Genomic DNA, 40491 nt, shown 5'->3' with positions numbered 1-40491 from the left:
GGCCCCCGCCCCGCGGGCGCTGCTCCCGCCCGCCGGCGCCGGGGCGTCCCCAACATCCCGGCGGCCGTCGGCGGATGGCTGTGGCTGGCCGTCATCATCGTCCCGATCTACTACATCGCGATCACCAGCACGAAGCCCCGGGAGGACTACTACTCCACCAACCCCCTGGTGCCCTCGGCGCCGACGTTCACGCCGTACCTGACGGTGCTGCAGAACCAGTTCGTCCAGTACTTCCTGAACAGCGTGGTGGTGGTCGTCGGCACGGTGGCGGGGATCGTGTTCCTGTCCCTGCTGGCGTCCTACGTGATCGTGCGCAGCCGCACCGGGCTGGCCGTGTTCTCGAACCGGCTGTTCCTGCTGGGCATCGCCATCCCGATCCAGGCCACGATCATCCCGATCTACCTGATCATCGTGCAGCTGGGCCTCTACGACACCCTGGCGGCGCTGATCCTGCCCGGCATCGCCTCCGGGATCCCGATCACGGTCCTGATCCTGACCAACTTCATGCGCGACATCCCCAACGAGCTCTACGAGTCCATGACCCTCGACGGGGCCGGGGACTGGAAGGTGTTCCGCACGCTCGTGCTGCCGCTGAGCATGCCCGCCGTCACCACCGTGGGCGTCTACAACGCGCTGAACAGCTGGAACAACTTCCTCTTCCCGCTGATCCTCACCCAGAGCTCCGAGAAGCGCACCCTGCCGCTGTCCCTGTGGACCTACCAGGGGGAGTTCCAGGCGGACATCCCCGCCGTCCTGGCCGCCGTCGTCCTCTCGGCGCTGCCGATCCTCGTCCTCTACGTCTTCGGGCGCCGCCAGCTCGTCGCCGGGCTCACCGCCGGCTTCGGCAAGTGACGCGCCCACCAACCCGAAGGAACCCCATGATCTCGCCCAGCACCCCGCCCAGCACCCCGTCCGGCACCCCGGTGTGGAACGACCCGTCCCGTCCCGTCGGCGAGCGCGTCGACGCCCTCCTGCAGGAGCTCACCCTGGAGGAGAAGGCCGGCCAGCTCGGCAGCTACTGGCTGCGCCCGGACCCGGAGGAGGCGACCGGCGGGGCCGCCCCCATGGAGTCCGCCTTCGCCAACGACCGCTCCACCTTCGAGGCCGCGATCGCCCACGGGCTGGGCCACATCACCCGCGCCTTCGGCAGCGCCCCGATCTCCGCGGCGGACGGGGTGGAGCACCTGCGCACCCTGCAGCGCCAGGTCGTGGGCACCTCCCGGCTGGGCATCCCCGCGATCGCCCACGAGGAGTGCCTGACCGGCTTCACCACCCTCGGGGCCACCTGCTACCCGGCCGCGATCGCCTGGGGCGCCGCGTTCGACCCCGAGCTGGTCCGCACCATGGCCCGGCGGATCGGCGACGACATGAAGGGCGTGGGCGTCCACCTCGGCCTCTCCCCCGTGCTCGACGTCGTGCGCGACTACCGCTGGGGCCGCGTCGAGGAGACCGTCGGCGAGGACCCCTACCTCGTGGGCTGCCTGACCACCGAGTACGTGCGCGGGCTCCAGGAGGCCGGCGTGATCGCCACCCTCAAGCACTTCGCCGGCTACTCCACCTCCCGCGCCGGGCGCAACCACGCCCCCGTCTCGATCGGCCCGCGCGAGCTCCGCGACGTCGTGCTCGTGCCCTTCGAGATGGCGGTGCGGATCGGTCGGGTGGGCGCGGTGATGAACTCCTACGCGGACGTCGACGGCGTCCCGCCCGCCGCCGACCCCGAGCTGCTCACCACGCTCCTGCGGGACGAGTGGGGCTTCGAGGGCACGGTCGTCTCCGACTACTGGGCCGTCAGCTTCCTCGAGTCCATGCACCACGTCGCGACCGACCCCCGGGACGCCGGCGTGCAGTCGCTCGCGGCCGGGATGGACGTCGAGCTGCCCGAGACCAGCTGCTTCGCCGACCTCGCCGCGGCCGTGCGGGAGGGCGCCCTCGAGGAGGCGCTCCTCGACCGCGCGGTGCGCCGGGTGCTGACCCAGAAGATCCAGCTCGGCCTGCTCGACGAGGGCTTCGACCCCGGCACCGCCGGCGGGGCCGTGGACCTCGACTCCGAGGGCAACCGCCGGCTGGCCCGGCGCATGGCCGAGGAGTCCGTCGTCCTGCTGAAGAACGACGGCGTGCTGCCGCTCACCGGCGACACCGCCCGGAGGGTCGCCGTCATCGGCCCCAGCGCCGCCCAGCCCCGCTCCTTCCTGGGCTGCTACAGCTTCACCAACCACGTCCTGTCCCGGTTCGGCGAGTCCGGCACCGGCATCGAGATCACCTCGATCGTGGACGCCCTCACCGAGGAGTTCGCGGGCGGGGACACCACGTTCCGCCACGCCCTCGGCGTCGACTTCACGGACCCGGACACCAGCGGCATCGCCGAGGCGGTGGCCGCCGCCGAGGAGGCCGACCTCGCGGTCGTGACCGTGGGCGACCTCGCGGGGCTGTTCGGCACGGGCACCTCCGGCGAGGGCTGCGACGTGGTGGACCTGTCCCTGCCCGGCCGGCAGGCCGAGCTCGTCGAGGCGGTGCTGGCCACGGGCACCCCGGTGGTCCTCGTGCTCGTCACCGGCCGCCCCTACAGCCTCGGGGCGTTCGACGACCGCTGCGCCGCCGTGGTGCAGGCCTTCATGCCGGGCGAGGAGGGCGGCCACGCCGTCGCCGGGGTGCTCTCCGGTCGGGTGAACCCCTCCGGCCGGCTGCCCGTGGGCATCCCCCGGCACGTGGGCGGGCAGCCCGGCACCTACCTGACCCCCACCCTGGGCGGGTACGCGGAGGGGGTCTCCAACCTGGACCCCCGGCCGCTCTACCCGTTCGGCCACGGCATCGGCTACTCCACGTTCTCCTACGACGCCCTGGAGCTCTCCGCCACCCAGATCGGCGCCGACGGCACCGTGGACGCCGCCGTCACCGTGACCAACACGTCCGAGCGGGCCGGGCAGGAGGTCGTCCAGCTCTACCTGAGCGACCCGGTGGCCCAGGTGGTGCGGCCGGTGAAGATGCTCGTCGGCTTCGCCAAGATCGCCCTGGAGCCCGGGCAGAGCGCCCGGGTCGTCTTCCACCTGCACGCCGACCGCACCGCGTTCACCGGCCGCGCCATGCGCCGGATCGTCGAGCCGGGCGAGTTCGTCCTGCGCGCCGGGCCCTCCAGCGAGGACCTCCCCCTGGAGGACCGGTTCGTGGTCACCGGCCCGGTGCGCGACGTGGAGGACGTCGAGCGCGTCCTCACCACCCCCGTCGACGTCGAGGTCGCCGACCGCGCGCTCGCCGCCGACGCCTCCTGAGCCCGGGGCGCGGGCCGCCGCCCGGCCCGCGCCCCGCCTCCCGGACCCCCGCCCCCTGGGAAGACCGCGCACCGGCGCTCACGACCGGTCCCCTCGGTCTCCCCCCGACCTCCGTCCGAGACCCCCTGCAGTCCCCGTGCACCACCCCCCGAAAGGAACCCCCGAGATGAGCCGACGACTCCCCGTCCTGCGGATCGGCGCCGCCAGCGCCGTCGCCGCCCTGTGCCTCACCGCGGTCCCCCAGGCCGCGAGCGCCGCACCCCCCGCCACGCCGCCGGGCCTGGCCCAGCAGGACACCCTGCGCTGGAACACCCCGAAGGACTTCCGCATCGGCAGCGCGGTGGCCGGCGGCGGGCACCACACCTCGGCCGACTACCCCGAGCCCTTCCCCTCCGACCCCGAGTACCGCTCGGTGCTGGCCCGGGAGTTCAGCTCCCTGACCCCCGAGAACCAGATGAAGTGGGAGTTCATCCACCCGGAGGAGGGCGTGTACGACTTCGGCCCCGCCGACGACATCGTCGCCTTCGCCGAGGCCAACGGGCAGGTCGTGCGCGGCCACACCCTGTTCTGGCACAGCCAGAACCCCGACTGGCTCGAGAACGGGGACCACACCCCGGAGGAGCTGCGCGCCATCCTCAAGGACCACATCTACACGGTGGTCGGTCACTACGAGGGCCGGATCCAGCAGTGGGAGGTCGCCAACGAGATCTTCGACGACAGCGGGAAGCTGCGCACGGAGGACAACATCTGGCTGCGCGAGCTGGGGCCGGGGATCATCGCCGACATCTTCCGCTGGGCCCACGACGCGGACCCGAACGCCCAGCTGTTCTTCAACGACTACAACGTGGAGGGCCTCAACGCGAAGTCCGACGCCTACTACGCCCTGATCCAGGACCTGCTCGCGCAGGGCGTGCCCGTCCACGGCTTCGGGATGCAGACCCACCTCGGCCTCCAGTACGGCTTCGACGGGCGGATGCAGCAGAACCTCCAGCGCTTCGACGACCTCGGCCTGGAGACGGCCGTCACCGAGATCGACGTGCGCGGGCCGGTCGGTGCGGACGGGCAGATGAGCCCGGAGCTGCGGCAGAAGCAGGCCGACTGGTACCGCATGGCCCTCGAGGCGTGCCTGGCCGTGGAGGACTGCAACTCCTTCACCGTGTGGGGCGTGCTCGACGAGCACTCCTGGGTGCCGAACACCTTCCCCGGCTACGGGGACGCCCTGACCATGGAGGGCGACTACGAGCGCAAGCCCGCCTACGACGCCCTGCAGGAGACCCTGGTCCGGTCCCAGCCGGGCGGCGACGCGAAGTGGAAGCACCACCCCGCGTTCCGCTGACCGGATAGCACTGACCGGACGGCCCTGACCGGACCGCCCACGACGGGCCCGCTCCTCCCCGGGAGCGGGCCCGTCGCGCGTGGGCGGGAGCCTCAGCGCCGGTCGAGCCACCGGGCCGGTGCGGTCAGGATCGGTTCGAGGGCCGTGGCGGCCGCGCCGCTGAGCGCCGGGTGGGCGTCCGCCGCCGAGCGCTGGATCTCGATCGGGCCCACCTCCGCGGTCAGCGCGTGGGCCTCGACGACCTCCCGCAGCACGGGCTCCAGCTCCGCGGCGATCGGCGCGAAGTACCCGGAGAGCACCACGGTCGAGAGGTCCAGGACGTTCATCGAGTTCGCCAGCACCACCCCGAGGGGCCGCCCGATCATCTCCATCACCGCCTCCCGGCTCCGCAGCCGCTCGGCCGTGGCCGCCACGAGGTCCTCGATCCGGACGTCCTCCGGCAGCCCGGTCCGCCCGCGCAGGGCGTGGTAGCTGGCGTAGGCCTCGAGGCAGCCCCGCCGCCCGCACCGGCACAGCTCCCCGCCGGGACTGGTCGTGACGTGGCCCAGCTCCCCGGCCCAGCCGTGCTCGCCGGCGTGGATCCGTCCCTCCAGGACCACGGCGCCGCCGATCCCGGTCTCGCCGTGCAGGAACAGGAAGGACTCGCCGGGCCGGCGCAGGACCTCGGTGCGCGCCGCGAGCATGCTGTCGTTGCCGGCCGTCAGCGCGGGCCCCCGGAAGGACGGCAGCCGCCGGAGCCGCTCGACCAGCGGGACGTCCCGCCAGGCCAGGTTCGGCGCGGAGAGCACCGTGGCCCGGTCCGGGCCCAGCCGGCCGGGGACCGAGACGCAGATGCCGGCCACGGGCACGTCGGGGCGGGGGGACAGGGCGTCGTCGAGCAGCTCGGACAGCGCGGCGGCCACGTCGTCCACGGACGCCCCCGCGTACGCCCCGAACCGGGCGTCCTCGTGGAGCACCCGGCCCCCGAGGTCGGTGACGAGGCAGGCCAGGTGGTCCGCGGCGATCTCCAGCCCGACGCCCAGCACGCTGCCCCGGGCGATGCTCAGCGGGATCATCGGCCGGCCCGAGGCCCGCACGGCCGGCTGCCGCCCCTCCACCAGCAGACCGGCGTCGAGCAGCTCCTGGACCAGCTTCGAGACGGTGGGCTTGGTGAGGCCCGTGCGCTTGGCCAGCGCGGCGCGCGAGACCGGTTCCCCCGCCCCGGCCACCGCGCGCAGGACGGTGGAGAGATTGTGCTCCCGCAGGTGGCTCGACTGCACGGACGGCTCTCCTTCGCTGCTGGCGGGACCGGGCCGGGGGCGGGCGCGGTCGTGCGGCGGGAAAGAAAAAAGCGGCCGCCGGTCTGGTCCCACGGTACTCCACCACCTATAGTAAGTAACGGTAACTAACCAATCTGGGAAAGGACCCGCCATGTCCGTCACCTCACCTGCGAGCTCGCTCGCCGCCTCCGTCACCCCCTCGCCGGAGGACAGGTTCTCCTTCGGCCTGTGGACCGTCGGCTGGGCGGCCCGCGACCAGTTCGGCACGGCCTCCCGGCCGGACCTGGACCCCCTGGAGTCCGTGCGCAAGCTCGCGGAGCTCGGCGCCTGGGGCTTCACCTTCCACGACAACGACCTCATCCCCTTCGACGCCTCCGAGGCCGAGCGCGAGCGGCTGGTCGGGCGGCTGAAGCAGACGATCGACGAGACCGGCATGGTCTGCGAGATGGTCACCACCGACACCTTCGCCGAGCCGATCTTCAAGGACGGGGCCTTCACCTCCAACGACCGGCGGGTCCGCCGCTACGGCCTGCGCAAGGTGCTCCGCAACGTCGACCTCGCCGCCGAGCTCGGCGCCACCACCTTCGTGATGTGGGGCGGGCGCGAGGGCACCGAGTACGACTCCTCCAAGGACCTGTACGCCGCCCTGGACCGCTATGCGGAGGGCATCGACACCGTGGCCGGCTACATCAAGTCCCAGGGCTACGACATGCGCATCGGCCTCGAGCCCAAGCCCAACGAGCCCCGCGGCAACATCTTCCTGCCGACCATCGGGCACGCGCTGGCGTTCATCGACCGGCTGGACAACGGCGACGTGGTCGGCGTGAACCCGGAGACCGGCCACGAGCAGATGGCCACCCTGAACTACACCCACGGGCTCGCCGAGGCCCTGTGGTGCGACAAGCTGTTCCACATCGACCTCAACGGGCAGAACGGGCCGATGTACGACCAGGACCTGGTCTTCGGCCACGGCAACCTGATCAGCGCCTTCTTCACGGTCGACCTGCTCGAGAACGGCTTCCCCTCGAAGCCGGGCGCCTACCAGGGGGCCCGCCACTTCGACTACAAGCCCTCGCGCACCGAGCACCTCGACGGCGTCTGGGACTCGGCGGCCGCCAACATGCAGATGTACCTGCTGCTGAAGCAGCGCGCCGTCGCGTTCCGTCAGGACCCCGAGGTCCAGGAGGCCATGGCGCAGTCCGGCATCCTCGAGCTCGCGGAGCCGACCCTCGCGGAGGGCGAGGACCTGGCCGCCTTCCTGGCCGACCGCACCGCCTACGAGGACCTCGACCTCACCGGCCCCTCGGAGCGCAACTACGGCTTCGTGCGCCTGCACCAGCTCGCCGTCGAGCACCTCATGGGCGCCCGCGGCTGATCCGCCCGGGTGCGGCCCCTCCCCCCGCCCGGGCGCCGCGCCCCTCCCCCGGGCCGGCCCGGCGCACGTTCCCCCTGCGCCGGGCCGGCCCCTCCGGCGGCGCCGCCGCCCCGTCCCGCTCCGTTCCCGTCCCGTTCCGCTCCCGTCCCGAAGGTTCCTCATGGCACGCACCACCGTCCTGGGCATCGACTCCTCGACCCAGTCCACCAAGGCCCTCCTGGTCGACGCCGCCACCGGGGAGGTCCTCGGGCAGCGCCGGGCGTCCCACCCCGCCGGCACCGAGGTCGCCCCGCGGGCCTGGCTCGCCGCCCTCGACGACGCCGCCGGGCCGTTCCTCGACGCCGCCGCCGCCGTGGCCGTCGGAGGCCAGCAGCACGGCATGGTCGCCCTCGACGAGCACGACGCCGTGGTGCGCGACGCCCTGCTGTGGAACGACACCCGCTCGGCGCCCCAGGCCCGCGAGCTCGTCGAGGAGATGGGCGGCCCCGCCGCGTGCGCCGAGGAGCTCGGCAGCGTGCTGGTCGCCTCCATGACCTCCACCAAGCTGCGCTGGATGGCCGAGCACGAGCCGGAGCACGCCGCCCGCACGCACCGGGTGCTGCTGCCCCACGACTACCTCTCCTGGCACCTGAACGCCGAGAAGACCTCCTTCTTCACCGACCGCGGCGACGCCTCGGGCACCGGCTACTTCTCCACCCGCACGGAGCAGTGGAGCCACGACCTCGCCCGCCGGGCCCTCGGCCACGACGTGGCGCTGCCCGACCTCGCCCCGCACCCCCGGGCCGTGCTGGGCCGCACGCCCGGCGGGGCGCAGCTCGCCGCCGGCACCGGCGACAACATGGCCGCCGCCCTGGGCGTCACGCTCGGGCCCGGCGACGTCTCCCTCTCGGTCGGCACCTCCGGGGTCGCGGCCATGGTCTCCGAGACCCGCACCGCCGACCCGACCGGGCTGGTGACCGGCTTCGCCGACGCCACCGGCCGGTACCTGCCCATGGCCACGACGCTCAACGCCGCGCGGATCCTGGAGTTCGGGACCCGGATCCTCGGGGTCGACCACGCCGGGCTCTCCGCCCTGGCCCTGGCCGCCCGCCCCGGGGCCGGGGGCACCACCCTGCTGCCCTACCTCGACGGCGAGCGCACCCCCAACCGCCCCGAGGCCCGGGCCACCCTGCACGGGATGTCCTCGGCCACCTCCCGCGAGGACGTCGCCCGCGCCTGCGTGGAGGGCCTGCTCTGCTCCCTGGCCGACGGCGTGGACGCCCTCGAGCGCGCCACCGGGGTCCCCGCGCGGCGGATCGTGCTGATCGGCGGCGGCGCGCAGTCCGAGGCCGTGCGCCGGCTGGCCCCCGCCGTGCTCGGGCGGCCCGTGCTCGTGCCCGCCCCGGGCGAGTACGTGGCCCTCGGCGCGGCGCGGCAGGCCGCCTGGGCGCTCTCCGGCGCCGACGAGCCCCCGGCCTGGGCGCTGCCCGGGGTGCAGGAGTTCGCCGCGGACCCGACGCCCCAGGTCCTGGAGGCCTACCGGCTGCTGCGCGACCGGACCGGCGCCTGGTCCTAGGAACACCGGGACCGGCCGCCCGGGAGGAGTCCCGGACCACGGTCCGGGCCCGGCGCGGGCGGGCAGGGCTCGGGCGGCCGCCGAGCGCCCCGCCCGAGCCGGCCCGGAAAACCCGCGCGCCGAAATTGTTGAACAATCTGCCGGGAAGGCGCATGCTGAAGGGACCGACGTGACAAGGAGCACACCATGTCCCCCTCCGACATCGACCTCAACGCGGACTGCGGCGAGTCCCTCCACGCCTGGGCCATGGACGGCGACGAGGCCGTCCTGCGCGTGGTCAGCAGCGCCAACGTGGCCTGCGGCTTCCACGCGGGGGACCCCACGGTCGCCCGCCGCACCTGCACCGTGGCCGCCGAGCACGGGGTCACCGTGGGCGCCCAGGTCTCCTACGACGACCTCAAGGGCTTCGGCCGCCGCTTCATCGCCGTGCCCCGCGCGGAGCTGACCGACCAGCTGGTCTACCAGATCGGCGCCCTGCAGGCCCTGGCCCGCGCCTCCGGCACCGGGGTCCGCTACGTCAAGCCGCACGGGGCCCTCTACAACACGATCGTCCACCATGAGGAGCACGCCGGCGCCGTGGTCGACGCCGTGCGCGACGTCGACGAGACACTGCCCCTGCTGGTGCTGCCGGGCTCCGAGATCGAACGCCAGGCGCGCGCGGCCGGGCTGCGCACGGTCCGCGAGGCCTTCGCCGACCGCGGCTACACCCCGCAGGCCACCCTGGTCCCGCGCTCCGAGCCCGGCGCGGTGCTGCACGACCCCGAGCAGATCGCCGCGCGCGTGGTCCGGATGGCCACCGAGCACGTGGTCGAGACCGTCGACGGCTCGGTCGTGGCGGTGGACGCGGAGAGCATCTGCGTGCACGGGGACACCCCGGGCGCCCTGGCCATCGCCGAGCGCGTGCGCCGCGCCCTCGAGGAGGCCGGCCTGCGCGTCGGCAGCTTCCTGTGAGCACGCCCGCCGCGGCGCGCTCCGTCCGCCCGCTGGGACCGCAGGCCGCCGTCGTGGAGTGCGCGGACCTGCACGACGCCGTGGCCCTGCACGCCCGGCTCGCCGCCGCGGACCTCCCCGGCCTGGTGGACTGCGTGGCCGGGGCGCGGACCGTGGTGGTGCGCGCGAGCACCCCCGCCGCCCTGCGGGACGTCGTCCGCACCGCTCTGGCGGCCCCGCGCGGGAGCGAGGGGACGGGCGAGGCGAGGACCGTGACCATCGACGTGCTCTACGACGGCGAGGACCTGAAGGCGGTCGGCGAGCTCACCGGCCTGGGCGCGTCCGGGGTCGTGCGCGCCCACACCGAGCAGGAGTGGACCGCCGCCTTCGCGGGCTTCGCCCCCGGCTTCTTCTACTGCGCGGCCGAGGGCGTCCCGGACGTCCCGCGCCGGGACACCCCGCGCACCGCGGTCCCGGCGGGATCGGTGGCCCTGGCCGGCCGGTTCTCCGCGGTCTACCCCCGGCGCTCCCCGGGCGGCTGGCAGCTGATCGGCCGCACCGCGGCCCGGATGTTCGACCTGGACCGGGAGGACCCCGCGCTGCTGCGCCCCGGGGACCGCGTGCGGTACCAGCCCGTGCGCGAGCTCGTCGAGGTCGCCGCCCGCACGGCCGCGCCGGCGCCGGTCCGCGGCGCCCACCTGGTCGTGGACCGGCCCGGCCTGCAGACCCTCGTCCAGGACGGCGGCCGCCCCGGCTCGGCGGCGCTGGGGGTCTCCCCCTCCGGCGCCCTCGACGCCGCCGCCGCGGCCACCGCCAACCGGCTCGTCGGCAACCTCGCGGGGGCGGCCGTGCTGGAGAACCTGCTCGGCCGCCTCGAGCTCACCGCCCACGGGGACCACGTCCTGGCGGTCACCGGCGCCACGGCGCCCCTCGCCGTCGAGGGCCCCGCCCCCTGGCGCCCCGCCCCCGGCACGCCGTTCGCCCTGCGGGACGGCGAACGCCTGGCCGTGGGCGCCACCGTCTCGGGCGCCCGCGCCTACGTGGCGGTGCGCGGCGGCGTGGCGGTCCCGCCCGTGCTGGGCAGCCGCTCCACCGACACCCTCGCCGGGCTGGGCCCGGACCCGCTCGGCCCCGGGGACGCCGTGCCCGTCGGCCCCGCCCCGGGCACGGCCGTCCGGCCGCCCGAGCCGCTGCCCGAGCCGGCCGGCGTGCCGGAGGTGCGGGTGGTGCCGGGCCCCCGCGACGACTGGTTCCCCGCCTCCGCGGTGGAGGCGTTCTTCACCCAGGAGTGGGCGCTCGCCACCTCGTCCGACCGCGTGGGCGCCCGGCTCGACGGACAGCCGCTCGAGCGCACCCGCACCGACGAGCTGCCCAGCGAGGGCACCGTGCCGGGCTGCGTCCAGGTCCCGCCCTCGGGCCTGCCCGTCGTCCTGCTGCAGGACGCGCCCACCACCGGCGGGTACCCCGTGATCGGGGTGGTGCACCCGCAGGACCTGGCCGTGCTGGCCCAGCTGCCCCCGGGCGCCCGGCTGCGCTTCCGCCGGATCCCGGCGCCGGAGCTCGTCCCGCCCGACCCCGGGGGCGCCGCCGGGCGCCCCGAGACCGACCGTCCCGCCACCGAGAACCCTCTGGAGTAGCACCGTGCGCAAGATCCTGATCGCCAACCGCGGGGAGATCGCCGTCCGCGTCGTCCACGCCTGCGCGGAGGCGGGCCTGACCTCGGTCGCCGTCTACGCGGACCCCGACGCCGACGCCCCGCACGTCCTGCTGGCCGACGAGGCCTACGCGCTCGAGGGCGTCTCGGCCACCGAGACCTACCTGGACGCGCAGGCCGTGCTCGCCGTCGCCCAGCGGTGCGGGGCCGACGCCGTGCACCCCGGCTACGGGTTCCTCTCCGAGAACGCCGACTTCGCCCGGGCGGTGATGGACGCCGGCCTCACCTGGATCGGGCCCTCGCCCGAGACGATCGTGCTGCTGGGGGACAAGGTCGCCGCCCGGGAGATCGCCCGGCGGGCCGGCGCCCCGCTCGTGCCCGGCAGCGACGGGCCGGTCGAGTCCCCCGCGGACGCCCGGGCCTTCGCCGAGGAGCACGGGCTGCCCGTGATCGTGAAGGCCGCCCACGGCGGCGGGGGCCGCGGCATGCGGGTGGTCCGGGAGCTGGCGCAGGTCGAGGACGCCTTCGTCTCGGCCGCCCGCGAGGCGCAGAGCGCGTTCGGGCGCGGCGAGTGCTTCGTGGAACGGTTCCTGGACCGGCCGCGGCACGTCGAGGCGCAGGTCATGGCCGACGCCCACGGCCACGTCGTCGTGCTGGGGACCCGGGACTGCTCCCTGCAGCGCCGCCACCAGAAGCTCGTCGAGGAGGCTCCCGCGCCGTTCCTCACGGACGAGCAGCGGCAGCGCATCGCCGCCGCCGCCGAGGGCATCTTCCGGGAGGCCGGCTACGTGGGGGTGGGCACCGCCGAGTTCCTGGTGGCCCAGGACGGGCTGATCTCGTTCCTGGAGGTCAACACGCGCCTGCAGGTGGAGCACCCGATCACCGAGGAGGTCTACGGCGTGGACCTCGTGCGCGCCCAGCTGGCCGTCGCCGCCGGGGACCCCCTGCCGATGCTCGAGACCCCGCCGGCGCGCGGGCACGCCCTGGAGTTCCGGATCAACGCCGAGGACCCGGGCCGCGGCTTCCTGCCCTCCGGCGGGACGGTCGAGGCCGTGGACACCCCCACGGGCCCGGGGGTGCGCGTGGACTCGGGGGTGCACCGCGGCACCCGGGTGGCCACCTCCTTCGACTCGCTGCTGCTCAAGCTGGTGATCAGCGCCCCCACCCGCGAGCAGGCCCTCGTGCGGGCCCGCACCGCGCTGCGGGAGCTGCAGGTGCACGGGGTGGCCACCACGATCCCCTTCCACCGCGCGGTGCTGGACGCCCCCGCCTTCGCCGGCGGCGACGGTCTCGGGGTGTGGACCACGTGGATCGAGGAGGAGTTCGCCGACCGGCTCACCCCGGACACCGACTACGCCCGCGCGGGCGAGCAGGGACGCACCCGCCTCACCGTGGACGTGGACGGGCGGCGGATGCGCATCGGGATCCCCGACGCCCTCGCCGCCGCCCTCGGCTCCGCCCCGGCCGGGGGCGGCGCCCCCGGCCCCGTTCCCGCGGCCGACGACGGCGCCGTCACCGCACCGTTCGCGGGGACGCTCGTCTCGTGGCTGGTCGCCGAGGGGGACACCGTGGAGGCCGGCCAGGACCTCGCCGTGCTCGAGGCCATGAAGACGGAGTCCCGGCTGACCGCCCCCCGCGCCGGGACCGTCCGGGAGCTCTCGGCCGGCCCCGGGGACGCCGTGGCCGCCGACCAGGTGCTCGCCCGCCTGGACTGAGCGCCGTCATCCGCGGGCGGACCTGGTCGCCCGGCGCCCGGGTGGCCTATCGTCGACAGCACCCAGCACGTCGCCCCGCGGGGACGGCGCGGGCTCCGGCCCCGCGGCTGGGCGAGCGGCCACCCACGACTCGAAGGAGAGACGTCCCATGACCGAGACCCCCGCCGCAGGACAGAGCACGGATGTCGTCGACATCCTCACCGCCGACCACCGGGACATGCTCGAGCTGATCGGGCAGATCAAGGACGCGCCCGAGCCCGCCCGGCGCCGGGAGCTGGCCGACACCGTGATCGCCGAGGTGATGCGCCACGCCGTCGCCGAGGAGATGTACGTCTACCCCGCCGTGGAGAAGCACGTGCCCAACGGCGCGGAGGAGGTCGAGCACGACAAGCGCGAGCACGACGAGATCGTGCAGGTGATGAAGAAGCTGGAGGACACCGACGCGTCCGGGCCGGAGTTCCTGGACCTGGTCGGGGAGCTGGAGGCCCAGCTGCGCCACCACATCGACGACGAGGAGTCCGACCAGTTCCCCAAGCTGCGCGCCGGCATCCCCGCCGGCACGCTCGTGGAGCTCGGCGAGAAGGTGCAGACCGCGAAGAAGCTCGCACCGACCCGGCCGCACCCGCACGCACCGCACTCGGAGCTGTTCCACAAGACGATCGGACCGGGCGTCGGGATGGTCGACCGGCTCCGGGACAAGCTCACGGGGCGGCACACGGGCTGACCCGCCGGGCGGGCGCCGGTGCGGCGCCCGCCCGCGTCCCCCCTGTCGTGGACACGTCCGGGTTCCTACACTGGGGAGGACATGTCCGCCGAGCAGACGGGAACCGGCCATGGCGGTGCGGCGCACGAGGGTCGCCACGTGCGACCTGGGGCAGGCCGAGTCCGCGCTCCACGAGTTCTTCCCCGATCTGTCCCTGCGCGGCGCCGCGGACCGGGCCGTCCAGCTGCGCCTCGACGCCGTGACGGCGCCCCTGATCACCTGCGGCCACTCGGTGTTCACCGCGGCCGCGGTCTCCACCGTCGACACCACCGGGCAGCTGGCGGTCGGCTCCGCCTCCGGGGCGGGCTACTGGGCCGCCCACCGCGGGGAGCCCCTCCCCACGACGGCCGCGTTCCTCTATCCCCCGGGGCCGTGGCGGGCCGGGTGGACGTCCCTGGACATCTCGGCGGTCCTGCTGGACCTGCCCGCCACCGAGACCTTCGCCCAGCAGCTCACGGGCCGCCGGTTCCGGCTGGTCCCCACGGGCACGGCACCCCGCTCCGCGGCGATGCTGCGGCACTGGACCCGCGTCGAGGCCTGGTTCCGCCGGACGCTGCTGCCGGACCCGGCGACCCTCGGCAACCCGCTGCTGCACCGGGCCGCCTTCGAGTCCCTGGCCTGCGCCCTGCTGGAGACGTTCCCCACCACCTACGCCACGACGCAGCCCCGCTCCGACGGCGCCGGACCGCTCCCCGCGACGGTGCGCCGGGCCGTGGCCTTCATCGACGACAACGCGGGCCGGCCGATCGGCGTGGCCGACGTGGCCGCCGCCGCCCACCTGTCCGTCCGCGGCCTGCAGCGGGCCTTCGTGCGCGAGCTCGGCCTGACCCCGACGCAGTACCTGCGCCGCGCCCGCCTGGCCGGGGCCCGCGACGACCTGCTGGCCGCCGACCCGCTGGCCGGGACCACCGTGCGCGCCGTGGCCGCCCGCTGGGGCTTCGCCCACCCGGGCCGGTTCGCCCACGACTACCGGGCCGTCCACGGCGAGCACCCGGCGCGCACCCTGCACCGGTGAGCGCCGTGACCGCTGCGCCGCACCGTCCACCGACCCCGAGGGAGATCGCATGAGCCCGGTGTTCCGCCGCGAGGCCACGGCGACCGAGCCGGACGCCGTGACCGCCCTGTTCCACGAGATCGGGGTGCGGTTCTCCTTCGACCCGACCGTTCCGGGCTTCTCCTACCGGCAGCGCCAGGACGGCGACGGGCAGCTCACCGTCGTCGAGCTGGACCTGGGCGGGCCGTTCTCCTCCTGGGGCGACACGGACGTCTTCGGGGTCGCCGACGTGCGCGCGGCGTCCCGCTACGACTGGCGGACCAGCGACGAGAGCGGCAGCGGGCTGGGCCGGCCGGTGCTCTTCCGTCCCGGCCACCCCGCGCTGATCGTGGGCGGGGCCCTGGAGGTCACCAACGTCAACCTCGCCCCCGCGCTGCTGCAGTCGGTCGCCGAGACGGTCTACGGCACGGAGGGCCTGTCCGTGGCGTTCGGCTCCGCCGCCCCGGTGAGCCCCCGGCTGGGTCGGTACTGGACGGGCCTGGCCGGGCTGGTGCGCGACACCGTGGCCTCCGAGGCCTTCGCCGCGGACCTGGTGCGGGCGAACCTGACCCGGCACCTGGCCGTGGCGATGCTCGAGTGCTTCCCGCTGCTGGGCGACCCGGTGGAACGGACCCTGTCGATGGCCGCCCAGGCCCGCCGGTACCGCATCGCGGTGCAGTTCCTCGACGACCACGCCTCGCTGCCGATCAGCATCGACGACGCCGCCCGCGCCGCGGACACGACCACCCCCGCCCTGGTGCGGGCCTTCCGGGCGAACCACCCGCTGGGGCTCACGCCCACGCAGTACCTGCGGCGCACCCGGCTGGCGGCCGCCCACACCGACCTGCTCCGCGCCGACCCGACCGCCGGCGCCACCGTGCGGGAGATCGCCCTGCGGTGGGGCTTCGCCCACCCCGGCCGCTTCGCCGCGGCCTACCGCGCCGTCTACGGCGTCCCACCGCGGCGCACGCTCGACAGCTGACGCCGGCAGGGACACGGTCCCGCCCCGCGCCCGCAGGGCCGCGGCCGCCGCCGGGGATGTCAGGATGGTGTCCTGATGAACACCGTGGAGAACGAGTTCCTGCTGACCGCCGTCGGCCTGGCCGGGCCCGCCCCGCAGGGCGAGGCCACCTCCTGGGCCGCCGGCGTCCTGCGCCAGGGCATCATGGCCGGTCGGCTCCCCCCGGGCACCCGGCTCTCCGAGGCCCGGGTCAGCGAGGTGCTCGGGATCTCCCGCAACACCCTGCGCGAGGTGTTCACGGTGCTGGGCAACGAGAACCTGCTGCAGCGGATCCCCAACCGCGGTGTCTCGGTGGCCCGGCCGGGCCCGGACGACGTGCGCGAGATCTACCGGGTGCGGCTCGCGCTGGAGACCTCGGCGCTGCGCTGGACGGACCCCGGCCCGCAGCCCGGCCTGCACGCCGCCGTCGCGGCGGGCCGCGCCGCGCACCGGCGGGGAGACGTCGGCGGCATGGCCGACGCGAACCAGCGCTTCCACCGCACCGTGGTGGAGCTGGCCGGCTCGGTGCGGCAGAACGAGCTGATGTCCCGGATCCTGGCGGAGCTGCGGCTCGTCTTCTTCTCCATGCGCCAGGACCCGTCCTTCCACGCCCCCTACATCGAGCGCAACGCCCGGATCCTGGAGCTCTTCGAGCGGGGCTGCCGGGAGGAGGCCTCCGTGCAGATGCACCGGTACCTGGAGGACTCCCGGCACCAGCTGCTCACCGTCCTGGAGGGCCCCGGGGCGCGCTGACCGGCCCCTCAGGGCACCTGGTAGCGCCAGTTGGGCACGTCGGTGACCAGCATGTGGCCGGGAGCGTGCCCGATCGCGACCGGCACCCCGGACTCGAGCACCGCCGCCTGCGGCGTCACCCCGCAGGCCCAGAACACCGGCAGGTGTCCCGCGGGGATCTGCACGGCGTCCCCGTAGTCGGGGGCGGAGAGGTCGCGGATCCCCAGCTCCCCCGGGGCGCCCACGTGCACGGGCGCCCCGTGCACGGCGGGGTAGCGGGAGGTGATGCGCACGGCGTCGGCCACCCGGTCCGCCGGGATCGGCCGCATGGAGACCACCAGCGGGCCGGAGAGCCGGCCGGCGGGCTCGCACGGGAGGCTCGTGCGGTACATCGGGACGTTGACGCCCTGATCGATGTGGGCCACGGGGATCCCCGCCTCCTGCAGGGCGGCCTCGAACGTGAAGCTGCAGCCCAGGGCGAAGGTCACGAAGTCGTCCTGCCACACGTCGAGGACGTCCGTCCGCGTGCCCGCCGCCTCGCCCTCCCGGTAGAGGCTGTAGAGCGGGAGGTCGGTGCGGACGTCCCCGTCCCCGAGCACGGGGCCGCTGACCTCACCGGCGTCGAGCACCGCCAGGACCGGGCAGGGCTTGGGGTTGCGCTGGGCGAAGAGCAGGAGCTCGAAGGCCCAGTCCCGGGGCACGACCATGAGGTTCGCCTGGGCGAAGCCGTCGCACCACCCGGCCGTCGGGGTGACCAGTCCGCCGCGGAACAGCTCGCGGGCACGTGCGGGGAGCAGGGCGGAGCGCTCCGCGGGCCCGGCCGCGGCGCTCATGACCACAGCGCGGCGATGCCGCTGAGGGACTGGTATCCCAGGTAGATGGTGAGCAGCCAGATCACGGTGCCCAGCAGCGCCAGCCACTTCGGGTACGCGTAGCCGCCCAGCAGGTCCTGCCGGCGCCAGGCCACCCACAGCAGCACGGCGAAGCCCAGCGGGAGGATCAGCCCGTTGACCGCACCGGCCACGATGAGCAGCGTGGACGGGGCCTGGCCCAGCAGCGCGAACACCGTGGCGGAGACGACGATGAACGCGATCGTCAGGAGGTTGCGGGTGCGCGGCCTCGTGCGGGTGGTCGTGAGGAAGGACACCGAGGTGTAGGCGGCGCCGATGACCGAGGAGATGGACGCGGCCCACAGGATGATCCCGAACAGGCGCAGCCCCACCTCACCGGCCGCCGACTGGAAGGCCTGGGCGGCCAGGTTCTCCCCCGTGAGCTGCGCGCCGCCGGCGACCACGCCGAGGATCGCCAGGAACAGCAGGAAGCGCATCACGCCGGTGAGCACGATGCTCACCACGGAGCTGCGGGAGATCTGCTTGACGCTGTCCACGCCGGTGATCCCGGCGTCCACGATCCGGTGGGCGCCGGCGTAGGTGATGTAGCCGCCCACCGTGCCGCCGATCAGGGTGGTGATGACCAGGAAGCTCACGTCCTCGGGCAGCACCACGTTGCGCAGGGCCTCCCCCACCGGGGGCCGGGAGACGAACGCGACGTAGCCGGTCACCAGGATCATCACCACGCCGAGGACCACCACGATGCGGTCCAGGGCCACGCCGGCGCGCTTGCTGACGAACACGCCCACCGCGATCACGGCCGTGATGATGCCGCCCCAGGTGGCGTCCAGGCCGAGCATCGCGTTGAGGCCGAGACCGCCGCCGGCGGTGTTGCCGATGTTGAACACGAGGCCTCCGGTCGCCACCAGCGCGGCGATGAACCAGCCCAGACCGGGGAGCACCCGGTTGCCCAGTTCGTGGGCCTTGAGCCCGGAGACGCCGATGATCCGCCACACGTTCAGCTGCACGGCGATGTCGACGACGATGGAGATGACGATGGCGAACGCGAAGGCGGCGCCGAGCTGGACGGTGAAGTTGGCCGTCTGCGTGATGAAGCCGGGCCCGATGGCGCTCGTGGCCATCAGGAACAGGGCTCCCAGCAGCGCGGAGCGGTTCACGGCCCGCATGGCCGCGGGGCCGGTGACGGGCCCGTGGCCCTCGGGCGCGGACGGGGCGGGGGCGGAGCTGGACATGCGTCCTCCTCGGGACGGGTGCGACCTGCGCCGGCACGCGGCGCCGACCACCCGGGATGTGGCCGCGGTCACTTTCCCGCCAGTGTAGTGATTGTTGAACAATCTGGCCAGGGGTGGTCACGGGCCGACATCCGGGCAGCCCGGCACCCGGGGACGGGCAGGGCCCCGGCCGCGGTGTGCGGCCGGGGCCCTGCCCGTGGTGCGCCCGGCTACGCCGTGCCCACCACCAGGTCGCGGCTCTCGGCGAAGTGGCAGGCCGAGGGGTGCCCCTGGCCCCGGTCCACGAGCGGCGGCGCCTCCTCGGCGCAGACGTCCTGGGCCTTCCAGCAGCGCGTGCGGAACCGGCAGCCGGACGGCGGGTTCGCCGGGCTGGGCAGGTCGCCGCTGAGCATGATCCGCTCCCGGGACCCGCGCAGGGCCGGCTCGTGGACCGGCACGGCCGACAGCAGCGCCTGCGTGTACGGGTGCGCGGCCTGCTCGTAGATCGCGTCCCGGTCCCCGGTCTCCACCACGCTGCCGAGGTACATCACCGCCACCCGGTTGCTGAGGTGGCGCACCACGGAGAGGTCGTGGGCGATGAACAGGAAGGACAGCCCGAACTCGTCCTGCAGGTCCTGCAGCAGGTTGATCACCTGGGCCTGCACGGACACGTCGAGGGCGGAGACGGGCTCGTCGCAGATGATGACCTCCGGGCGCAGGGCCAGCGCCCGGGCGATCCCGATGCGCTGGCGCTGCCCGCCGGAGAACTGGTGGGGATACCGGTTGGCGTAGTCGGCCCGCAGGCCCACCCGCTCCAGCAGCTCCCGGACCTGGGCCCCGCGGTCCTTCCGGGCCACGGAGTTGGGGTGCACGTCCCAGGCCTCGGCCACGATGTCGCCCACCGTCATGCGCGGGTTCAGCGAGGAGTACGGGTCCTGGAAGATGATCTGGACGTTGCGGCGGTAGTCCCGCAGCTCGCGGGCGGACATCGCGGTGATGTCCCGGCCCTTGTACAGGATCTGCCCGGCCGTCGGCCGCTCCAGGCCCATGACCAGCTTGGCCACCGTCGACTTCCCGGAGCCGGACTCGCCGACCAGCCCGAGGGTCTCCCCCGGGTGCAGCGTCATGCTCACGCCGTCGACGGCGCGCACCTGCCCCACGGTCTTGCGGAACACGATCCCCTGGGTGAGCGGGAAGTGCTTGGTGAGGTCGCGCAGCTCCAGCAGCGGGGCGTCCGTCGTCGTGGGCTGTGACTCACTCATGCTCGAGCTCCTCGCTGTAGTGGCACGCGGCCGTGCGGCCGGGGACGACCTCGCGCAGGACCGGGACGTCCGCCGCGCAGTCCTTGCCCGGGGCCGCCGCCCGCCCGAACCGGGCCAGGGGGCACCGCGGGTGGAAGGCGCAGCCGCTGGGCACGGCGGAGAGGTCGGGCGGGGTCCCGGTCACCGGGTGCAGCCGGTCGCCGTGGGACTCGAGGCTGGGCATCGACGCCATCAGCCCCTGGGTGTACGGGTGCAGCGGCTTGGCCAGGACCTCGTCCACCGTGCCGTTCTCCACGATGCTCCCGGCGTACATCACGGCCACCCGGTCGGCGACCTCGTTGACCACGCCGAGGTCGTGGGTGATGAGGATCATCCCCATCCCGGTCTCTTGCTGCAGCTCGCCGAGCAGGTCCATGATCTGGGCCTGCACGGTCACGTCGAGCGCCGTGGTCGGCTCGTCCGCGATCAGGATGTCCGGGTCCAGGGCGATCGCCATGGCGATCATGACCCGCTGGCGCATGCCCCCGGAGAACTGGTGCGGATAGGCGTCCACGCGCTCGCGGGCCGCGGGGATGCCCACGCGCTCCATGAGCTCGATGGCCTTCTCGCGGGCCTCGCCGCGGGACGCCCTGCGGTGGGCGCGGAACAGCTCGCCGATCTGGTGCCCCACCGTGAAGACGGGGTTGAGGGCGGACAGCGCGTCCTGGAAGACCATGGCGATCCCCGGGCCGCGGACCGCCCGCTGCTCCTTGCGGCTCATCGCCAGCAGGTCGTCGCCGCGGAAGCGGATCTCTCCGCTGGTGATCCGCGCGGGCGGGATGTCGAGGATGCCCATCACGGCCTGGGCGCTGACGCTCTTGCCCGAGCCGGACTCGCCCACGACGGCGAGGGTCTCCCCGGCGCGGACGGAGTAGCTGATGCCGTTGACGGCGTTGACGGTGCGGCGGCGGGAGCGGAACTCCACCGCGAGGTCGTCGACCTCGAGGACGGGCGGCTCCGCGGGCGCGGAGGCCGCCGGGGACGGGGCGGGTGCGGGGTGGGAGGGTGTCATCGGCGCAGTTTCGGGTCGAGGGCGTCGCGCAGCGCATCCCCCATGAGGATGAACGCGAGCACGGTCAGGGACAGGAAGAGCGAGGGGAACAGGATCAGGTGCGGGGCGTCCCGGAGCCTGTTCTGCGCCGCGTTGATCTGCAGGCCCCAGGAGATCTCGGGCAGCTGCAGGCCGACGCCCAGGAAGGTCAGCGTCGCCTCGGAGGCGATGATCGTTCCCACGGCGATCGTGGAGTACACGAGCACGGGCGCCATCGCGTTGGGCAGGATGTGCTTGGTGATGATCCGGCCGGTGCCCGCGCCCAGCGCCCGCGCCGCCTGGACGTAGTCGGCCTCCTTGACGCCGATCACGTTGGAGCGGACCAGGCGCATCGCCGTCATCCAGCCGAACGCGATCAGGGCGAGGGAGACCTCCAGTACTCCTCGTTCGGGCAGCACGGACAGCAGGATGATGGCGCCCAGGATGAGCGGCAGCCCGTAGAAGATGTCCGTGACCCGGGCCAGCACCGAGTCGATCCAGCCGCCGTAGTAGCCGGCCAGCGCTCCCACCACCACGCCGATCACCAGGGTGCCGAGCACGGCCAGGAAGCCGATGGACAGCGAGACCCGGGCGCCGTGGACCACGTTGGCGTAGTAGTCGCAGCCCTGCACGTCGTAGCCGAAGGGCGCGCCCGCCTGCGGCGCGCCCCCGGAGCGGGAGAGGCTGCACTCCCGCGGGTCCACGGAGGTGAAGACCTGCGGGGCGACCGCCATCAGCGCGAAGACGAGGAACAGCAGCGCCCCCACGATGAAGAACGGGTTGCGGCGCAGCTGCCGCCAGGCGTCGCGCCACAGGCCGGCCTGCTCGATGTCGCCGCCGGCGGCCGCGGAGGCGATCTCCTCGGCGCGGTCGTCGACGCGGTCCGAGAAGGACTCGCGGTGCACGCCCTGCTCGTGCGTGGGCTCCTCGAGAATTTCCGTGCGGGACTCATTCATAGCGGATCCTCGGGTCGAGGGCGGCGTAGAGGACGTCGACCACCAGGTTGAAGAAGATGTAGAAGAACACGAACAGGGTCACGATCCCGACGACGACGGCGCCCTCCTGCCGCAGCACCGCGTCGTAGACCGCCCGGCCCAGACCGGGGATGTTGAACACCGACTCGGTGACGATGGCCCCGCCCAGCAGCGCGCCGAGGTCGGCGCCGATGAAGGTGACCACCGGGATGAGGCTGTTGCGCAGCGCGTGCTTGCCGACCACGGTGGTCTCGCTCAGGCCCTTGGCCCGTGCGGTGCGCACGTAGTCGCTCTGCAGGTTCTCCGCGAGGCTCGTGCGGGTCAGCCGCGCCACGTAGGCCAGGGACAGGGCCGCGAGCACCAGCCCGGGGAGGATGTAGCTGTACCAGCCGTCCGTGAGGCCGGCGATCGGGAACCAGCCGAGCCGCACGCCGAAGACGTACTGGGCCAGGAAGCCGAGGACGAACACCGGGATGGACACCACGACCGTGGTCGAGACGAGCACCAGGTTGTCGAAGAACGAGCCGCGGCGCAGGCCCGCCAGGACGCCGGCGAGGATGCCGATGAGGATCTCGAAGCCGACGGCCACGAGGGCCAGCCGGATCGTCACGGGCAGCCGGTCGAGGATGGTGGTCAGGACGGGCCGGCCCGAGAAGTCGGTGCCGAAGTCCCCCTGCACCAGGCCGGCCAGGTATTTCACGTATTGGATCAGCAGCGGGTCGTCGAGGTTGTACTCGGCGCGCAGCTGCGCCTGCACCGCTGCCGAGAGCGGGCGGTCCCCGCCCAGCGCTCGGATGGGATCGCCCGGCAGCGCGTAGACCATGGCGAAGATGAGCAGGGATGCGCCCAGCAGCACCGGGATGGTCAGCAGCAGACGACGGAGGACGTACCGCCCCATGGGTCTCCTTGGTTGTGTGCGGAGGGGTGCGCGAGGGTGTCGCGCGGGTGGTGCGCGAGGGTGTCGCGCGAACGGAACGGGCTCGGGACGCCCCGCAGGGGGCGCCCCGAGCCCGGGACGGATCACTCGGAGCCGACGACCACGTCCTCGACCTCGACGCGCTGGAAGGCGTTCACGGAGACGTCGCTGACGTTCTCCGAGTGCGCGTACTGGGTGACGCGGTAGAACAGCGGGGTCGCGGGCATGTCCGCGATCAGCATGTCCTCGGCCTTCTGGTACTCCTGGACCGCCTCGTCGATCGACGCGGCGCTGTTGCCGGCGCGCACCTGGGCGTCGAACTCCTCGTTGCTGTAGAACGTGGAGTTCGACCCGGCCGGCGGCAGCGCGGAGGTCGAGTACAGCGGCCCGAGGAAGTTCTCCATGACCGGGTAGTCCATCACCCAGCCGGAGCGGAACGGGCCGGTCATGCCCTTCTCGTCCTGCAGCGGCAGGTACTCGGCGAACTGGAGGTCACCGCGCAGCTGGTACTCGACGTCCAGGTTCTCGCGCAGCTGGTTGCCGATCGCCTGCATCCACTCCTCGTGGCCGGCGCCGGCGTTGAACCACAGGTCCACGGGCTCGGAGCGGTCGAAGCCGGCCTCGTCGAGGATCCGGTTGGCCTCCTCCACGTTCAGCTCGCACGCCTCGCAGGCGTCCTCGCGGTAGCCGTCCACCACCGGGGAGACGAACGAGGCGGCCGGGGTGCGGGTGCCCTGGAAGATGGACTCGGTGATGGCCTCGCGGTCGATCGCCATCGAGAAGGCCTGGCGGACCTCCGGGTCGGCGAAGCGCTCGTCGTAGGTCGGGAAGCCCAGCGAGGTGATGTCGCCCTGGGGCTGGGTCTTGAGCCGCTCACCGAACTGGTCCTCCGCCGAGGCGATGGCGTCCGGCGGCAGCTCGTCCATGACGTCGAGGGAGCCGGCCTGCAGGTCGTTGTAGGCGGTGTTGATCTCGGTGTAGACGCGGAACTCCACGCCCTCGGCCTTGGCCGGCTCCTCGCCGCCGAACTCGTCGAAGCGGGCCAGGGTGATGCCCACGCCGTCCTGGAAGGCCTCGTCGGCCTTGAACGGGCCGTTGCCGATCGGCTGCGCGCCGAAGCCCTCGGGGTCGTCGAAGAAGGCCTGGGGCATCGGGAAGAACGCGGTGTAGCCGACCGTGGTGGGCCACTGGGCGTAGGGGTCGGTGAGGGTGACCTCGAAGGTCTGGTCGTCGACCACGCGCAGGCCGGACATCTCGGTGGCGGCGGGCTTCTTGCCCTCCTCCGCCTGCAGGTCCTCGTAGCCCTCGACGTTGGCGAAGAAGTAGGAGTTGCCCTGGGCGTTCTCGCTGTTGGCCACGTAGTTCCAGGTGTCCACGTAGCTCTGCGCGGTGACCGGGGTGCCGTCGTGGAAGGTCCAGCCGTCCTTGAGGTTGACGGTCCAGGTCTTCTGGTCCTCGGACTCGATGGACTCGGCGACCCCGGTGTAGGCGGCCTCGTTGGTCTCCCGGTCGTACTCCACGAGCCCGGTCCAGAGCGCGTCGACGATCTGCCCTCCCTCGGTCTCGTTGGTGTTGCCCGGGATCAGCGGGTTCTCGGGCTCCCCGATGTACACGCTGAAGGTGCCGCCGCCCTCTTCGGCGGCGGCGTCGCCCGACCCGCCGTCTCCCCCACCGCACGCGGTGAGCAGCAACGATCCGGTCAGCACCACTGATGCGCCCGCGATCCGCTTCGTTCTCATCGTTTCCTCCATGGGTCGATACGGGCCCGCCGGGAGTGCTGGGTTCGCACTCCGGGGAGACGGGGCCGCGCCGGGGCGAGCACTGAGCTCGCTCGTCGGGGAGCACGGAGCTCCCGGGTCCGACGTGACGGAGATCACCGTCCGTCGTGCCCAGGAAGAAATGTATGGTGTCGGCCCGCCCGATCAGCGCTGACACGCCCGATGAAACAGGAACCGGCAGTATCAGTTACTCACCTGTAACAAAGGGGCGGCCGCCTTCACCGCCGGACGGCGGTGAAGGCGGCCGGTGAAGCCTGCCGTTGACGTCAGCCGTTGACGTCAGCCGGCGGTCGGCAGGACGGTCGGTGCCGTCGCCGCGTCCGCGGTGTCCAGCACGGCGGCCAGCTCGTGCGCCCCCAGCGCCGACGCCTCGGCGAGGACCGCGACCGGGACCCCGGCCCGGGACGCCGCGCGGATCTGGGCGTGCAGCACGCTCGTCGCCTGGTCCAGAGCCCATCGCGCCGTCTCCAGGGTGCCGTCGACGGGCGCGACGTCGAAGCCGACACCGATCTCGTCGTCGGAGCCCGCCGCCTCGTCCAGCGCCCGGTCCAGCGCCCACTCGGCGCTCTCGACCTCTCCGGCGGCCGTGAAGACGCTCTGGACGAGCTCCTCGTGGCAACAGGGAGGCTCCCCGGCGGCGGCCGGGGCTTCCGGGGAGAGCGGGAGGAGGGGGGTGGGGTCGAGATCCGTCGACCGGGCCGCCGACTGCGGGGACACTGCCTTGCTCATCATCGAACCTTCCTCGAGTCCTGCTGCTGCCACCCCGGCCAGGGGCACGGGCGGAGCCGGCGCTCCCGCCGCGTGCTCCATGCAATCCGAAAAAAACTAGAAAGTCTAGCTATCAGCACGGTGGTTGTTACGATCGGAGAGCGGGCGCCGGGCGACCACCGCCCCGGGGTCCGGGACCCGTCCCGGCCGTGCGACCGGGAGGCTGACTCCATTCCACCATCCGCCTGCCCCGCTCTTCCAGGAGGTGCGGTGAACAATATGCCAACACCCACCACGTCATCGGGTTACTGGTACGGCGACGACGACGCCTCGCGCGCGGCCGTGGAGGTGCTGGAGGCCCTGCGCGCGTACCGCGCCGCCGAGACCGGGATGCGCCGGCGGACCCGCGGCGAGATGGGCATGGGCGAGACCGATCTGCTCGCCCTCCGCCACCTCCTGGAGGCCGCCCGCACCGGCCGGACGATGAGCCCCCGGGACCTGGCGGCCCGGCTGGGCATCTCCTCGGCCTCGACCACCACGCTGCTGGACCGGCTCACGAAGAGCGGGCACGTCCGCCGGGATCCGCACCCCACCGACCGGCGGGCCCTGATCGTCACGGCCACCGAGAGCGCCGACCGCGAGGTGCGCGCCACCCTCGCCGCCGTGCACGAGCGCATGATGGCCGCCGCCCAGAGCCTCACCCCCGAGCAGGCTGAGGTCGTCGTGGGCTTCCTGCGCCGCATGCGGGACGCCGTGGACGGCGGCGGACCGTCCGGCGACTGACCGGCCCGACGCGGGGAAATCCCCTGTGACCTGCGACAACACCATCCCCTCTGGGGTGGACAGGGCGTAGCGCGGCTCCTAGGGTACGAAGGGGCCCGAGGGGGATTCGGGACCACCGGCGGACCGGACCTCCCATTCCAGCCCGCCGACCACCGGGCCGGTCCCGCACCCCCGGGACCGGTCGGAGGACCGCGCACGACCCACCGGATCCCCGCAGGCGGGCCCCCCCCGCGCCGTCGGCCCCCCGCCGACCACGGCCACCGCCCCCGCGCTCCCCGCCCCCCGGAGATCCCCATGACCGCACCGTCCGACGCTCCCCCCGCCCTCACGACCGGCGCCACCACGACCGGCGCCACCGCGACAGCCGCCACCACGGCCCACCCCACCACGACCGGCGTCGACCGCACGCCGCGCAGGGCGGGGCGCCGGCCCCGCCTGGTCGCCGTGGACGCGGCCCGCGGCCTGGCCCTGATCGGCATGATCGCCGTCCACATCCTGCCCGCCCACGACCCCGAGACCTTCGCGCCCACCGTGCAGTGGACCCTGTTCGGCGGCCGCGCCGCGGCGCTGTTCGCCCTGCTCGCCGGGCTCAGCCTGGCCTTCTCCTCCGGTGGACGGACCCCGCACCGCGGACGGGAGCTGACCGCCACGCGCGCCGGGCTCGTGGTCCGCGCCCTGCTGATCGCCGCCGTCGGGCTGGGCATCAACGAGCTGATGCCCTCCCCGGCCCCGGCCCTGGGCATCCTCGTCTACTACGGGGCGTTCTTCCTGCTGGCCGTCCCCCTGCTGGGCCTGCGGCGCCGGAGCCTGGCCGCCGGCGCGGCCGTCCTCGCGGTCGCCGGCCCCCTGCTCGTGCACACCCTGGGACCGGCCCTGCCGCAGCCCGCGGCGGTCAACCCGACCCTGGGCAGCCTGGCGGCGGACCCCGGGGCGTTCCTGGCGCAGGTACTGCTGACGGGCACCTACCCCGCCGTGCCGTACCTGAGCTACCTCTGCGCCGGGCTGCTCCTGGGCCGCCTGGACCTGCACGAGGTCCAGGTGCAGGTCCGGATCGTGCTGGTCGGCGTGCTCCTGGCCCTCGGCGCGTGGTTCACCTACTGGCTGCTGGTCCTCCAGGCCGGCGGCTACGACCAGCTGATGCGGCACACCCCCTGGCTGAACGAGGACCAGATCGACGAGATCCTGATCTGGGGCCCGAGCCCGGACCTGCCCACCTCCACCTGGTGGTGGCTGCTGACGGCCGGCCCGCACAGCAACACGCCGGTGACGCTGCTCATGGACCTGGGCACCGGCCTGGCCGTGCTGGGGGCCTTCCTGCTGCTCGCCCGGGCGAACCCGCTGTGGACCACCCTGGGCGCCATGGGCGGGCGCACCCTGACCCTGTACTCGGCCCACCTGCTCGCCCTGGCCACGACGGTCCACTACGACCACCCCGTGCCCTGGTTCGCCGTGCACCTGGCGGTGGCCGCCGGCTTCGCCGTGCTGTGGCAGAAGTGGTTCGGCCAGGGCCCGCTCGAGCGGGCGGTCGCGGCCGCGGTCCGCGGCACCCGCCGCCTGGTCCTGGGCGGACGTCCCCGTCCGGCCGCGACGACCCAGGCCCGCCCCCCGCGCTGAGCGCCCCCGGGCGTCCGGCCCCGGGCGGAGCGGGACGGAGCGGTCCGATCGGCGTGTTCCGTGCCACAGTGCGGTCCGGCGGGCTATGCTCCTCCCATGGCACGGTTCAGTCCTCTGGAATGGCCGGTCGTCCGGCAGCTGCGCTCGGGCGACCTGCTCGGTCGCGGCCCGGCCGTGACCTCCGAGCGCACCCGGGAGAAGGCCCCGCGCACCAGCACCGCGGACCGCGTGGTGCAGAGCGTGTGCCCGTACTGCGCGGTGGGCTGCGGGCAGCGGGTGTTCGTCAAGGACGAGAAGGTCGTCCAGATCGAGGGGGACCCGGACTCGCCGATCTCCCGCGGCCGCCTCTGCCCCAAGGGCTCGGCCAGCGAGCAGCTCGTCAACGCGCCCGGCCGGCAGACCCGGGTGCTCTACCGCGCGCCCCGGGCCACCGAGTGGCAGCACCTGGACCTGGACACCGCCGTCGACATGATCACCGACCGCGTCCTCGAGGCCCGCCGCAGCGGGTGGCAGGACGCCGACGAGCAGGGCCGGCCGCTGCGCCGCACGATGGGCCTCGCCGCACTGGGCGGCGCGACGCTGGACAACGAAGAGAACTACCTGATCAAGAAGCTCTTCACCGCCGCGGGAGCGATCCAGATCGAGAACCAGGCCCGTATTTGACACTCCGCCACGGTTCCCGGTCTGGGAGCCTCGTTCGGTCGCGGTGGCGCGACGCAGTCCCTGCAGGACATGGCCAATGCCGACTGCATCGTCATCCAGGGCTCCAACATGGCCGAGTGCCATCCCGTGGGCTACCAGTGGGTCACGGAGGCCAAGGCGCGCGGCGCCCGGATCATCCACGTCGACCCGCGCTTCACCCGCACCTCGGCCGTCGCTGACAAGCACGTCCCGATCCGGGCCGGCTCGGACATCGTCCTGCTCGGCGCGCTGATCAACCACGTGCTCGCCCACGACCTGTGGTTCGAGGAGTACGTGCGGGCGTACACCAACGCGGCCACGATCGTGAACGAGGACTACCGGGACGCCGAGGACCTCGACGGGCTGTTCTCCGGGTTCGACCCCGGGACCGGCCAGTACGACATGTCCACGTGGGCCTACGCCGAGAACGAGGACGGCTCCGGGAACGACGACGGCAAGGTGGACGCGCCCGAGGGCGACCCCGAGGACGGGGCCGAGGACGCGGAAGAGGCCGTGGAAGAGGCCGCCGGCCAGCAGCTCGGCAGCGGCGGCGCCCCCATGGAGCACGCCCGCATGCAGCGCGACGACACCCTGCAGGATCCCCGGACGGTGTTCCAGATCCTCAAGCGGCACTTCGCGCGCTACACCCCCGAGATGGTGCAGGAGGTGTGCGGCATCTCCCCGGAGGACTTCGCGTACCTGGCCCGCTCCGTCACCGAGAACTCCGGGCGCGATCGGACCACCTGCTTCGCCTACGCCGTCGGCTGGACCCAGCACAGTCTGGGCGCGCAGTTCATCCGCACCGCCTCGATCCTGCAGCTGCTGCTGGGCAACATGGGCCGCCCCGGCGGGGGCATCATGGCCCTGCGCGGGCACGCCAGCATCCAGGGCTCGACCGACATCCCCACGCTGTTCAACCTGCTGCCCGGCTACCTGCCGATGCCGGTGGCCGGCACCCACGACACGTTCGAGGACTACCTGGCCGCGATCGCGTCGAAGAAGCAGAAGGGCTACTGGGCCGAGGCCGACGCCTACACGACCAGCCTGCTCAAGGCCTGGTGGGGGGACGCCGCGACCGCGGACAACGACTGGGCCTACGACTACCTCCCGCGCCTCACCGGCGCCCACGGCACCTTCCAGACGCTGACGAAGATGCTCGAGGACGAGGTGGACGGCTACTTCCTGCTCGGCCAGAACCCCGCGGTGGGCTCCTCCAACGGACGGATGCAGCGGATGGCCATGTCGCACCTCAAGTGGCTGGTGGTGCGCGACCTCAACCTCATCGAGTCGGCGACCTGGTGGAAGGACGGCCCGGAGATCGCCTCGGGCGAGCTGCGCACCGAGGACATCGAGACCGAGGTGTTCTTCCTGCCCGCGGCCACGCACGTGGAGAAGTCGGGCACGTTCACCCAGACCCAGCGGCTGCTGCAGTGGCGCCACCAGGCCGTGGCGCCGCCGGGCGAGTGCCAGAGCGAGCTGCAGTTCTTCTTCGAGCTGGGCCGGCGGATCCGGGAGCAGCTGGCCGGCTCCGACGACGAGCGCGACCGCCCGCTGCTGGATCTCACCTGGGACTACCCCGTGGACGAGCACGGCGAGCCGGACCCCGAGGCGGTGCTGGCCGAGATCAACGGCCGTCACCTCACCGGCCCGGACGCCGGGAGACCGCTGTCGTCGTACACCGAGATGCGCGCGGACGGCTCGACCTCCGGCGGCTGCTGGATCTACACCGGGGTCTACGCCGACGGCGTCAACCGCGCCGCCCTGCGCCGGCCCGGCCAGGAGCAGGACGCCGCCGCGCTGGAGTGGGGCTGGGCGTGGCCGGCCAACCGCCGCCTGCTCTACAACCGCGCCTCGGCCGACCCCGAGGGCCGGCCCTGGAGCGAGCGCAAGAAGCTCGTGTGGTGGGACGAGGAGCAGGACCGGTGGGTCGGGGACGACGTGCCCGACTTCCCGCTCCACCTCGCCCCGGGCACCCGTCCGGACCCCGACGCCGGGGGCGCGGCCGCACTGGCCGGCGACGACCCGTTCATCATGCAGGCCGACGGCAAGGGCTGGCTCTACGCGCCCAAGGGTGTGCTGGACGGGCCGCTGCCCACGCACTACGAGCCGCAGGAGTCGCCGGTCGACAACGCCCTGTACACCCAGCAGCGCAACCCGTCCCGGGTGCTGTTCGCCCGCCCGGACAACCTCAGCGCCCCGAGCGCCGGGGAGCCGGGAGCGGACGTGTACCCCTACGTGTTCACCACCTACCGGCTCACCGAGCACCACACCGCCGGCGGCATGAGCCGGTGGCTGCCGTACCTCTCGGAGCTGCAGCCGGAGATGTTCTGCGAGGTCTCCCCCGAGCTCGCCGCCGAGTGCGGGCTGGAGCCCTACGGCTGGGCCACGATCGTCTCGCCGCGGGCGGCGATCGAGGCGCGGGTGCTCGTCACCGACCGGATGACCCCGCTGGTGGTGCGCGGACGGACCGTGCACCAGATCGGGCTGCCCTACCACTGGGGTGTGGGCGACGACGCGGTGGTCAGCGGCGACTCCGCCAACGACCTGCTGGGCCTCACGCTCGAGCCCAACGTGCAGATCCAGGACTCCAAGGTCGGCTCCTGCCACATCCGGCCGGGCCGCCGCCCGCAGGGCGCCGCGCTGCTCGAGCTCGTCGCGGACTACCAGGCGCGCGCGGGCGCCACCGTGGCGACCGGCAACACCCGGGTCGACCCGCCCACCGATCCGAGCACCGAACCCCTGAGGGAGAACTGATGGGCCAGCTGGCCGGACCGACCGACCCCACCGCCGACGCGCACTGGGAGCACCAGCACCCGCGGAAGGGCTTCTTCACCGACACCTCGATCTGCATCGGCTGCAAGGCCTGCGAGGTGGCCTGCAAGGAGTGGAACCAGAACCCCCAGGACGGGGACCTCCGGCTGCTGGAGTCCTCCTACGACAACACCGGCTCCCTGGGCGCGAGCACCTGGCGGCACGTGGCGTTCGTCGAGCAGGACAGCGAGCGCATCGAGGAGGCCCGGGAGTCCGGGCGCAAGCTCGTGAGCCTCGGCATGCCCAAGGTCGGGCCCCCCGAGACGCGCCCGCGGACGGCGGCGGAGGACACCACCCCGCCGGACACCGAGGAGTTCCGCTGGCTGATGTCCTCCGACGTCTGCAAGCACTGCACGCACGCCGGGTGCCTCGACGTGTGCCCCACGGGAGCGCTGTTCCGCACCGAGCACGGCACCGTGGTGGTGCAGGACGACGTGTGCAACGGGTGCGGCACCTGCGTGGCCGGCTGCCCGTTCGGCGTGATCGAGCGGCGCACCGACGGCACGGCCGCGCCGCGCACGAAGCGGGGCGAGCAGCCCGGGGCCCGGCCCGAGGTGCCGAACGTGGGCATCGCCCAGAAGTGCACCCTGTGCTACGACCGCATGGTGGACGACCAGACGCCCGCCTGCGCGCAGACCTGCCCCACCACCTCCATCAAGTACGGCGAGCACGACGACATGGTGGACCAGGCCCGGGAGCGGGTCGCGGAGCTGCACGCCCAGGGGCGCACCGAGGCGAGGCTCTACGGCGCCAACGAGCTCGACGGCGTGGGCGGCACCGGGTCGGTGTTCCTGCTGCTCGACGAGCCGGAGGTGTACGGGCTGCCGCCGGACCCGCGGGTGCCGACCGCCGACCTGCCCCAGATGTACCGGCGGGCCGGCCTGGCCGCGGCGGGCATGCTCGCCGCCGCCGCCGTGGCCTTCGCGGGAGGCCGTTCGTGAGCCTCTCCGAGTTCGACAGCTACCGTCCCCCCGAGCAGCCGCGCCGCCGGCGGCGCAGCGGCCCGCGCCGCCGAGGCCCCGGACAGGGCGGCGGGGGCGACGGCTCGCGCGAGACGCCGATGGTCCCGGAGGCGGAGTTCACGTCCTACTACGGGCGGCCGGTGGTCAAGCCGGCGCCGTGGGGCCACGAGGTCGCCGCGTACCTGTTCCTCGGCGGCGTGGCCGGCGGCTCGGCGCTGCTCGCCCTCGGCGGTCAGCTCACCGGCCGGGACGAGCTGCGCCGCAACGCCCGGCTGGGCTCGGTGGCCGCCCTCGGCGCCGGCGCGGTGGCCCTGGTCGCCGACCTCGGCCGGCCGGAGCGCTTCTTCAACATGCTGCGCACGTTCAAGGTGACGTCCCCCATGAGCGTGGGCTCCTGGATCCTCAGCGCGTTCGGCGCCGGCATGGGGACCGCGGCCGTGGCCGAGGTCGACCGGATGACCGGGGCGCGCCTGCCCCTGGGGCCGCTGCGCCCGGTGCTGCGCGCGGTGGAGGGACCGGCCGGGGTCGAGGCCGCCGTGTTCGCCGGGCCGCTGGCCGCCTACACCGCGGTCCTGCTCTCCGACACGGCGACCCCCACCTGGAACGACGCCCGCGAGCACCTGGCGTTCGTCTTCGTGAGCTCGGCGAGCCTCGCCTCGGGCGGTCTGGCGATGGTCACCACGTCGGTCGGCCAGGCCGGCCCCGCCCGCCGGCTCGCCGTGCTGGGCGTGGCCGGGGAGCTGGTCGCCACGAAGCTGATGGAGCGGCGGATGCACCCCGTGGCGGCCGAGCCGCTGCACCACGGACCGGCCGGGACCATGCTGCGGTGGAGCGAGCGGCTGGCGGTCGCCGGTGGCCTCGGCACGCTGCTGGGCGGACGGCACCGGGCGGTCGCCGCGGTGTCGGGCCTGGCGCTGCTGACCTCCTCCGCACTGACGCGGTTCGGCGTGCTGGAGGCCGGGATCCACTCGGCCCAGGACCCCCGCTACACGATCGAGCCGCAGAAGGCGCGCCTGGCCGCCCGGCGGGCCGCCGGCGTCGTCGACGACTCGATCACCACGGCCGGCTGAGCGCCCGGCGCCGCCCCGGGACGGCGCTCAGCGCACCTCGATGCCGGACCCGGCCACCGTGTGGCCGACCACCGGGTACCCGGGCAGCTCGCCGACGACGAGCAGCCCGCCGGAGGTCTGCGCGTCGGCCAGCAGCAGCAGGTCCTCCTCCGTGACGCCGGCCGCGGCGCGCAGGTGGGGGCGCACCCAGTCGAGGTTGCGGCGGGTGCCCCCGGAGACGAAGCCGTCCCGCAGCGCCTCCTGCGCCCCCTCGACCAGGGGCACCGCCGCCCGGTCGAGGACCGCGCCGACCCCGGAGGCACGGCACATCTTGTGCAGGTGCCCCAGCAGCCCGAACCCGGTGACGTCCGTGGCCGCCCGGGCCCCGGTCGCCAGCGCGGCCTCGGCGCCGTCCCGGTTGAGCCGGGTCATCGTGGCCACGGCCTCGGCGGAGACCTCACCGGTCGCCTTGTGCCGGTTGTTGAGCAGCCCCACGCCGATCGGCTTGGTGAGGGTCAGGGGCAGCCCGGGGGCGGCGGCGTCGTTGCGCAGCAGCCGGGCGGGATCGGCCACGCCCGTCACCGCCATGCCGTACTTCGGCTCCGGGTCGTCGATGGAGTGGCCCCCGATCACCGGGCACCCCGCCTCGGAGGCCACCGCCAGGCCGCCGCGCAGCACCTCGGTCAGCAGCTCCATCGGGAGCACCTCGCGCGGCCAGCCCACCAGGTTGATCGCCATGACCGGGCGCCCGCCCATGGCGTAGACGTCCGACAGGGCGTTCGCGGCGGCGATCCGGCCCCAGTCGTAGGCGTCGTCGACGACCGGGGTGAAGAAGTCGGCGGTGGAGAGCACCGCGAGGTCCTCGCGCACCAGGACGGCCGCGGCGTCGTCGCCGTCGTCGAGGCCGACCAGCACGCCGGCCCCCGCCTGCCCGGTGAGACCGCGGACCGCGTCCTCGAGCTCCCCGGGCGGGATCTTGCAGGCGCAGCCGCCGCCGTGGGCGAAGCCGGTCAGCCGGACCGCGCCGGTCTCGGGCAGGGGCGGATGCGGCGTGCGGGTCTGTTCCATGTCGACAGCCTAGTGGTGGGTGGCGGCGGTGCTAGGTTGGTCAGCGGAGGCGTCCGGGTCCTGGTGGGCCCCCCGGTCTTCAAAACCGGTGAGACCGAGCACCTCGGTCTGGCGGGTTCGATTCCCGTCCGCCTCCGCCAGCTTCTGTTTCCGCCAGCTTCTGTTTCCGCTGGCGTCTGCCTCCGTCACCGTCTGTCACGCGCCCGGCTCGCCGAGGAGGAACTGTGGCCCAGGACGATCCGCGTCGCCTGATCCCGCGCACCGACCAGCTCATGGGCCTGCCGGCCGTCCGCCGGGCCCGCGAGCGGCTGAGCGAGGAGGTCGTCCGCTCCCTGGTGCGCGAGACCCAGGAGCGGGCGCGGCGCGGCGAGCTCGCCCCCGATCAGGTCGAACCGGCGGTGCTGGGCGCGCTCGCCGCGCGCTCCGCGTCGACCCTGACCCCGGTGCTCAACGCCACCGGGGTGGTCGTGCACACCAACCTGGGCCGCGCGCCGCTGTCGGCGGCCGCGACCGAGGCGCTGGTCGCGGCGGCCGGGTACGTCGACGTGGAGCTGGACCTGCGCACCGGCACCCGGTCCCGCCGCGGCGCCGGGGCCCGGGCGGCCCTGCTCACCGCCTGCCCGCCCGCCGAGGACGCGCTGGCGGTCAACAACGGCGCGGCCGCGCTGGTGCTGGCCACCACGGCGCTGGCGGCCGGCCGCGAGGTGGTGATCAGCCGCGGCGAGCTCGTCGAGATCGGGGCCGGCTTCCGGCTGCCGGAGCTCATCGAGTCGACCGGCGCCCGGCTGCGCGAGGTGGGCACGACCAACCGGACGCACCTGCGCGACTACGCCGAGGCGATCGGCCCGGAGACCGGGTGCCTGCTCAAGGTGCACCCGAGCAACTTCCGGGTGGAGGGCTTCACCTCGGGCGTCGGGGCGGAGCAGCTGCGGCCGCTGGCGCGCGCCCACGGCGTGCCCCTGGTGGCCGACCTGGGCAGCGGGCTGCTGACCCCCGACCCGTACCTGCCGGAGGAGCCGGACGCCGCCTCCGCCCTGGCGGGCGGTGCGGACCTCGTCATCGCCAGCGGCGACAAGCTGCTCGGCGGTCCGCAGGCCGGACTGCTGCTCGGCCGCGCGGAGGTCGTCGCCCGGCTGGCCGGCCACCCCCTCGCCCGCGCGGTGCGCGCCGACAAGCTCGCGCTCGCCGCGCTGGAGGCCACGCTCGCCGGCGGGCCCACCCCCGTGGTCCAGGCGCTGCACGCGGACCCCGACCGGCTCCGCGCCCGCGCCGAGCGGCTCGCCGCGGCCGTCGGCGCGCCGGTGGTCCCCCACGACGGCCGGGTCGGCGGCGGCGGCGCTCCCGGTGTGCCGCTGCCGGGGTGGGCGGTCCGGCTGCCCGAGGCGGCGGCGGCGCCGCTGCGCGCCGGCCGTCCCGCCGTGCTCCCCCGGGTCCACGACCACGCCTGCCTGCTCGACCTGCGCTGCGTGCCCGAGCCCGACGACGACCGTCTGCTCGCCGCGGTGCGCACCGCCCTGACCGCCCTCGACGGGACGGACGACGGGACCGGGGGGACCCGGTGAGCGTGCACGTCGTCGCCACGGCCGGGCACGTCGACCACGGCAAGAGCACCCTGGTGCGGGCCCTCACCGGCATGGAGCCCGACCGGTGGGAGGAGGAGCGCCGCCGCGGGCTGACCATCGACCTGGGCTACGCCTGGACCACGCTGCCCTCCGGGCGGGACGTGGCCTTCGTGGACGTCCCCGGCCACGAGCGCTTCCTCGGCAACATGCTCGCCGGGCTCGGCCCGGCCCCGGTGGTGTGCTTCGTCGTCGCGGTCGACGAGGGCTGGCAGGCGCAGTCCGCGGACCACCGCGACGCGGTCGCGGCCCTGGGCATCGAGCGCGGCGTGGTGGTGCTCACCCGGGCGGACCGGGCGCCCGGGCGCGCCGAGGAGGTGCTCGCGCAGGTCCGGGCGGAGCTGGCCGGGACGGGCCTGCGCGACGCGCCCGCGGTCACCGTCTCGGCCCTCGAGGGCACGGGCCCGCCCGCGCCCGCCGGCGGGCGGCTGCGGCTGTGGGTGGACCGCTCCTTCACGATCACCGGGTCCGGCACGGTGGTGACCGGAACCCTGACCGCGGGCACCCTCCGGCAGGACGACCGGCTGGAGCTGCTCGGCTCCGGCGGGGCCCGGCCGGTGGCGGTGCGCGGGCTGCACAGCCGCAACCGGCCGGCCACGTCGCTGGAGCCCCACGCCCGGGTGGCCGTGAACCTGCGCGGGGTGCCGGCCGACGACGTGCACCGCGGCGACGCCCTGGTCACCCCCGGCGCGTGGCCGGTCACCGACGTCCTCGACGTCCGCCGCACCACCGGCTCCGCGTTCCCGCTCGTGGCCGAGCACCTCGTGGTGCACGCCGGCACCGCGGCGGTCCCGGCCCGGCTCAGCCCTTTCGACGACGACCACGCGCGGCTGGCCCTCGACCGCCCGCTGCCCCTCGTCCTCGGGGACCGCGTGGTGCTGCGCGATCCCGGCAGCCGCTCGGTGCTCGGCGGCGCCCTGGTCCTCGACGCCGACCCGCCCGCACTGCGGCGTCGCGGCGACCGGGCGCGCCGGGCCGCGCGCCTTGCCGGGCTGGACGCCGGCGGGGACGTGCGGGCCGAGGTGGCCCGGCGCGGCGCGGTGCCGGCCGAGCGCCTGCACCGGCTCGGCCTGCTGCCCGCCGCGGACGCCGCCGCGCCCGCGGGGGTGCGCGCGGTCGGCGGCTGGTGGGTGCACGCCCCCGTGCTCGACGACTGGCAGGAGCGGCTGCGCACCGCCGTGGAGGAGCTGCACGCCCGTGACCCCCTGGCGGCGGGCCTGTCCCGGGGTGCTGCCCGCGACCTGCTCGCGCTGCCCGACGCGGCCCTGGTCGACCCGGTGGTCCGCGGCGCCGGCCTGGCGCAGGAGGGCGGGCACATCCGCTCCCCGCAGCACCGGGGCGGCCTCGGCGCGCACGAGCCCGCCGTGCGCCGGCTGGAGCACCGGCTCGCGGCCGAGCCCTTCCGCGCCCCGGAGGCCGAGGACCTGACGGCGCTGCGCCTGGGCGTCCGCGAGCTCGCCGCCGCCGAGCGCGTCGGGCGGCTGCTCCGGATCGGGGAGGGCGTGGTGCTGCTCCCCACGGCCCCCGCCCTGGCCATGCGCGAGCTCGCCCGGCTGCCGCAGCCCTTCACCACGAGCCAGGCGCGCCAGGCGCTGGGCACCACGCGGCGCGTGGCGATCCCGCTGCTGGAGCACCTGGACGCGCGCGGCTGGACCCGGCGGCTGGACGCCGGGCACCGGACCGTGGCGCGCTGAGCCCGCGGTCCGGTCGGTCGGGTCGGGTTCTCCTAGGATCGGGAGCGGGCCCGTGACCTCGCCGTCGCCGTGGCTCCGTGCCGCCGTCCGTCGCGCCGCCGTCCGTCCTGCCATCGTCCGTCGTGCAGAAGGGGAACCGTCATGAGAACCGTCCGTCTGGGGAGCTCCGGCCTCGAGCTGAGCGCCGTGGTGCTGGGCATGATGAGCTACGGGGATCCCGCCAAGGGATCGCACGCGTGGAGCGTGGGCCTCGACGAGGCCCGCCCGTTCGTGCGCCGCGCCTACGAGGCCGGGATCACCACGTTCGACACGGCCAACGTCTACTCGCTGGGCTCCAGCGAGGAGATCACCGGCACGCTGCTCCGCGAGATCGCCCCGCGCGAGGAGCTCCAGATCGCCACCAAGGTGCACGGGCGGATGCGGGACGCGCGCAACGGCGGCGGTCTCAGCCGGGCCGCGATCATGCACGAGATCGACGCGTCGCTGCAGCGGCTGGGGACCGACTACGTCGACCTGTACCAGATCCACCGGTTCGACCCCCGCACCCCCGTCGAGGAGACCATGGAGGCCCTGCACGACGTCGTGAAGGCCGGCAAGGCCCGCTATCTCGGGGCCTCGAGCATGTGGGCGTGGCAGTTCGCGCAGCTGCAGCACACCGCCGAGCTGCACGGCTGGACGAAGTTCGTCTCGATGCAGGACCAGTACAACCTGCTCGAGCGCGAGGAGGAGCGGGAGATGCACCCGTTCTGCCGGGCGACCGGGGTGGGCGTGCTGCCGTGGAGCCCGCTCGCCCGCGGCCGTCTCGCGCGGCCCTGGGGCGCCGCAGGCTCCGGCACCCGGGAGAGCACCGACGCGTTCGGCCAGGGCCTCTACACGCAGGACGTGGCGGCGAACCGGGCGATCGTCGACGCGGTCGCGGCCGTGGCCGGCGAGCGCGGCGTGCCGATGGCCCAGGTGGCCCTCGCGTGGGTCGCCGGCCGGCCCGCCGTGACGGCGCCGATCGTCGGCGCGACCCGGGAGCAGCACGTCGACGACGCCGCGGCCGCCGTCGAGCTGGACCTGACGGACGAGGAGGTCCGCCGCTTCGAGGAGGCCTACACCCCCCGGAACCCCTCCGGGTTCTGAGCCGCCCGGCCCCGGGGCCGGCGCCCCGGCCGGTCGGCGCCCGGGTCGATCCGCCCCCGGCCCGGCCCGGATCGGGGGCGGGCCCTGCCGGGCCGGCCCGCGGCGGCGGCTATCCGCGCAGCGACCGCAGGTGCTCGACGGCCTGGGGCAGCACCTTCTTGAGGTCGCCCACGATCCCGAGGTCGGCGATCTCGAGGACGGGCGCCTGCTCGTCCTTGTTGACCGCCACGATCACCCGGGCGGTCTGCATGCCCGCCCGCTGCTGCACGGCCCCGGAGATCCCGCAGGAGACGTAGAGCTGCGGGGAGACGGTGCGGCCGGTCTGCCCCACCTGCGCCTCGGGGCCGATCCACCCGGCGTCCACCGCGGCGCGGGAGGCGCCGATCGCCCCGCCGAGGACGTCCGCGAGCTCCTCGAGCGGGCCGAAGTCCCCGCCCGTGCCGCGGCCGCCGGCCACGACCACGCGCGCCTCGCCCAGGGCCGGCCGCCCGGAGGCGGGCAGCTCGGTGCGGCCGACCACGCGGGCGGCGGGGACCGTGTCCTCGACCTCGTGGACGTGCACCGCCGGGCGGTCCGCCCCGGCCGGGAGCTCCGTCGGGAGCTCGGCCGGGAGCTCCACCGAGTTGGGCCGGACGGTGGCGACCAGCACCGGGCTCGTGGCCCGGCACCGGGTGGTCCAGCCGCCGGCGAGGACGGACTTGGTCGCCACCAGGTCCGTGTCCAGGCCCACCGCGTCGGTGATCACTCCCGCCTCGAGCCGCACGCCCAGGCGTGCGGCGACGTCCTTGGCCTCCGGGGTGTTGGGCAGCAGCACCGTCCGGGCGCCGCCGGCCCGGGCCGCGGCCGCCGCGAGCGCGACGGCGGGGGTGGTCAGCCGGTCGCCCGGGCCGGCCGCCGGGACGTGCACGGCGGCCACCCCGTGGCCGGCCAGCTCGTCGAGCAGCCCGTCCCCGGGGGCCGCGGGGAGCGCGGCATGCGCCTCGCCCAGGCTGCGCGCGAGCACGAGCAGCTCCCGGTCGCCGCGGCGCAGCCGCTCCGTGGTGTCCAGCACCACCAGGGTCGTGGTCATCAGGGTCCTCCTCCTGCCCGGGGACCCGGGCGAGACGTGATCGGGCGGGACGCGGTGGGGTCAGACGAGCTTCCGGGCCACGAGGAACTCGGCGAGGCGGATCCCGCCCTCGCCCTCGTCCACCACGACCTCCCCGGCGGTGCGCGGCGGGCGGGGCACGGCCTCGAGCACGCGGGTGAGGGAGCCGGCCAGGCCGACGTCGCCCGGGCCGAGCCCGAGGTCGGCGGCCGACCACGTGCGCACGGGCTTCTTCTTGGCCGCCATGATCGCCTTGAAGTTCGGGTAGCGCGGGGTGTTGGCCCGGTCGGTGACGGCCACGAGGGCCGGCAGCGGCGCGACGAGTTCGAGGACCTCGGTCCCGGTGTGCCGGGTGGCGGTGAGCGTGGCGCCGTCCTCGGCGAGGGCCAGCGAGCTCGCGAAGCCGACGTGGGCCAGGCCGAGCCGATCGGCCAGCTGACCGGGGACCAGGGAGGTCTCCCCGTCCGTGGACGCCATGCCGGTGAGCACGAGGTCCACCGGCCGGGACTCCTCCTCGGCGATCCGCTCGACCGCGGCGGCGAGCACCCGGGCGGTGACCCAGGCGTCCGAGCCGGCCAGGGCGTCGTCGAGCACGTGCACCCCGGCGTCGG

Annotated in this window: 32 protein-coding genes and 1 tRNA gene (1 of these 33 cut by a window edge); 21 read left to right on the top strand and 12 right to left on the bottom strand. The window is 74.5% G+C overall.

The window, feature by feature from the left end:
• From AYX06_RS12400 to AYX06_RS12390, 3 genes are all read left to right on the top strand, one after another.
• Positions 1–852: carbohydrate ABC transporter permease (locus tag AYX06_RS12400; protein WP_407927932.1), on the top strand; the 852-nt coding region annotated here is incomplete at its 5' end.
• Positions 853–878: 26 nt separating this feature from the next.
• A complete protein-coding gene (locus tag AYX06_RS12395; protein ID WP_062736031.1) occupies positions 879–3266 on the top strand; it encodes a glycoside hydrolase family 3 N-terminal domain-containing protein in 2388 nt (795 codons plus the stop codon).
• A 166-nt stretch (positions 3267–3432) separates the two neighbouring features.
• The gene (locus AYX06_RS12390) at positions 3433–4602 is read left to right on the top strand and encodes an endo-1,4-beta-xylanase (RefSeq protein ID WP_062736030.1); all 1170 of its coding nucleotides are present in this window, start codon (positions 3433–3435) and stop codon (positions 4600–4602) included.
• Positions 4603–4694: 92 nt separating this feature from the next.
• On the opposite strand, the gene AYX06_RS12385 is transcribed toward AYX06_RS12390, so the two are convergent.
• Positions 4695–5861 carry an ROK family transcriptional regulator gene (locus AYX06_RS12385; protein WP_062736029.1) on the bottom strand — a complete coding sequence of 389 codons (1167 nt, stop codon included), beginning with the start codon at positions 5859–5861 and terminating at the stop codon, positions 4695–4697.
• Positions 5862–6012: 151 nt separating this feature from the next.
• Between AYX06_RS12385 and xylA the strand changes: the two genes are divergently transcribed.
• The 9 genes from xylA (at position 6013) to AYX06_RS12340 (ending at position 16639) form a co-directional block, all read left to right on the top strand.
• On the top strand, positions 6013–7236 hold the full coding sequence (gene xylA, locus AYX06_RS12380) for a xylose isomerase (protein ID WP_062736028.1): 1224 nt from the start codon (positions 6013–6015) through the stop codon (positions 7234–7236).
• 160 nt (positions 7237–7396) lie between these two features.
• Positions 7397–8791, top strand: a complete 1395-nt coding sequence (gene xylB / locus AYX06_RS12375; RefSeq protein ID WP_062736027.1) for a xylulokinase — start codon at positions 7397–7399, stop codon at positions 8789–8791.
• A gap of 186 nt (positions 8792–8977) precedes the next feature.
• The gene (locus AYX06_RS12370) at positions 8978–9742 is read left to right on the top strand and encodes a LamB/YcsF family protein (RefSeq protein ID WP_062736026.1); all 765 of its coding nucleotides are present in this window, start codon (positions 8978–8980) and stop codon (positions 9740–9742) included.
• Positions 9739–11358: a 5-oxoprolinase subunit B/C family protein gene (locus AYX06_RS12365; protein ID WP_062736025.1), complete on the top strand. Its 1620-nt coding sequence runs from the start codon at positions 9739–9741 to the stop codon at positions 11356–11358. The genes AYX06_RS12370 and AYX06_RS12365 overlap by 4 nt, the downstream gene beginning before the upstream one ends.
• 4 nt (positions 11359–11362) lie before the next feature.
• Positions 11363–13090 carry an acetyl/propionyl/methylcrotonyl-CoA carboxylase subunit alpha gene (locus tag AYX06_RS12360; protein ID WP_062736024.1) on the top strand — a complete coding sequence of 576 codons (1728 nt, stop codon included), beginning with the start codon at positions 11363–11365 and terminating at the stop codon, positions 13088–13090.
• A 148-nt stretch (positions 13091–13238) separates the two neighbouring features.
• Complete coding sequence (locus AYX06_RS12355) at positions 13239–13814, top strand: hemerythrin domain-containing protein (protein WP_062736023.1); 576 nt, start codon at positions 13239–13241, stop codon at positions 13812–13814.
• A 109-nt stretch (positions 13815–13923) separates the two neighbouring features.
• Entirely contained in the window at positions 13924–14868 is a 945-nt protein-coding gene (locus AYX06_RS12350; RefSeq protein ID WP_062736022.1) for a helix-turn-helix transcriptional regulator, read from the top strand.
• A gap of 49 nt (positions 14869–14917) precedes the next feature.
• On the top strand, positions 14918–15868 hold the full coding sequence (locus AYX06_RS12345; protein ID WP_062736021.1) for a helix-turn-helix transcriptional regulator: 951 nt from the start codon (positions 14918–14920) through the stop codon (positions 15866–15868).
• A gap of 75 nt (positions 15869–15943) precedes the next feature.
• Positions 15944–16639 (top strand): GntR family transcriptional regulator, encoded by a 696-nt coding sequence (locus tag AYX06_RS12340; protein ID WP_062736020.1) that lies wholly within the window; start codon positions 15944–15946, stop codon positions 16637–16639.
• An 8-nt stretch (positions 16640–16647) separates the two neighbouring features.
• Here the strand turns inward: AYX06_RS12340 and AYX06_RS12335 are convergent, their stop codons facing one another.
• The 8 genes from AYX06_RS12335 to AYX06_RS12300 form a co-directional block, all read right to left on the bottom strand.
• Positions 16648–17451, bottom strand: a complete 804-nt coding sequence (locus AYX06_RS12335) for a putative hydro-lyase (protein WP_062736019.1) — start codon at positions 17449–17451, stop codon at positions 16648–16650.
• Positions 17448–18701, bottom strand: coding sequence for an NRAMP family divalent metal transporter (locus tag AYX06_RS12330; RefSeq protein WP_371860078.1), 1254 nt, complete (start codon positions 18699–18701; stop codon positions 17448–17450). The genes AYX06_RS12335 and AYX06_RS12330 overlap by 4 nt, the downstream gene beginning before the upstream one ends.
• Before the next feature lie 209 nt (positions 18702–18910).
• Positions 18911–19942 carry an ABC transporter ATP-binding protein gene (locus AYX06_RS12325; protein ID WP_062736018.1) on the bottom strand — a complete coding sequence of 344 codons (1032 nt, stop codon included), beginning with the start codon at positions 19940–19942 and terminating at the stop codon, positions 18911–18913.
• The gene (locus AYX06_RS12320) at positions 19935–20993 is read right to left on the bottom strand and encodes an ABC transporter ATP-binding protein (RefSeq protein ID WP_062736017.1); all 1059 of its coding nucleotides are present in this window, start codon (positions 20991–20993) and stop codon (positions 19935–19937) included. The genes AYX06_RS12325 and AYX06_RS12320 overlap by 8 nt, the downstream gene beginning before the upstream one ends.
• The gene (locus tag AYX06_RS12315) at positions 20990–21967 is read right to left on the bottom strand and encodes an ABC transporter permease (RefSeq protein WP_084271612.1); all 978 of its coding nucleotides are present in this window, start codon (positions 21965–21967) and stop codon (positions 20990–20992) included. The genes AYX06_RS12320 and AYX06_RS12315 overlap by 4 nt, the downstream gene beginning before the upstream one ends.
• Positions 21960–22883, bottom strand: a complete 924-nt coding sequence (locus AYX06_RS12310) for an ABC transporter permease (RefSeq protein ID WP_062736016.1) — start codon at positions 22881–22883, stop codon at positions 21960–21962. The genes AYX06_RS12315 and AYX06_RS12310 overlap by 8 nt, the downstream gene beginning before the upstream one ends.
• A gap of 122 nt (positions 22884–23005) precedes the next feature.
• A complete protein-coding gene (locus tag AYX06_RS12305; protein WP_062736015.1) occupies positions 23006–24640 on the bottom strand; it encodes a peptide ABC transporter substrate-binding protein in 1635 nt (544 codons plus the stop codon).
• Between the two features lie 318 nt (positions 24641–24958).
• Positions 24959–25411, bottom strand: a complete 453-nt coding sequence (locus AYX06_RS12300; protein ID WP_062736014.1) for a hypothetical protein — start codon at positions 25409–25411, stop codon at positions 24959–24961.
• Positions 25412–25666: 255 nt separating this feature from the next.
• Between AYX06_RS12300 and AYX06_RS12295 the strand changes: the two genes are divergently transcribed.
• The 5 genes from AYX06_RS12295 to nrfD all read left to right on the top strand — a co-directional run bounded on the left by AYX06_RS12295 (position 25667) and on the right by nrfD (position 33308).
• Positions 25667–26170: a MarR family winged helix-turn-helix transcriptional regulator gene (locus AYX06_RS12295; protein ID WP_062736013.1), complete on the top strand. Its 504-nt coding sequence runs from the start codon at positions 25667–25669 to the stop codon at positions 26168–26170.
• Between the two features lie 294 nt (positions 26171–26464).
• Positions 26465–27784: a heparan-alpha-glucosaminide N-acetyltransferase domain-containing protein gene (locus AYX06_RS12290; RefSeq protein WP_084271611.1), complete on the top strand. Its 1320-nt coding sequence runs from the start codon at positions 26465–26467 to the stop codon at positions 27782–27784.
• A 96-nt stretch (positions 27785–27880) separates the two neighbouring features.
• Positions 27881–31219, top strand: coding sequence for a formate dehydrogenase (gene fdh / locus AYX06_RS12280; RefSeq protein WP_232319304.1), 3339 nt, complete (start codon positions 27881–27883; stop codon positions 31217–31219).
• Positions 31219–32217, top strand: a complete 999-nt coding sequence (locus AYX06_RS12275; RefSeq protein ID WP_062736010.1) for a 4Fe-4S dicluster domain-containing protein — start codon at positions 31219–31221, stop codon at positions 32215–32217. Before fdh ends, AYX06_RS12275 begins: the two co-directional genes overlap by 1 nt.
• A complete protein-coding gene (gene nrfD, locus AYX06_RS12270; RefSeq protein ID WP_062736009.1) occupies positions 32214–33308 on the top strand; it encodes an NrfD/PsrC family molybdoenzyme membrane anchor subunit in 1095 nt (364 codons plus the stop codon). Before AYX06_RS12275 ends, nrfD begins: the two co-directional genes overlap by 4 nt.
• A gap of 27 nt (positions 33309–33335) precedes the next feature.
• On the opposite strand, the gene selD is transcribed toward nrfD, so the two are convergent.
• On the bottom strand, positions 33336–34325 hold the full coding sequence (selD, locus tag AYX06_RS12265; RefSeq protein ID WP_371860079.1) for a selenide, water dikinase SelD: 990 nt from the start codon (positions 34323–34325) through the stop codon (positions 33336–33338).
• A 75-nt stretch (positions 34326–34400) separates the two neighbouring features.
• On the opposite strand from selD, the gene AYX06_RS12260 reads away from it, so the two are divergent.
• The 4 genes from AYX06_RS12260 to AYX06_RS12245 all read left to right on the top strand — a co-directional run bounded on the left by AYX06_RS12260 (position 34401) and on the right by AYX06_RS12245 (position 38793).
• A tRNA-Sec gene (locus tag AYX06_RS12260) sits at positions 34401–34495 on the top strand.
• 84 nt (positions 34496–34579) lie between these two features.
• Complete coding sequence (selA, locus tag AYX06_RS12255) at positions 34580–35917, top strand: L-seryl-tRNA(Sec) selenium transferase (RefSeq protein ID WP_062736007.1); 1338 nt, start codon at positions 34580–34582, stop codon at positions 35915–35917.
• A gap of 2 nt (positions 35918–35919) precedes the next feature.
• On the top strand, positions 35920–37668 hold the full coding sequence (gene selB, locus AYX06_RS12250; RefSeq protein WP_062736006.1) for a selenocysteine-specific translation elongation factor: 1749 nt from the start codon (positions 35920–35922) through the stop codon (positions 37666–37668).
• 141 nt (positions 37669–37809) lie between these two features.
• Positions 37810–38793, top strand: coding sequence for an aldo/keto reductase (locus AYX06_RS12245; RefSeq protein ID WP_062736005.1), 984 nt, complete (start codon positions 37810–37812; stop codon positions 38791–38793).
• Positions 38794–38902: 109 nt separating this feature from the next.
• Here AYX06_RS12245 and AYX06_RS12240 read toward each other — a convergent pair whose 3' ends face one another.
• Together AYX06_RS12240 and AYX06_RS12235 are read right to left on the bottom strand one after the other, a co-directional pair.
• Positions 38903–39862: an electron transfer flavoprotein subunit alpha/FixB family protein gene (locus AYX06_RS12240; protein ID WP_062736004.1), complete on the bottom strand. Its 960-nt coding sequence runs from the start codon at positions 39860–39862 to the stop codon at positions 38903–38905.
• Positions 39863–39922: 60 nt separating this feature from the next.
• Positions 39923–40491, bottom strand: the 3' portion of a protein-coding gene (locus AYX06_RS12235; RefSeq protein WP_186815659.1) for an electron transfer flavoprotein subunit beta/FixA family protein. 256 nt of this gene lie beyond the right edge of the window; 569 of the gene's 825 nt are visible here — the last part of the coding sequence; the start codon falls outside the window, past its right edge — the gene reads right to left on this strand; it ends in the stop codon at positions 39923–39925.

Source organism: Kocuria turfanensis, assembly GCF_001580365.1.
GTDB lineage: Bacteria > Actinomycetota > Actinomycetes > Actinomycetales > Micrococcaceae > Kocuria > Kocuria turfanensis.
Note: the sequence above shows the minus strand (reverse complement) of the source record. Positions and strands in the feature narration are given on the sequence as shown.

Excerpts from the sequence above, each read along its gene's own strand:
- AYX06_RS12370 (WP_062736026.1), top strand. The coding sequence starts at position 8,978 with ATGTCCCCCTCCGACATCGACCTCAACGCGGACTGCGGCGAGTCCCTC.
- AYX06_RS12395 (WP_062736031.1), top strand. The coding sequence starts at position 879 with ATGATCTCGCCCAGCACCCCGCCCAGCACCCCGTCCGGCACCCCGGTG.
- AYX06_RS12300 (WP_062736014.1), bottom strand. The coding sequence starts at position 25,411 with ATGATGAGCAAGGCAGTGTCCCCGCAGTCGGCGGCCCGGTCGACGGAT.
- AYX06_RS12320 (WP_062736017.1), bottom strand. The coding sequence starts at position 20,993 with ATGACACCCTCCCACCCCGCACCCGCCCCGTCCCCGGCGGCCTCCGCG.
- AYX06_RS12310 (WP_062736016.1), bottom strand. The coding sequence starts at position 22,883 with ATGGGGCGGTACGTCCTCCGTCGTCTGCTGCTGACCATCCCGGTGCTG.
- AYX06_RS12305 (WP_062736015.1), bottom strand. The coding sequence starts at position 24,640 with ATGAGAACGAAGCGGATCGCGGGCGCATCAGTGGTGCTGACCGGATCG.
- AYX06_RS12275 (WP_062736010.1), top strand. The coding sequence starts at position 31,219 with ATGGGCCAGCTGGCCGGACCGACCGACCCCACCGCCGACGCGCACTGG.
- AYX06_RS12245 (WP_062736005.1), top strand. The coding sequence starts at position 37,810 with ATGAGAACCGTCCGTCTGGGGAGCTCCGGCCTCGAGCTGAGCGCCGTG.
- AYX06_RS12390 (WP_062736030.1), top strand. The coding sequence starts at position 3,433 with ATGAGCCGACGACTCCCCGTCCTGCGGATCGGCGCCGCCAGCGCCGTC.
- AYX06_RS12335 (WP_062736019.1), bottom strand. The coding sequence starts at position 17,451 with ATGAGCGCCGCGGCCGGGCCCGCGGAGCGCTCCGCCCTGCTCCCCGCA.
- AYX06_RS12355 (WP_062736023.1), top strand. The coding sequence starts at position 13,239 with ATGACCGAGACCCCCGCCGCAGGACAGAGCACGGATGTCGTCGACATC.
- AYX06_RS12315 (WP_084271612.1), bottom strand. The coding sequence starts at position 21,967 with ATGAATGAGTCCCGCACGGAAATTCTCGAGGAGCCCACGCACGAGCAG.
- AYX06_RS12350 (WP_062736022.1), top strand. The coding sequence starts at position 13,924 with ATGGCGGTGCGGCGCACGAGGGTCGCCACGTGCGACCTGGGGCAGGCC.
- xylB (WP_062736027.1), top strand. The coding sequence starts at position 7,397 with ATGGCACGCACCACCGTCCTGGGCATCGACTCCTCGACCCAGTCCACC.
- AYX06_RS12325 (WP_062736018.1), bottom strand. The coding sequence starts at position 19,942 with ATGAGTGAGTCACAGCCCACGACGACGGACGCCCCGCTGCTGGAGCTG.
- AYX06_RS12340 (WP_062736020.1), top strand. The coding sequence starts at position 15,944 with ATGAACACCGTGGAGAACGAGTTCCTGCTGACCGCCGTCGGCCTGGCC.
- AYX06_RS12240 (WP_062736004.1), bottom strand. The coding sequence starts at position 39,862 with ATGACCACGACCCTGGTGGTGCTGGACACCACGGAGCGGCTGCGCCGC.
- AYX06_RS12290 (WP_084271611.1), top strand. The coding sequence starts at position 26,465 with ATGACCGCACCGTCCGACGCTCCCCCCGCCCTCACGACCGGCGCCACC.
- AYX06_RS12345 (WP_062736021.1), top strand. The coding sequence starts at position 14,918 with ATGAGCCCGGTGTTCCGCCGCGAGGCCACGGCGACCGAGCCGGACGCC.
- AYX06_RS12295 (WP_062736013.1), top strand. The coding sequence starts at position 25,667 with ATGCCAACACCCACCACGTCATCGGGTTACTGGTACGGCGACGACGAC.
- AYX06_RS12330 (WP_371860078.1), bottom strand. The coding sequence starts at position 18,701 with ATGTCCAGCTCCGCCCCCGCCCCGTCCGCGCCCGAGGGCCACGGGCCC.
- xylA (WP_062736028.1), top strand. The coding sequence starts at position 6,013 with ATGTCCGTCACCTCACCTGCGAGCTCGCTCGCCGCCTCCGTCACCCCC.